This is a genomic window from Pseudomonas sp. GW821-FHT05D12 (genome assembly GCF_059419825.1).
The window spans coordinates 510,709-566,499 of sequence record NZ_JBWKSN010000001.1 but is presented as its reverse complement, the minus strand read 5'-3'; the positions used below and the strand labels follow the sequence as shown (position 1 = coordinate 566,499).

Sequence of the window (55,791 nt, the reverse complement as noted above, 5' to 3'; positions counted from 1 at the left end):
CGCACTCTGCTGCTGGAAGAATTCAACCATGTTCCGGTGCTGTCGTTTGCCGAATTGAGCAGCACCTCCAAAGTCAAAGTGCTGGGACGTATCGACCTGGGCCAGGACGAACTCATGCGTGGTGCAGTGGCATGAGTCTTTGGCGTTGGCCAGCGTGGAGGGGGCGGTGATGTTTGAATTACGCGTGCTTGATGGACAGCGCCAGGGTGCTGCGTTGCCGCTGTTTGGGGAGCAGTGGAGCATCGGTGCCCATCTGGACGCTGACCTGGTACTCAATGATCCCGAGGTGGTCGAGCAGCATGCGCGACTGCGGCTTATCGATGCCCAGTGGTCGGTGCAGGCCGAGGCCGGGCTGTTGCAGAGCGCCGAAGGACAGGTACTGGCACAGATTGCGAACCTGGTGCCGGGGGTTCCGTTTTCGGTCGGAGGCGTGCGCTTGTGTGTCACCTTGGCCGATCAGCCCTGGCCGCAGGCTGCAGCCCCCGTGCAAGCGCCACCGCCGCCCGCCAGTGAACCCATGCCGGCGCTGAAGTTGTCGTCCATATCCCATTCGCAGCAAAAGCGCTTGATCAGCCTGGTGCTGGTCGTGGCGGTGATCATCGCGGTGATGAGCATGCTCCCCACCGGGGAGCACGATGCACAGGCGTCCTTGATGCCGCCGGTGGTTCAGAAACACGAGTTGGCATCGCCGTTTGAAGTGCGCCAGCAGCTGCTGAAGATGCTCAGCGAGCGTGAGTTGGGCCAGCGAGTCAGCTTGCAAGTGATCAATGGCCAGGTCGCGCTCAATGGGGATGTCTCCCAGGACGATGTGGAGCTGGTGGCGCGCATGCTCGCCCGTTTTGGTGAGCAGTTCGACAGCGCGGTGCCGGTGATCAGCCGTGTGCGGGCACGTGACTCGGCGCTGCCGTTCAGGATTGTGCAGATCGTCGGAGGGCCCAATGGCCATGTGGTCCTGGACGAGGGCAGCCGGCTGTTTGTCGGTGATGAAGTGGAAGGGTTGCGACTGGTGCTGATCGACAACAGCAAGGTGGTCTTCGATGGTGTGCAGCGTTACGAGGTGCGCTGGTGAGTACGGAATTGCAAGCGCGGCTCGACGTTTGGCAGCAGCGCCAGGCGCAATCACTGAGCAACTTTGCACCGGTGACGGTGCGCGGGCGAATCCAGCGCGTCAACGGCATGCTGCTGCAGTGCCGGCTGCCCCAGGCGCGTATCGGTGACTTGTGCCAGGTGGAGAAAAACCCGGGGGAATTCATGCTGGCCGAGATCATCGGCTTCGATAACCAGGACGCGGTACTCAGCGCCTTGGGCAACCTTGAAGGCGTGAAGGTGGGCGCCAGCGTGGAGCGCCTGGGGGTATCGCATCGGGTGCAGGTCAGCGATGCCCTGCTGGGGCAGGTGCTGGATGGGTTCGGTCGACCGATTGCGGGGGAGGGCCCCAGTGCGTTTGTCGAGTCTGACCTGCCGGACACCAGTGCCGTGTTGTGTGAAGCGCCATTGCCCACCGAGCGGCCGAGGATCCACCGCGCACTGGCGACCGGGGTACGTTCGATCGATGGCTTGCTGACGCTTGGCGAAGGTCAGCGTGTAGGCCTGTTCGCCGGTGCGGGGTGCGGCAAGACCACCTTGCTGGCCGAAATCGCCCGTAACGTGGAGTGCGATGTCATCGTATTCGGCCTGATCGGCGAGCGGGGCCGCGAGCTGCGTGAGTTTCTCGACCACGAACTGGATGATCAACTGCGCGCCAAAGCGGTGCTGGTGTGTGCCACGTCCGATCGCTCCAGCATGGAGCGCGCCCGCGCAGCCTTTACGGCCACCGCATTGGCCGAAGGGTTCCGGCGCAAGGGGCAGCGGGTATTGCTGCTGATTGACTCGCTGACCCGTTTTGCCAGGGCCCAACGCGAAATCGGCCTGGCTGCCGGCGAACCCTTGGGGCGCGGCGGTTTGCCACCCTCGGTGTACAGCCTGCTGCCACGGCTGGTGGAGCGCGCGGGTCTGACGCGTGACGGCGTGATCACGGCGATCTATACGGTGCTGATCGAGCAGGACTCCATGAACGATCCGGTGGCCGATGAAGTGCGCTCGCTGCTCGACGGCCATATCGTGCTGTCACGCAAATTGGCCGAGCGCGGGCATTACCCGGCAGTGGATGTGCTGGCGAGCCTTTCGCGGATTTTAAGCAACGTGGCGACACCTGAAGACATCCAGGCCGGTACCGGATTGCGCCGTTTGTTGTCGGCTTATCAACAGATCGAACTGATGCTCAAGCTGGGTGAGTACCAACCCGGCAGTGATGCCCTTACCGACCTGGCGGTGGACAGCCGCCAGGCAGTCGATGGCTTCCTGCGCCAGGATCTGCGCGAGCCCACGCCGATGATGGTGACGCTGGAGCAACTCAAGGAGCTGACTACCCATGTCCCATTCTGATGTGTTGCAAGCTGACGTCGAGACGTTGCGGCGCCTGCGCCGGCATCGCGCCGATCGGGCCGAGCGAGCGCTGCGCGAGGCCAAGCGCGCCCAGCAGGCCCTGCTTGCGCATATCCAACAGGCCCAGGATGCGCTTGAGCACACGCGACTGGAGGAGGCCCGGCAAAGTGCCGAGTTGCTCAGTCGGCATCAAGGCCAAGTGATGACGCTCAAGGCCCTGAAATCCTGGGGCGCGCAGGAGCGCTCGTTATCGGCCAGTACCCGGCGAGAAATGGGCCAGTTGGAGGCGTTGCGGGGCCAGCAGGACGACAAGCAAAGCCGTGTCGGCACGGCACAGAAACAGGTCACCGAATGCCTGCGGCAAGTGGAGAAACTTCAGGAGTTGTCTCTTTTACTGGCTCAGGAGCCGATATGAACCAGGTTTCAAATAAACCCAGCGAGCGGCCACGTCCACGTGACGCGCGTGAGGAACGTGAGCCACGGGCCACCGGTGCAGTGGAGTGGGAGCAGGGTCGACTGTTCGCTCAGTTGTTTACCGATAACGATGAAGGCACCGGGTCGGGAGCGTCCCTGGCGGGAATCAAGACACCGGCCAATGTCGCCATGATCGAGGCCCTCGCCGAACAACTGGCACCGCGCATACAGGCCGGGGCCCAGTGGCCACTGCAGGCCGTGTTGTATCTGCCCCGGCTGGGGCGGATCAAGGCCAGCGTGCACCGTGAGCAGAGTGCCTGGACCATCGAGCTGGAAGCGGAGCATGACGCCACGGCCCGCTGGCTCAGTGGTGTGCGACAACAGTGTGAGGAGCGGTTTTCCGGCGCGCTGGGGCTGCCGGTCAATCTGCTTGTGCCTGACGCCGGGTGCGCATGCTAGTGCCGCTGCTGACTTTACCTTTGATCAAGAGCGATACCGTTGCCGCACGCCATCGACTGGGGCGCGGCTTGTGCCTGGCGTTCCAGGTTGCCGGCCAGGACGGTGAGCTGCGGCTGGAGCCGGGGCGCGCGTCCGCAGGGGCCAAGGCGGTGTGCTTTGAAACCGTGTGTGGCGTGCTGGCGCTTGCGGAAGCGGGGCCGCTGCTCAGCTTGCTGGGGGAGTGCCCAGTGACATTGGCGCCCTCCGGCAACGATCCGGATTCGTGGTTCTGGGCACTGTTCCAGCATCACCTGAGCCCGCAGGTGAGCGCGTTATTGGGCTACATGCGATTGCTGGAGACCGATCGCCCCAAGGGCTTTGGTTGCCGACTCAGCGTAACCCTGGGGGCCGCACGGGTCGCGAGCTATATGTGGCTGGCGCCCGAGAGCTTCCTGGCGTTATGCGAGGCGGGACCGTGGCGCGCCACTGCCGCGCCCATGCCGGCAACGTTCCAACTGGCACTCGCGGTGACCCTTGGGCGTTTGCAATTGCCGATAGCCCAGGCGCGTGGCCTGCGTACCGGTGATGTGCTGCTGCTTGAGCAGAGTTTTTTTCAAGCCCAGGGCAACGGCTACATACAGGTTGGAAAACAGAGGCTGCATGGGGGCATCGATGATGCTTGCGGGCCCTTGTGTCTGACCCTTACTTCTATTGAGGACACGTCCGTGGACGAAGAGTTTGCAGCGCCCCATTACTCGGGGTATGAGGAAGACGAGCCGGTGGTGGATGTCTTCGGCCATGAGCCATTCGATGAGCTGAGCATGGCGCTGAATGTGCGCTGCGGGACGTTGAACCTGACGCTGGGCGAGCTGCGAAACCTGGGGCCCGGCTCGGTACTGGGCATCAGCGGCTACGCGCCTGGCATGGCCGGTCTTTACTACGGTGATCGGCCTATTGGCCAGGGGCAGTTGGTGGAAGTCGACGGGCGCCTGGGGTTGCAGTTATCCCGTGTGTTGTTCGGCCAATGATACTCCAGGGGCTCGATCCCCTCGTTCTTGCGCTGTTTCTTGGGGCATTGACGTTGATGCCGATGTTGCTGGTCATCTGCACATCGTTCTTGAAGATTGTGATCGTGCTGATGATTACCCGAAACGCCATCGGTGTGCAGCAGGTGCCGCCGAGCATGGCCATCAATGGCATCGCCTTGGCAGCGACGCTATTTATCATGGCGCCGGTTGGGTACGAAATCGCCGAAAGCGTCAAGGCGTCGCCGTTGGACATGAGCAATGTGCAAACGGTACTGCAGACCGGTGGAGAGGCTATCAAGCCGTTGCGGGCCTTCATGCTGCGCAACGTGGACCCGGACGTGCTGACGCATCTATTGGAAAACACCGCACGCCTGTGGCCGCCACAAATGGCCCAGGAGGTGGAGCGCGAGGACCTGATCCTGCTGGTCCCGGCGTTCGTATTGTCGCAACTGCAGGCGGGGTTCGAGATCGGTTTCCTGATCTATATCCCCTTCATCGTCATCGACCTGATTGTGTCCAACTTGCTGCTGGCGCTGGGCATGCAAATGGTCTCGCCGATGACCATTTCCCTGCCGCTCAAATTGCTCTTGTTCGTGCTGGTGTCCGGTTGGTCACGGTTGCTCGACAGTCTGTTCCTTTCCTATCTCTGAGTGGCTTATGGAACCTATCGTGCTGTTCAAGCAGGGCATGTTGCTGGTGGTGGTGCTGTCCGCGCCACCGTTGATCGTTGCGGTGGTGGTGGGGGTGCTGACTTCCCTGGTGCAGGCGCTCATGCAGATACAGGACCAGACGCTGCCCTTTGGCGTCAAGCTGGTAGCGGTGGGCATCACGTTGATCATGACGGGGCGCTGGATTGGTGTGGAGTTGATCCAGTTGATCAACCTGACCTTCGACATGATCGGCCGTTCGGCCCTGAACTGAGGGTTTGCCTGTGCTGTTCTATCTTGAGTTCCTGCCCAGCCTGGTGATCGGCATGGCGCGTATCTATCCCTGCGGCATTCTGGTTGCGGCGTTTTGTTTTCAACATATACGCGGCATGCCCCGGCACACCCTGGTGATGGTCATGGCACTGATGCCCGCACCAGGTATCCATGCGGCGTTGGAGGGCCAGGATTACTCGGCGCTGATGCTCGGCGCCCTGGTGCTCAAGGAGCTGGCGCTGGGGGTGTTGTTGGGGGTGCTGCTGGCGATGCCGTTCTGGATGTTCGAGGCGGTGGGGGCGTTGCTGGATAACCAGCGCGGCGCCTTGGCCGGTGGCCAACTCAACCCTTCACTGGGGCCGGATGCAACGCCTATCGGACACTTGTTCAAGCAACTGGCGATTTTCCTGCTGATGGTCAGCCTGGGGTTGGGCGCCTTGACCCAGGTGATCTGGGACAGCTACCTGATCTGGCCGCCCACCGTATGGTTTCCACTCCCCGCGCCGAATGGCATGAGTGTGTTCGTCGGCCTGCTTGGCGATACCTTCACGCACATGATGTTGTACGCCGCGCCCTTCATCGCGGTGCTGCTGTTGCTGGAGTTCGGTATTGCGCTGCTGGGGGTTTACAGCCAGCAATTGCAGGTGAGTACGCTGGCGCCGCCGGTCAAGAGCCTGGCCGGTATTGGCATTGTGCTGTTGTACTTTGCGCTGCTGCAGGACCTGATTGTCGGGCGCATGCTCGAGTTGGGCGACCTTAAACATTCACTCGGGCTGTTGTTCAAGGCCGCGGTGCCATGAGTGATTCAGGCGAAAAGAAGCACCCGGCTTCAGCCAAGAAGCTGCGCGACCAACGCAAAAAAGGCCAGGTCGCGCAAAGTCAGGACGTCCCCAAGTTACTGGCGCTCACGGCCATCAGTGAGATCGCCTTGTTCACCGCCGAGACCAGCCTGCAACGCTTACAGCAAATGATGGTGTTGCCGATGTCGCGCTTCAACCAGCCGTTCGCACGAGCGCTGGAAGAAGTGCTGGTTGATGGGCTGGTCATGTTTTTCTCGTTCTCCCTGTTGATGGTTGGCGTGGTGATTGCCACGAAGCTGATCAGCAGCTGGATGCAGTTCGGGTTGTTGTTCGCCCCGGAAACCCTGAAGCTCGATTTCAATCGGCTCAACCCGGTCAGCCAGGTCAAGCAGATGTTCTCAGCCCAGTCGGTGATGAATCTGCTGATGAGCATCACCAAGGCATTTCTTATCGGCCTGATTGTGTACCTGGTGGTCTGGCCTTCGTTAGGGGTGTTGATCAACCTGGCGAACAGCGATCTGCAAAGTTATCTGCTGGCGCTGATAGCCCTGTTTCGTCACTTGCTGCACGCCTGTCTCGGACTGTTACTGGTGCTGGCGCTGATCGACCTGAGTTTGCAGAAGCACTTCTTCGCCAAGCGCATGCGCATGACCCAGGTCGAAGTCGTCAAGGAGTACAAGGACATGGAAGGCGACCCCCATGTGAAAGGCCAGCGCCGCGCGTTGGCGCACCAACTGGCCCAGGAGGAGCCGAAGGTCAAGCTGCCCAAGCTGGAGGAGGCCGATATGCTGGTGGTCAACCCGACGCACTTTGCTGTCGCCCTGTACTACCGGCCCGGTAAGACGCCGCTGCCGTTGCTGATCAGCAAAGGCACCGACGCCGAGGCCCGCGCGTTGATCGTACGAGCCAAGGCCGCCGACGTGCCGGTGATCCAGTGTGTGTGGCTGGCTCGCATGCTCTATACGAAACAGCTGGGCGCAAGCATTCCTCGTGAAACCCTGCAGGCCGTGGCGCTGATCTATCGCACCTTGCGTGAACTGGACGATGAAGCCAAGCGCGAGACCCTGGAATTGCCGGAGCTTGAGCGCCGCTGATCAGCGATTGGAAGGTGTGTCCAGGGCGCTCAGGTTGGCCAGCGACAACATCCGACTGAGGACCTTGTCGAGCGTACCAGGCACAGCAGGCAGTGCGTGCCAGATCACCAGGGCGTGCTGGGCGTCGAGGTAGATAAAACAGCCATCGTACAACGCCGCATGCTCAAAGCGCCGCTCCAGTACCCATTGCAGTTGCCCCGGTTGCAACACTTCGCGAGCGACATGCAACGCCAGCCCCGGCTGCTGGCCGGCTGGCTGTTTGCACACCTTGATTCCAGGCGCGAGTGACAGGTGAGCGGCAGTGCCGCTCACCAGATTCTGCAGAAACACCTGGCGTTGTGCGTCGGGCATTTCCGGGAGGCTCATCGTTCGAGCGAGATTGTTTGATAGTCCGCCCGTTCCCCGGCAGGACCAGGCTCGACGCGCATTTGCGCTGGCCACCAGATCACCATTTTGTCCTGGCTCGATTGCGGGCGAGAGCACGAGTCGCCCTTGCAGGTGGGGGTGCAGCCGGCGACGAGCAGCGCAGTGCCGATCAGGGTGACGCAGAGTAAGCGGCGTTTCATGGCGTAGCCTTTTGAGCGGGAGTGATCAAGGAGGGGCGGGGCACACTGAGGTGTTCATCCTTTACGACGGGGCGCATCGCGATAAATACCTCGGCTTCTTCGCCAGGCTTGAGCCAGGCGCGGGGCCAGACGCTGACGGCCAGGGTCTGCGAGTTGCTGCATTCCTTTTCGTCGATACGCACATTGCGCTTGAACTGATTGCGCAGCACCACGACGGCCACGTTGTACTCAGGACCCGCATACCACTGGCTGCGCTCGGTGTTCAGCGCGAGCAAATCCCGTGTACTGCATAAGGTGTTCAGCCCCAACGGCATCGGTGCAGCCTTGAAGGCCTTGGGGACTTCGCCACTGACCAGGTGCGCCAGGGTGCTGATGATGTCGCTGCGCTTGATCACCGGCTGGTGAGGGGCATAACGCCTGGCCAGCGGTGTGAGCGCGGCCTGCAAATCAACCTGGTCGGCCTGGGGCAAGTAGCGCGAGGGGTCGGCCTGGTCGCCGATGACCCTCGGGGTCAGGATGAACAGACGTTCACGCCGATTGTTCTGCCGTTCGGTCGAGGAAAACAGCGCCTTGCCCAGCAGCGGGATATCCCCCAGCAGCGGGACTTTGTTGTGCTTATCGGTGCTTTCAGTCACGTGGAACCCGCCGACCACCAGCGAACGCTTTTCCGCCATCACCGCCTGCGTGCTGACTTTGCCGCGACGGACATCCAGGTTGCCGGGGAGGGGGTTGGTCTCGTCGAAATTGCCGTCTTCGATATCCACCACCAAGTGGATCTGATGGCCGCCACGGCTGGTGATGACGCGGGGTACGACCTGGAAGCTGGTGCCCACGGTGACCGGCAAAATGGTGGCGTTCTCTCTACCGGGCGTCAGGTATTGCGTGCGGTTGAAGTCGATGACCGCCGGCTGGTTTTCCAGGGTAAGCACCGAGGGGTTGGAAACCATGGTTGCCAGCCCCTTGGCTTCCAATGCGCGTATGTCGGCATAGAAGCGATCGCGATTTTCAATCGTCAGTTGCGACGAGGTGCCCGGCGACACGTTGGCACCACCGCGGAAGCGGCTGTTCTGGAAACCCCAGTTCACCCCGAACTCACGCAACTGTGTGCGCTCGATATCGAGGATGATTGCGTCGATTTCCACCAGCTTGCGCGCCACATCGAGTTGAGTGATCAGCTCGCGATACATGGCCTGGCGTTCCGGCAGGTCATAGATCAGCACGGCGTTATTGCGTATATCGGCCTCGACGCGAATCCGACTATTGGAGACCGGGGCGCGTGGGGTGACCGCGGGGCCGATGTCCAGTGATGCCGGGTTGGCGTTAGCACCGAGCATCTGGCCCAGCAACGGGTTGCCTAGCCGGGGAATGTTGGGAGTGAGCGGAGCGGGTTGTGAGGTGGGACGCTGACTCAGCCCCGCAAGCGTTGAGGTGGAGCGCGGCTCCAACAAGCCGCGCAAAATACTGGCCACCCCGGGGATGGCGAGCTTCTCGCCGCGATAATCCACTAGGCGGTCCGCTGCATTTGCGAACTTCAGCGGATAACTCAGCACACTCTGTTTCTCATCCGGTGAACGGCGCTGGCTGCTGAACTGCTTGATCTGCTCGATGTAGCGTCGAGGACCGGAGACGAGCACTACGCCATCTTCGGGCAACTCACCCCAGCCGAAACGGCTGTCGAGCAGGCCGATATCGGTCAGCGCTTGCTTAAGGTCGGCAATGGTTTCGGAAGAGACTTCCAGGCGCGCTGATTCCTGCTGGTCCAAAGTACTGACATAGAGGGTGTTGTTGTACAGGTACCACTGGAAACGGTGCTCTACACCGAGACGGTCGAGCATCGATTGCGGGGTATTGGCGCGGATCTTGCCATTGACGTTGCCTTCCAGCAGGCCCTCGACTTGAAGTTGTGTGCCGAAGGTCTGGGCGAAGTCTTCGAGTACATCACGCAACGGTTTGTGCTCGGCTTCATAGGCGTAGGCGGTGTTTTTCCATTCGGGAGGGATAGCGGCGAAGCTATTTTCCACTGGGCTCAGCAGGCAGGAAAGCAAGACGAGGCTGTACCGAGATGTTCGTCGGGACGACACAACTGACGAATCTTGGCCCAAGCTGCGGCGCTTGTGGGTCTTGTTATTCATGGAGAGTTCTCTGGTTAGTACGAGAGTGAACGTAGCGAGGTGGATTTAAGGTTTTGCGCGGGGCGAGCAGCGCGGGCAAACGTGGCACGCCATGTGTCTCGTTGGTTGAGCAGGCTTTCGAGACAATCGAGCACGTGTTGTTTTCCCTGCCCGCTTCGCAAGGTTTGGATCAACCAGAGCGCACCACTGTCTGCTTTTTGACTCAATACGCCCTGAAAAAAAGCCAGGCTGGCTGCGCCTAGGCGCAGCCAATTTTGCAAGGTCGTGTTGTCTGAACGGCTAGCGGTCAGTTGAGCCCCCAATAGAATGAAGTCTCCTTGACGTCTTAAAGTAATTTCGTCCTCGCCCTCAAATAAATCGAGGGAATCTGCATGACTGTCCAACCAAGTAAAGACCAAGTCTTTCATTTTACTGAAAGCTTTCAAAGCAGTGTTTTAAACACTGATGCTCAACGCGAAGGTTATCAATGTAAAGCGAGTTGGAAACTGTCATTAGCTCGGCTAACTTATAGAATCGTTCTGCATCCTCTACACTCTTCGTCCCATCGATAGGGAATGAGTCAAAGTCTTTATAGGAGGACTTTGCGTATTTGAGGGCTTGCTCTGAAATCGATTTTGAGGAGTGCATGGGTTTCCTTTAGTTTCATTGTTAAGGTATTCGTTGGCCGATGAGTTTTGCCGCTACGCGGTTACAATTTTACGTCTGCAGATATTAGACATCGATTCGAAACGCTTCGCCTTGTTTGAAAAAAGTACCAAGCATTGAGCTCCAACTGATGCGAAAGTCTCCCTCATCAGTTTTTAATATCAGTGTTTGAGATGCAATCGTCTCATCAGCATGAAGTTTCCAGGCGGTGGTTGTATAAGAGGCAAGGTATTTTTTTATCTGTTCGAAGTCATGCGAGTTGCAGAGCAGGGTTGCGCTGACCTCCGGGATTTGAATCGCTAGAAGTTGCTTTAAAAGAGCCGTCAGCCTACTGGAGGCTACCGTCTCATCAAGCAGGTGGCGAATAGCCTCATTGGTAACCGAGTTGGCATATTGTTCGAGTTTGTCGCACATGGCTTGACGGTCGCGCTCCCACCGTTTGAGTTGAGCATTAGCGCGTTGCCATATTTCCAGCGAAGTCTCCTCATGCAACGCTTCGCATTTTTTTTTGTCAGGCTCAGCAGTTGTTCGGCTTGCGCACTGGCGTTTTTCAATAGATGGTCAGCCTGCTTCCAGTTTGCAAGTTCTTCCCGTGGAATCAGGCTGCATGACAACCTGGGCGCATCCTTGAACAGCTCAATGGTGCGTCGGCATAACATTACTGATCTCCTGGTGCGTTTGAGTCGGGCGGATCGGCTCACCTGATAATGACGTGGCACGCCAGACCACGGCCTGCCAGAGCGTATCTAGTCGGTTGTTTGCGTTCTCAAGACGCAGATGTCTTTTTTCAATCCCACGCGTCCGTTCACGGGAGAAGCGCAACCTGAGGCGCTGCCAGATCGGGGGGGCAAGCCAGCTATGGAGCAGGTGTAAAGGATCCGCATCGGGCGCCAGCATGGCCGGGGGCAGAGCCTTGGAAAGACGTACGCACCACAGGTGATGGCTGTCGCTCAAAGCGGACGTAGTTTCAGGATTGAAGGTGTCGTGAACCAGTGTCAGCGCTAGGTTGAGTTCTTCATTTGAAGCAAGGGCCAGTCGCAGTGCGGTTGAGTGGGGTGGAGGAGGTAAACAGGCCGCCACACCCAAGAAGTCACCCGGCATCATCAGTCTGCCCTGGCAAAGTTCGTCAATTGCAGTGTGTGGGCCGCTCCGCCAGTCTTCATGGGCGTACTTCCAAGGGAATGCCCACCATTGAGCCCAGGCCAACTGCTCATTCATTGAGTGGTCAACCCTAAGCGTCATGAGCCTGTCCGCTTGATTGGCTGACTACAGGCGACTCTTGTCCAAAACGATGACGTCGACGGTAAATGAATACTGCTGCGACCGCTGTCGCTATGGCCCCGAGCATAAAAACAACGAGGCTGTTTTGCCAAAAAACGAGATCCTCGCCGGGTATCAGGAAAGGGCCGAAATACACCAAGCGTTGCTGCTCCTTATAAGTGGTGGCGGGCACAAATATAACGGTAAGTTTTCGCGGGTTATCCATCGCTATGGTCATGCCTGGAATACTGCTTGCTACCATCCTGCGAACGCGTGCGTTGATGTTATCTGGGTCCATGCGTGAGTCATGTTTTATGAACACTGAAGCGGATGCGGGCTGGACCGGCTCACCTGGCGCGATGCGTTCCGGCAGCACCACGTGTACTCGGGCAACAATGACACCGTCAATGTTAGAAAGCGTAGCTTCAAGCTCTTGTGACAGGGCATAGATGTAGCGTGCCCGCTCTTCCAATGGCGTTGAGATAACTCCCTCTTTGCGAAATGTATCGCCCATCGTCGTTCTGGCCACTCGAGGCAGGCCAACGGCTTCCAATGTTCGTACTGCGCGTCCGATGTCGTTTGTGTTTACCGTCACGACGACACCATCTTTGGCCGGTTTTTTTTGTGCGCGAATGTGTTTATCTGCCAATTCTGCTATGACCTCATTGGCTTCTTGCTCAGAGAGTTGGCGATGAAGTTCGACACGGTCGCTGCAACCGTTCAACACAAGTACAATAGCCAAAAGTAGTGCGACAGACAAAAAGTTATTCATTTAGCATCATTGTAAGTTTGATATTTTGTCGATGCCTTGAGTCGTCTTGGCAAGGCACTTTACTAACAGTTGGGACGTCAGTTGGACATTGGAAAGAAGACTTGGGTATTTTCTGAATTTCTCTATGTCTAATTCGTTGCTGGTTGACTTCAGGAGATTCGCCATGTGTTTTTTTGAGTTTCTTAAGTGCGCTAAGGCATCTGTCAACACAGGGGACATATAGCGGGCAGCGGTCGGTGCGCTTGCCCCGGGCGCGTGTTCGAGAAGGGATGTAAAAAAACAGGAATCTCTGCTGCATATCGGCTCATCTCGTGTTGCATGGGCGGTATTGACAGCGGTATCGTCGGTGGAATCTACGTATGTTTCTAATTTCATAGAATACCTGTTGGATAAGCGTCTGCAGGAGATTTTTATGAGGAGTATTAGTGAAAACTAAAATTTGAATTGAGGGTACCTCTCGGGCTGATATGCCCGAGAGGTAAGTCGCCTTTATTGGAAGCTTTTGGCTGCCTGGTTGATACCAGATTTCAGTTTGGCGTCGAGTTGCTTCTTGGTGGTGTAGTCGTTGATTGCTTCACCCTTCTGAAAGTTGTCCTCAGCAGCACTAAGGATGGAATTTGTATTCTGAGATATTGGGTTGTTAGCTCCGTAATTTTGGGTTGGTCCAAAATAATTTCCGATTGTGCTCATGAAATGCTCCAGATATTAATATTCAAGGGTCATTGATTGGCCGATGGTCGAGATGAGAGGGGAGTTCAGGTTTCCTTTCGAATTAACCTCGGCACTGGATAAGTGGCATGCCGGGAGGAAGTTGTTCCATTTAATTATTGGGCTAAATGTTTCTAGATGTTTTGGCATTCAGGGGGCGGTTATTTTTTCTTGAACCATTGACGTAACGTATGCGTGATGCGCATGTATAACCATTACTGGTTGCAGGAAAATATTGCTTTTTGAAAGCAGACAGCTTTACCCCTGCGATATCTCCAGTTGTTTCATCCGGTAGTACAACGTGCGCCTGGCGACTCCCAGCTCCACCGCAACTGTATTTACACAGTGCTGATGGCGGTGCAGCGATTCTTCTATCAATGCCTTTTCAATTTGTTGCAAGCGCTCCTTAAGGCTTGCCTGGGCTTCTTGTTGGCTGCTCACGGTGAGGGAGAGCGGTGGCAAGCCCAACACGAACCGTTTGGCCGTTGACCGTAGTTCACGCACATTGCCGCGCCAGGTGTGGCGTAGCAGTTGTTGCAGCAGCTCGTCCGAAGGCGGTGGGGCGGTGCATTTGAAGTGGTCTGCTTCTTGCCGGATCATTTCCAGGAACAACGGAATGATGCGCTCGCGTCGCTCCCGCAGTGCCGGGAGCTGAATATTCACGACGTTCAGGCGAAAATACAGGTCACACCTGAAGGTGCCGTGTTCGACCATCTGGTGAAGCGAGTGCTGGGCAGACGCAATGACGCGCATATCCACAGGGATGAAACGGGTCGAACCCAGGCGCTCCACACCGCGTGATTCCAGCACGCGTAGCAGTTTGGTCTGCAGGTTCAATGGCATGCTGTCGATCTCATCAAGGTAGAGCGTACCCAGGTGGGCTGCCTCGACGAAACCTGCCCTGGATTGCATCGCCCCGGTATAGGCGCCGCTGTTGACGCCGAACAATTGGCTTTCCGCGAGGCTTTCCGGGATGGCTGCACAGTTCACCGGAACAAAATTACCTCGCCGTCCCGATAGACGATGAATCCGTTGTGCTAGCGTATCTTTGCCTGTGCCGGTTTCCCCCAGTAACAAAATGTCAATGTTGAGGGTAGCCGTGTTGTTTAGTGTGTTTTCAATATCCGGGCCTTCGATGAGTGAAAATGCCGTTTCATTTTCCATGTTGAAGGTGCCCGACATTGAAAAATGTTCCCTTCTAGCTATTACTCATTGTTAAAAGGACGTTATGCGCGCGGTGACCAGTTGCGTAGATTATAGGGGTTGTTATTCATTCTTAAAGAGGGTTTGCGGGCAATTGGTGTAGGAAAGTATCTTTCTGTTGTAGTGATGAAATCGTAGTGTTCCTGGTAGGCGCGAGGAGTGAGCAAGTCAAATAGGATAAGTCTGAAAGTATTTAATATTCTGATGTGAGCACTATATAAAATTAAATGCTTGTCCACAAAAAAGCCGATGCAATGCATCGGCTTTTTTATTGGCGGCAGGTATTAAAAGTGACGTTTACACGTTAAAACGGAAGTGCATCACATCGCCATCTTTAACAATGTATTCCTTACCTTCCAAACGCCATTTACCCGCTTCCTTGGCACCGGCCTCACCCTTGAACTGGATAAAGTCGTTGTAGGCGATCACTTCCGCGCGGATAAAGCCTTTTTCAAAGTCGGTGTGGATCACACCGGCAGCCTGTGGCGCAGTGGCGCCGACTTTTACGGTCCAGGCGCGGACTTCTTCGACACCGGCGGTAAAGTAGGTTTGCAGGTTGAGCATTTCGTAGCCGGCGCGGATCACACGGTTCAGGCCAGGCTCTTCCAGGCCCAGGGCCTCAAGGAACATGTCTTTCTCTTCGCCGTCATCCAGTTCGGCGATTTCCGCTTCGATCTTGTTGCACACCGGCACCACGATGGCGCCTTCTTCGTCGGCAATAGCCTTGACCACGTCGAGCAGAGGGTTGTTCTCGAAGCCGTCTTCAGCGACGTTGGCGATGTACATCACAGGCTTGGTGGTCAGCAGGTGGAAACCCTTGATCACGGCCTTCTCGTCAGCGCCCATGGTCTTCATCAGGCTGCGTGCCGGCTTGCCCAGGGTGAAGTGTGCGATCAACTGCTCCAGCAGGCCCTTCTGGACCACTGCATCCTTGTCGCCGCCCTTGGCGTTACGTGCGACTTTCTGCAATTGCTTCTCGCAGCTGTCGAGGTCGGCGAAGATCAGTTCCAGGTCGATGATCTCGATGTCACGCTTAGGGTCAACGCTGTTGGAGACATGGATCACGTTCTCGTCTTCAAAGCAGCGGACCACGTGGGCGATGGCATCGGTTTCACGGATGTTGGCCAAAAACTTGTTGCCCAGGCCTTCACCTTTCGACGCACCGGCAACCAGGCCCGCGATGTCGACGAATTCCATGGTAGTCGGCAGGATGCGCTTGGGATTGACGATGGCCGCCAGTGCTTCCAGGCGCGGATCCGGCATCGGCACGATGCCGCTGTTGGGTTCGATGGTGCAGAAGGGGAAGTTCTCCGCCGCAATACCGGACTTGGTCAAGGCGTTGAACAGGGTGGATTTGCCGACGTTGGGCAGGCCGACGATGCCGCAATTGAATCCCATGGTGTTTCCCCTCGGTAAGAGTCAGGCCTTCTGGCTGTGCAGGTTTTTCATCGCACGGTTCCATTCACCGGCGAAGATATCCGGCAGCACGCCGAGGGCAAAGTCGATGCTGGCATCGAGTTTTTCCTGTTCGGCGCGTGGCGCACGACCCAGGACGAAATTTGAAACCATACTGGCGACGCCTGGGTGGCCAATGCCGAGCCGCAGACGGTAGAAATTATTCTGATTGCCCAATTGCGCAATGATGTCGCGCAAGCCGTTGTGCCCGCCATGCCCGCCGCCAAGCTTGAGCTTGGCAACGCCGGGTGGCAGGTCCAGTTCGTCATGGGCCACCAGGATTTCTTCGGGTTTGATCCGGAAGAAACCCGCAAGCGCCGCGACAGCCTGGCCGCTGCGGTTCATGTAGGTGGTGGGAATCAGCAGACGAACATCCTGACCCTGATGCGAGAAGCGCCCGGTCAGGCCAAAATATTTGCGATCGGCCACCAGGTTCACACCTTGGGCATGGGCGATACGCTCAACAAAAAGGGCCCCCGCGTTATGCCGGGTCTGTTCGTATTCGGCGCCTGGATTTCCCAGGCCAACGATCAGTTTAATGGCAGTCACGACAGGGGCCCTTCCTTTGGAGTTGTGGATAACATCGCTACACCTGCGTGCGGCGAAAGTGGACGACAAGAGATCATTTACTCAAGAGTAAACGCCGCGTTATCGCCCGCTTTCTCGCTACGTTTCGGTCCGCGATGTTTCCTCAAGCTCCGGCAATACAGAGTGAATTACTCTGCAGCGCCTTCTTCAGCTTCTGGTGCAACGCGTGGAGCGTGTACGTTTGCAACAGCTTTGTCATCACCGTGAGCCAGTGCAACAAACTCAACGCCTTTAGGGGCCTTGAGGTCGGACAGGTGGATGATGTCGCCGATTTCAGCGTTAGCCAGGTCGACTTCGATGAACTCAGGCAGGTCTTTCGGCAGGCAGGACACTTCGATTTCCGAAGTAACGTGCGAGATTTCGCCGCCTTTCTTGATCGGAGCAGCTTCGCCAACGAAGTGCACTGGAACGATGGCGGTCAGTTTCTGACCGGCAACAACGCGTACAAAGTCAGCGTGCAGCACGTGGCCTTTGGCCGGGTGACGTTGCAGAGCCTTGATGATGACGTTTTGCTTGGTGCCACCAACGTTCAGTTCGATAACGTGGCTGTAGGCAGCATCGTTTTCGAGCAGTTTGGCGATTTCCTTGGCCAGCATGCTGATGGATTCAGGGGCTTTGTCGCCACCGTAAACTACAGCTGGAACCAGGCTTGCGAGACGACGCAGGCGGCGGCTCGCACCTTTCCCCAGGTCGGAACGCACTTCAGCATTCAGAGTAAAATCGTTCATGTTGTATCTCCAAAATAACCACATTCGCCCCAGCGTTTGCGACCAGCGCTAAAGGCGATATGGGCAAAAAAGCCCCGCCCCAACAGTATGCTGGGGCGGGGCGCTTTTCGTCAGTGAGGTGTTCCGACAGGTTTGACCCTTAACGGAACATCGCGCTGATCGATTCTTCGTTGCTGATACGGCGAACCGCCTCGGCAACTACCGGTGCGATATCCAGTTGACGGATACGCGAACAGGCTTGAGCTGCAGCGGACAACGGGATGGTGTTGGTCACCACCAGTTCGTCCAGCATGGAATTCTCGATGTTCTCGATCGCTCGGCCCGACAGCACAGGGTGTGTGCAGTAGGCGAAGACTTTAGCTGCACCGTGCTCTTTCAAGGCTTTGGCCGCGTGGCACAGGGTGCCGGCGGTGTCGACCATGTCATCAACCAGAATACAGGTACGCCCTTCGACATCACCGATGATATGCATCACTTCAGAGTGATTGGCTTTCTCGCGGCGTTTGTCGATGATCCCGAGATCCACGCCCAGGGATTTGGCAACAGCCCGTGCACGCACGACGCCGCCAATGTCCGGGGATACGATCATCAGGTTTTCAAAGCGCTGGTCTTCGATGTCATCCACCAGGACGGGGGAGCCGTAGATGTTATCTACCGGAATATCGAAGAACCCCTGGATTTGGTCAGCGTGCAGGTCAACCGTGAGAACACGGTCGATGCCTACCACGGTCAGCATGTCAGCTACGACTTTCGCGCTGATTGCCACACGTGCGGAACGCGGACGGCGATCCTGACGGGCATAACCAAAGTAAGGGATTACAGCTGTGATTCGAGTCGCTGAGGAGCGGCGGAAGGCATCAGCCATCACGACGAGTTCCATCAGGTTATCGTTGGTCGGAGCGCAAGTCGGCTGAATAATGAAGACGTCTTTACCGCGGACGTTTTCATTGATCTCGGCAGTAATTTCGCCGTCGGAGAATTTACCGACAGAGATGTCACCGAGAGGGATATGCAGCTGACGTACGACACGTCGAGCCAGATCGGGGTTAGCGTTCCCCGTAAAGACCATCATCTTGGACACGCGCAGTACCTAGAGGCTGAGGGTAACCTGGATGAGTATAGGAAAATGGCAGGGGCGGCTGGATTCGAACCAACGCATGGCAGGATCAAAACCTGCTGCCTTACCGCTTGGCGACGCCCCTGTATCTGTTGCAACGAGTACCCAGTACTCGGTTCCTTTTAGAGCAGACTTTGCAGCTTGCGATGCAACATCGAAACGTTGCTTCCCTTTGCTACAAACCCTGTAAGGGTCTCTGTAAGAAGGGCCGAGACTTTATCAGCTTCAGCTTTGCTTGGGAAGCCCCCAAACACACAACTTCCAGTGCCGGTTAATTTTGCTTCGGTAAATTTACCTAACAAATTCAAAGCGTTACGTACCTCTGGATAACGCCTTGCTACAACCGGTAAGCAGTCATTTCGACTGTTTCCCTTGGGAACGGGGCGCACTTTAATGGGAGGAGAGTTACGTGTCAACAGTGGATCTGAAAAAATTTCTGCTGTACTTACAGATACTTGCGGAACAAGCACGACATACCACGGCTCTTCGGGGTATTCGGGGCTGAGTTTCTCGCCCACGCCCTCGGCAAAAGCCGCGTGTCCACGCACGAAAACCGGCACGTCGGCCCCCAGCGTCAGGCCCAGCGCAGCCAGGCGATCGTGGTCCCAGCCGAGCTGCCACAAGTGGTTCAGACCCAGCAGCGTGGTCGCGGCATTCGAGCTGCCGCCACCGATCCCGCCGCCCATGGGCAAAATTTTATCGATCCAGATATCGATGCCCAGCGTGCAGCCGGATTGTTCCTGAAGTTTTTTTGCCGCCTTCACGATCAGGTTGCTGTCGTGGGGCACGCCTTCGAATTCGGTGTGCAGCTGGATCACGCCATCGTCGCGTACGGCGAAGGTCAGTTCATCGCCGTAGTCGAGAAATTGAAACAGTGTCTGCAGTTCGTGGTAGCCGTCTTCGCGACGTCCGAGAATGTGCAGCATCAGATTGAGTTTGGCCGGGGAGGGCAGGGTCAGGCGTTCGGTCACGTCATTGCCCCAACTTGCGCGGCTGCCATTCCTTGATCACCAGCGTGACGTCAAGGTCGGTGCCGTGCAGCTTGATGCGCTCGGGCAGCCAATAGCCGTTCTGCTGCACGTAGCTCAGGTATTCGACCTGCCAGCCATCCTGCTCCAGGGAGGCCAGGCGGCTGTCGCCGTTGAGGCTCAGGCGGCTTTTGCTGTCGGGCGCGGGCAAGCCGCGCACCCACCACACCAGGTGGGATACCGGCAGCTTCCAGCCCATCTGCTGTTCCAGCAATTCTTCCGGTGAGGTCGCTTCATAGCGGCCCTGGTTGGCCACTTCAAGGCTGACCTGCCCAGGTCGGCCGGTCAGGCGGGCAGCGCCTCGACCCAACGGACCGGACAGGCGAATGTCGTAGTAGTCCTGGCGTTGCAGCCAGAACAGGGTGCCGCTGCCGGAGTCTTTCGGCGCGCGAACCCCGACCTTGCCGTCGATTTGCCAGCCGTCGATGCTGCTGAGCTGGTCCTTGTGTTGTTTCCATTGCGCCGGGTTGCCCTGGCCCTCAACGGATTCTCGGCTGCCCATGCCCGCGCAACCGGCGAGCAAGGCGATGAAGCTGAAAACGATAACGTGGCGCAAGAACATAAGCTTAAAGGGTCTCGGATCCGGTCAGGCGCTTGATGGTGCCGCGCAGGATGGGGCTTTCGGGTTGTTCCTTGAGGAATTTCTCCCAGACTTGCCGGGCTTCGCGCTGCTTGCCATTGGCCCACAGCACTTCGCCCAGGTGCGCGGCGACTTCCTGGTCGGGAAAGCGCTCCAGCGCCTGGCGCAGCAAGCGTTCGGCTTCGTCCAGGTTGCCCAGGCGGTAATTCACCCAGCCGAGGCTGTCGAGCACCGCCGGGTCTTCCGGGTTGAGCTTGTGGGCTTGTTCGATCAGGACCTTGGCTTCGTCGTAGCGCGTGGTGCGGTCGGACAAGGTGTAGCCCAGGGCATTCAGGGCCATGGCGTTGTCAGGGTCGCGCTTGATGATCAGGCGCAGGTCTTTTTCCATCTGCACCAGGTCATTGCGTTTTTCCGCCTGCATGGCGCGTGTGTACAGCAGGTTCAAATCGTCAGGAAATTGCAACAAGGCTTGTTGCAGCACCTTCCAGGCGCGCTCGCCCTGATTGTTGGCGGACAAGGTCTCGGCCTGGATCAGGTAGAGCTGGATCGCATAGTCGGGTTCGGCGTCGCGGGCGGCGGCCAGGCGTTTTTCCGCCTCGTCGGTGCGCCCGTTGCTCATCAGGATGTCGGCCTGGCGCAACTGCGCCGGCAAGTAGTCATTACCCGGGCCGACCTGGGCGTATTCGAGCAGCGCAGCCTGTGGATCGTTGCGCTCTTCGGCAATACGGCCGAGGTTCAGGTGCGCCGAGTCCACATGGCTTTCCCGGGCGATCAAGTCTTCCAGGTAGCCCTTGGCCTCGTCCCAGGCCTTGGCTTCAAGGCACACCAGCGCCAGGGAGTAGCGCAGTTCGTCGTCGTCCGGGTACTGCTGGACCAGGTTGGCGAACTGCACTTTGGCGTCCTCCATCCGGTCCTGCTCCACCAGTGTGCGCGCGTAAGTCAGGCGCAGGCGCTTGTCTTCCGGATACTTCTTGATGCTTTTTTCCAGCAGCGGAATCGCTTCCTTGCCGCGATTGAGGTTCTGCAGCAGGCGCGCGCGCAACAGGATCGGCGCGATCTCGCCGTCTTCCGGCGGGTTCTGCTCCAGCAGCTTCAGCGCGGCTTCGGCTTCATCGTCCTGCTGCAGCAGCAAGGCCTTGCCGAAAATCAGCTGGCTGTTCTTCGGGTGTTTTTGCAGCAGGCGGTCGAAACTCTTCATCAGGCCATTGCGCGTGTCCTGGTCGGTGTCGGCAGCCGACAGCGCAAGGAAGTCGAAATGGGTGTCGCCCTTGCCCTGCAGGACTTTCTCCATATAGACCATGGAGTCGTCATAGCGGCCCGCGCGCGCCAGTTGGATGGCGGCGGCACGCTGCGCCTCCAGGTCGTCCGGCGCGTTTTTCGCCCAGATCAGCGACGTGTCCAGCGCAGCCTGATCGGCGCCCAGGTACTCGGCGATGCGAAACGCCCGCTCGGAAATGCCCGGATCCTGCGTGTTGATCGCCTGGGTCACGTAGTTATCCAGCGCAATGTCGAAACGATTGCGTTGCCCGGCCAGCTCCGCGCTCAGCAGGCTGAACACCGTTTCTTCACTGAATGAGGAATAAACCTTGGGCTTTTCAGGGGCGGGGGTGCTGTCTTCTACCGGCGGCGTACCGTCCGGCGACACGGGTGCCATGGCCTGGCAGCCGCTGAGGAAGACAAAAGCAAGGAGCAACGCGGAAGATCTATTCATATAGGAAGAGGACGACTAACCTGCGGTCGGATCATCATGACACAAGCCTTCGGCCAAACATAACCGAGTCTCAATGGATGCCTTTATAGACACAAGGCATTAGGACAATAGACGACGGTGGTTGTTCTGAATCTTTCGAAGTAGGACAATTGTCGGCTTCCCGACATCATCAGCGATATTGAATGGCCTTCCTCGCACTCGGTATTAACCACAAGACTGCCTCCGTAGACGTGCGCGAGCGCGTGGCGTTTACGCCCGAGCAGTTGGTTGAGGCCTTGCAGCAGCTCTGCCGGCTCACCGACAGCCGCGAAGCTGCAATCCTTTCGACCTGCAATCGCAGCGAGCTTTATATAGAGCAGGAACATCTTTCAGCGGATGTGGTACTGCGCTGGCTGGCCGATTACCACCATTTGAGCCTCGACGACCTGCGCGCCAGTGCATATGTGCATGAAGATGATGCGGCAGTTCGTCACATGATGCGCGTGGCGTCCGGCCTTGATTCGCTGGTGCTGGGCGAACCGCAGATTCTCGGCCAGATGAAGTCCGCCTACGCCGTGGCGCGTGAGGCCGGCACTGTCGGCCCGCTGCTGGGCCGCCTGTTCCAGGCCACTTTCAATTCTGCCAAGCAGGTGCGCACCGACACCGCCATCGGCGAAAACCCGGTGTCCGTGGCGTTCGCCGCCGTCAGCCTGGCCAAACAGATTTTCAGTGATTTGCAGCGCAGCCAGGCCTTGCTGATCGGCGCCGGCGAGACCATCACCCTGGTCGCCCGCCACCTGCACGACCTGGGTGTGAAGCGCATCGTCGTCGCCAACCGTACCCTGGAGCGCGCGAGCATCCTTGCCGAACAGTTCGGTGCCCACGCGGTGCTGCTGTCGGATATCCCGGCCGAGCTGGTGCGCAGCGATATCGTCATCAGCTCTACCGCCAGCCAGTTGCCGATCCTGGGCAAGGGTGCGGTGGAAAGTGCGCTGAAGCTGCGCAAGCACAAGCCGATCTTCATGGTCGATATCGCCGTTCCCCGCGATATCGAGCCCGAAGTCGGCGAGTTGGACGACGTTTACCTCTACAGCGTCGACGATCTGCACGAAGTGGTCGCCGAAAACCTCAAGAGCCGACAGGGCGCAGCCCAGGCCGCCGAGGAGATGGTCAGCACCGGCGCCGAAGATTTCATGGTGCGCCTGCGCGAACTCGCGGCAGTGGACGTGCTCAAGGCGTATCGTCAGCAAGGCGAGCGCCTGCGCGATGAGGAGTTGATCAAGGCCCAGCGCCTGCTCGCCAATGGCAGCAGCGCCGAAGAGGTGCTGATGCAACTGGCGCGCGGCCTGACCAACAAGTTGCTCCATGCACCCAGCGTACAGCTTAAAAAATTGACTGCCGAAGGCCGCCTCGATGCGTTGGCCATGGCCCAGGAACTCTTTGCCCTCGGTGAGGGCGCGTCAGACAGCTCTTCGGATAAAAAACCGCAATGAAAGCGTCACTGCTCAATAAACTGGACGTGCTCCAGGACCGTTTCGAAGAACTGACCGCTTTGCTCGGCGACGGCGAGGTCATTTCCGATCAAGCCAAGTTCCGCGCCTATTCCAAGGAATACGCCGAAGTTGAGCCTATCGTGGCCACCTACAAACACTTGACTAAAGTGCAGGCCGACCTCGAGGGCGCCCAGGCGCTGCTCAAGGACAGCGACCCGGACATGCGTGAAATGGCCGTGGAAGAAGTCCGCGAAGCCAAGGAAAAACTTGCCGAGCTGGAAGGTGACCTGCAGCGCATGTTGCTGCCCAAGGACCCCAACGACGGGCGTAACGTGTTCCTCGAGATCCGCGCTGGCACCGGCGGCGATGAGGCGGCGATCTTCTCCGGCGACCTGTTCCGCATGTACTCGCGCTACGCCGAGCGTCGTGGCTGGCGGGTCGAGATCCTGTCCGAGAACGAAGGCGAACACGGCGGCTATAAAGAAGTCATCGCGCGGGTCGAAGGCGACAACGTCTACGGCAAGCTCAAGTTCGAGTCCGGCGCGCACCGCGTGCAGCGGGTTCCGGCGACTGAATCCCAAGGTCGCATCCATACCTCCGCGTGCACCGTGGCCGTGTTGCCCGAGCCGGACGAGCAGGAAGCGATCGAGATCAACCCGGCGGACCTGCGGGTCGACACCTACCGCTCGTCGGGCGCCGGTGGCCAGCACGTCAACAAGACTGACTCGGCGATTCGTATCACTCACTTGCCGTCGGGCATCGTGGTCGAGTGCCAGGAGGAGCGTTCCCAGCACAAGAACCGTGCACGCGCCATGTCCTGGCTGTCGGCCAAGCTCAATGACCAGCAGACCAGCGCCGCCGCCAACGCAATTGCCAGCGAGCGTAAGTTGCTGGTGGGCTCGGGCGACCGTTCCGAACGCATCCGCACCTACAACTTCGCCCAGGGCCGGGTCACCGACCACCGGGTCAACCTCACCCTTTACTCCCTGGACGAGATTCTCGCCGGCGGCGTGGATGCGGTGATCGAGCCGTTGCTCGCCGAATACCAGGCCGATCAATTGGCCGCGATAGGTGAATAAATGACCATCATCGCCAGCCTGCTGCGCGCCGCCGACCTTCCCGACTCGCCTACCGCGCGCCTGGATGCCGAATTGTTGCTGGCCGCTGCCCTGGGCAAGTCGCGCAGTTACCTGCACACCTGGCCGGAAAAAATTGTCAGCAGCGAGGCCGCACTGACGTTCGCCGACTACCTGCAGCGCCGTCGTGGCGGTGAACCGGTGGCCTATATCCTCGGCCAGCAAGGCTTCTGGAAACTTGACCTAGAGGTGGCGCCTCACACGCTGATCCCGCGTCCGGAAACCGAGATGCTGGTGGAGGCGGCGCTGGAATTGTTGCCGGCCACGCCGGCCAAGGTTCTCGACCTGGGCACCGGCAGCGGCGCCATCGCACTGGCCCTGGCCAGCGAGCGCCCCGCCTGGCAGGTCACCGCCGTCGACCGAGTGCTGGAGGCCGTGGCCCTGGCCGAGCGCAATCGCCAGCGCCTGCACCTCAACAATGCCACGGTGCTGAACAGCCATTGGTTCAGTGCCCTGCAAGGTCATGCCTACGACCTGATCATCAGTAACCCGCCGTACATCGCCGACAACGATCCGCACCTGGTGGCGGGCGACGTGCGCTTTGAGCCGGCGAGTGCGCTGGTGGCGGGCCATGACGGCCTGGACGACTTGCGCTTGATCATCCGCGATGCCCCGGCCCACCTGAATGCCGGCGGCTGGTTGTTGCTGGAACACGGTTACGACCAGGCCGCGGCCGTGCGTGACCTGTTGTCCAGCCAGGGCTTCGAGGCGGTGGCCAGCCGCATCGACCTTGGCGGCCACGAACGCATTACCCTGGGACGCCGGCCGTGCTGACCGATCAGGAGCTGTTGCGCTATAGCCGACAGATTCTGTTGCAACATGTCGACATCGAAGGCCAGTTGCGCCTCAAAAACAGCCGCGCCCTGATCGTCGGCCTCGGTGGCCTGGGCGCGCCGGTGGCGCTTTACCTGGCCGCCGCCGGGGTGGGCGAATTGCACCTGGCGGATTTCGACAGCGTCGACCTGACCAATCTGCAACGCCAGATCATCCATGATACCGACAGCGTCGGGCAGACCAAGGTCGACTCGGCCCTGCGTCGCCTGGGCGCGATAAACCCCGAAATCAGCCTGGTTGCCCATCGCAGTGCGCTGGATGCCGATTCCTTGGCTGCAGCCGTGGCGGCGGTGGACGTGGTGCTCGATTGCAGTGACAACTTCTCCACCCGCGAAGCAGTCAACGCCGCCTGCGTGGCGGCGACCAAGCCGCTGGTCAGTGGCGCGGCGATTCGCCTTGAGGGCCAGTTGTCGGTGTTCGACCCGCGCCGCGCCGACAGCCCGTGCTACCACTGTTTATATGGGCACGGCAGCGACAGCGAACTCACCTGCAGCGAAGCCGGCGTGGTCGGTCCGCTGGTCGGCGTGGTCGGCAGCCTGCAGGCGCTGGAAGCCTTGAAGCTGCTGGCCGGTTTTGGCGAGCCGCTGGTGGGCCGCCTGCTACTGATCGACGCGCTGACCACACGTTTTCGCGAGTTGCGCGTCAAGCGCGACCCCGGCTGCAGCGTCTGCGGGCCGCGGCATGGTTAAGGGCGCGCCGATCGGTGTGTTCGATTCCGGTGTCGGCGGCTTGTCGGTACTGGATGAAATCCAGCAGCTGCTGCCGCATGAATCGCTGCTGTACGTGGCGGACTGCGGGCATATCCCGTACGGCGAGAAAACCCCGGGATTCATTCTTCAGCGCTCCCGGGCCGTCGCCGAGTTTTTTCGTAAGCGGGGCGCCAAGGCGTTCGTGATCGCCTGCAACACCGCCACGGTCGCGGCGGTCGCGGATTTACGCGTGGACTATCCCGAGTGGCCGCTGGTGGGGATGGAGCCTGCCGTCAAACCTGCCGCCGCCGCGACCCGCAGTGGTGTGGTCGGTGTGCTCGCTACCACCGGTACCTTGCAAAGCGCCAAGTTCGCCGCGCTACTGGATCGCTTCGCCACCGATGTACGCGTGGTCACCCAGCCTTGCCCCGGCCTGGTGGAGCTGATCGAGACCGGCGACCTGAACAGCCCGGTGTTGCGCCAACTGTTGCAGGGTTATGTCGACCCGCTGCTCAGCGTCGGCTGCGACACCATCATCCTCGGTTGTACCCACTACCCCTTCCTCAAGCCGCTGCTGGCGCAGATGCTGCCGCCCAGCATCATTCTGATCGACACCGGCGCCGCCGTGGCTCGCCAGCTGAAGCGTCTGCTCGGCGAGCGCGACCTGCTCGCCAGCGGCAATCCTCAGCCCGCACAGTTCTGGACCAGTGGCGATGTGTGTCATTTCAGAAATATCCTACCGACACTATGGAAACATCCCGGAGATGTGCGAAGCTTCAGCGCGTGAAAAATTCGTGAAATATCGTGATTCCAGGCTGAACTTCTGACACTGCGTAGGCTTCTATAGCGGGATTGCCTGTACAAAACCATATAACTTCGTTCGGAAAGGATGTTTCTTATGAAGCGCTTGTTCTGTTTGGCTGCGATTGCGGCCGCTGTGGTGGGACACTCTTTTTCGGCGCAGGCCGCTGGACTTGAGTTTGGCCTGGGGGCCACCAGTGATTCGACGCTCACTTACCGATTGGGGCTGACGTCGGATTGGGACAAGAGTTGGATGCAAAGTGATGTCGGTCGCCTGACCGGCTACTGGAGCGGTGCCTACACCTATTGGGAAGGCGACGACCGTGCAGGCGCGAGCAGCCTGTCGTTCTCTCCGGTGTTTGTGTATGAATTCGCCGGACAGTCGGTGAAGCCTTATATCGAGGCGGGGATCGGTGTGGCGGTGTTCTCCCGCACGCGCCTGGAAGACAACAACATCGGCCAGGCCTTCCAGTTCGAAGACCGCCTGGGTTTCGGCCTGCGCTTTACCGGTGGGCATGAAGTGGGCATTCGCGCCACCCACTACTCCAATGCCGGGATCAGCAGCAACAACGACGGCGTAGAGAGCTACTCGCTGCACTACACCATGCCGCTCTAAACACACATTCCTGTAGGAGCCGGCAAGCCGGCTCCTGCAGGCTGTAGTTCAATCAGCGATACGCTGTTGCAATGCCTTCGCGCTCGGTCAGGCATTCCGGCGCGCCCATCTCGAATTCCCTGCAAATCAGCGGCCGCCGCTCGTAGATCGTGCACATCATCGTGTCCCGATCCAGCGCCGCGCACCAGCCATCGTCCAGGCGCAGCATGACTTCGCCGCCCCAATCGTCCGTATCGATATAGCGCTCCGGCACGCCTGTGTCCGTGATCAGCAGCACTTCCAGCTGGCAGCAGCAGGCCGCGCACGTCGAGCAGGTAACGGCGGGTTCGGTGATTTGGGTATGGGGGATGTTGGTCATAGGCGTGCAGTGTAAGGCAAGGCGACGATGCGCGTATGACTGCTCTGACGGACGTCAGTGCGCCAGTTGCCCGGCAATCCAGTGCAAGACCGGAAATATCACGGCCCAGAGCAGGGCGAGGCCGATCAGGGTGGCGGCAGTGCCGTAGCCAAAACTGACCCCGGCCAACTGGCTGCCTGCGTAATACGACAACGGCCCACCCAGCGCGCCCAGCAGGCTGGCACGCCACCAGGGCTGGGCGCTCCAGGCCAGGCAATGGCGCAAGGTCGTGGCCAGCAGCGCCCACAGCACAATCAACCAGAAGGGAATCAACGGCCCGGGCGCGCCGAAGTGAAACACGCCGAAGGAGCCCAGTGACGTATCGATGACTGTCCCCAGCAGGGTCACGGCGAGAATCGCCTGGCCTTCGCGGGACCAGGCACTTATCCACAGCAGATGGAGGGCCAGTACCGCCAGTCCCACCAGCAGCCAGAGGCTGTCCCCACCCAGTACACAGGCAAACCAGCCGCACTGGAAGAGCACGGCATTGGCCACGGTCTTAAGCACTGAAGCGGCCAAGCAGCGGTGGGTTGATGGCCGACGGCTTGGCCAGCAGCAGTTGCGCGGTACCGATGGTGCGCTCCATGAAGCCGCCCTCGCAGTAGCACAGGTAAAACTCCCACAAGCGCAGGAAGTATTCGTCGTAGCCCAGCTCCGTCAGGCGACCCTGGGCGCGGCGAAAGTTCTCATGCCACAGGCGCAGGGTTCGCGCGTAATGCAGGCCGAAATCCTCCATGTGCAGCAGGTTCATATCAGTGTCGCGGCTGACGATCTGCAGCATGTTCTGCACGCAGGGCAGGGCGCCACCGGGGAAGATATAGCGCTGGATAAAGTCGACGCTGTTCTTGGCCTGCTCGAAACGTTGCTCACGGATGGTAATGGCCTGCAGCAACATCAGGCCGTCGCTCTTGAGCAGGTGCGCGCACTGCTTGAAGTAGGTCGGCAGGAAACGATGGCCCACCGCTTCGATCATCTCGATGGACACCAGCTTGTCGTACTGGCCGGTCAGGTCGCGGTAGTCCTGCAGCAGCAGCGTGACCTGGCCTTGCAGGCCGAGGGCCGCGATGCGTTTTTCGGTGTAGGCGAACTGCTCCTTGGACAAGGTCGTGGTGGTGACCTTGCAGCCGTAATGCTGCGCTGCATACAGCGCCATGCTGCCCCAGCCGGTGCCGATTTCCAGCAAGTGGTCGGTGGGTTTGAGGGCGAGCTTCTGGCAGATACGCTCGAGCTTGTTCAGTTGCGCCTGTTCCAGGCTGTCGTCGGCGGTCAGGAACTGCGCGGCCGAGTACATCATGGTCGGGTCGAGGAATTCTTCGAACAGGTCGTTGCCCAGGTCGTAGTGGGCCGCGATGTTTTTCTGCGAGCCCTTGCGCGTGTTGCGGTTGAGCCAGTGCAGGCCTTGGGTGAACGGCCGTGCGAGGCGCGCCAGGCCACCTTCCATCGCGTCGAGCACATCGAGGTTGCTGACCATCACGCGCACCACTGCGGTGAGGTCCGGGCTGCTCCAGTAGCCGTGGATAAACGCCTCGCCGGCGCCGATGGAACCGTTGGCCGCCACCAGGCCCCACACCGCCGGGTCGAGAATCTGGATCTCGCCCAGCAGGTGCGCTTCGCGTGCGCCGAACACTTGGCGCTCGCCATCCTCGATCACCACCAACTGGCCATGGCGCAGTTGGCTGAGTTGGCGCAGCACACCTTTGCGCAGCAGCGCACTGGTCAGGCCGTTGACGTTCAGGCGGTTGGTCTTGACCGATAAGCTAGGGGATTTCATGGCGGCGATCCTTGGTATACCCGACTGCGGTGCGAGAGGCGCCATCGGCGGCCTGATGGGAAAAAATCGGTGTGCGTTTGAGCAACAGGCGCAAGGCCTGCCAGTAGATGGCGAGGCAGGTCTTGGCGGTCATCCACGGAAAGCGCCACAGGTAGCGGTGCAAGCTGGCGCGGGTGAGTGTTTCCTTGTGCAGGCTCAGCGTGGCATCGAAGACTTTCAGCTCGCCTTGCCAATCGGCCATGTGCACGCCGAGCTTGGCGGCGGGCGGGCTGAAGCTCATGCGGTACTCCAGGTCGCGCGGCAAGAACGGCGACACATGAAACGCCTTGGCCACGGCGAAATGCTGGTGCTCATCCGCGCCAAGGGCCTGGGCCGGCAGCACGTAGTGATAGCGCTCGCGCCAAGGGGTGTTGGTCACTTCGCACAGGATCGCGGCCAGACGTCCGTCGGCCTCGAAGCAGTAGAAGAAACTCACCGGATTAAAAGCCAGGCCCCAACTGCGGGCCTGGGTCAGTAGGCAGATTACGCCCTGGGGGGTACGCCCCAGCGCCTTGCCGACTTCCTGGCGCACGGCGGCGGTCAAGCTCATGCCGTGGCGCGTCAATTCACGCAGGTAATCCTGCTGGCGAAAACCGAAGGGCGCCAGGCGACTCGCGCCGGCCAGGGGCGAGAGCCCGAGCACTTGCTCTTCTTCGCTCAAGTCCAGGTACAGCAGCCCGATGCGGTAGCGAAAGGCGTGGGCCTTGGGCGCAAACCGACGATGGGCGATCCAGCCGCTGTACAGGGCGCTGTTCACAGGGCCTCCCCGAAGGCTTGCGCCACGCGCAGGGCGCTGACTACGCCGTCTTCATGGAAACCATTGGCCCAGTAGGCGCCACAGTAAAAGGTGTTGCGCGTACCGCAAAGTTCTTCCCAACGACCTTGGGCCGCCACCGCCGCGAGGCTGTATTGCGGGTGGGCGTAGGTATAGCGGGCGAGGATCTTCAGCGGGTTGATCATTGGCGTCTGGTTGAGGCTGACGCAAAACGTGGTGGCGCTGTCGATGCCTTGCAGGATGTTCATGTCGTAGGTGACGGCCGCCTGGGTCTGCATGTTGCCGGTCAGTCGATAATTCCAGCTGGCCCAGGCCAGCTTGCGGTCGGGCAGCAGGCGGGTGTCGGTGTGCAGCACGACATCGTTGTCGGCATAGGGCAGGGCGCCGAGGATCTCCTGCTCGGCCTGGCTCGGGTCGCCGAGCAACGCCAGTGCCTGGTCGCTGTGGCAGGCGAACACCACCTTGTCAAAGGCTTCGGTGCCGGCCGCGCTGTGGATAACCACACCCTCGGCGTCGCGCTCGACCAGGTGCACGGGGCAATTGAGACGCACCTGTTCGCTAAAGCTGCGGGTCAACGGCTCGATATAGCGGCTGGATCCGCCTTCGATCACACACCATTGCGGGCGGTTGTTCACCGAGAGCAGGCCGTGGTTCTTGAAGAAGCGCACAAAGAACTGCAGCGGGAACCCCAGCATGTCCTGCAGGGACATCGACCAGATCGCCGCGCCCATCGGCACGATGTAGTGCCGGATAAAGCGCGGGCCATACCCGCCGGCCTCAAGGTAGTCACCCAGGGTCATTTCGGCGCTGATGCGCTGCTCCTGCAGGTCCAGCGGCGCCTGGCGATTGAAGCGCAGGATATCGCGCAACATGCCCCAGAAGCCTGGCGACAGGATATTGCGGCGCTGGGCGAACAGGCTGTTGAGGTTGTTGCCGTTGTACTCGAACCCGGCGTTCTCGTCGCACACCGAAAAACTCATCTCGGTGGGCTTGAACGCCACCCCGACCTGCCCCAGCAGGCGGATGAAATTGGGATAGGTCCAGTCGTTGAATACGATGAAACCGGTGTCCACCGCGTAGCTTTTACCCTCGACCGTCACATTGGCCGTGTGGGTATGCCCGCCGATGCGGTCGCCCGCTTCGAACAGCGTGATGTCGTGGCGACGGCTGAGCAGGTAGGCGCTGGTCAGCCCGGCGATGCCGCTGCCGATAATGGCGATCTTCACAGGTCGTCCTTCTGCGGCGGCGGGCTGCGCAGCATGCGCTTGCCGATGATCAACTGGGCACGGTTGGGCAGTTTCGATAGCGGCCACAGGGTGGCGATAAACAGCGCCGGGAAGGCAATCTCGAGTGGGCGTTTTTCCAACTTGGCGAAGATGTGCCGCGCGGCTTTGTCGGCGGACCAGCTCAGGGGCATCGGGAAATCGTTGCGCTCAGTCAGCGGGGTGTCGACGAAGCCTGGGCTGATCACCGTGACGTCGATGTTTTCCGGCGACAGGCTGATGCGCAGCGATTCGAACAGGTAGCGCAGCCCGGCTTTGGACGCACCATACGCCTCGGCACGCGGCATCGGCAGGTAGGTCACGGCACTGGCGACGCCGACCAGATGCGGGGTGCGCCCGGCACGCAGCAACGGCAGCGCGGCTTCGATGCAATAACTGCTGGCGAGCAAATTGGTGCGCACCACATGTTCGACAATCGACGCGTCGAATTGCCGGGCGTCCACGTATTCACAGGTGCCCGCATTCAGGATCACCGTGTCGAGCGAACCCCAGGCCGCGGCGATCTGCTCACCGATCTCGCGCACAGTCTGGCTGTTGGTCAGGTCGCCAGGCACCACCAGCACTTGTCCGGGAAAACGTTGGGCGAGGGCCTGCAGCGGGCCTTTGCTGCGCGAACTCAGCGCCACATGGGCGCCGCTGTTGAGCAGCTCCACGGCCAGCGAGGCACCGATGCCACTGCTGGCGCCGGTCAGCCAATAACGACGGGGCGGCAGTGCGTTCATCCCATTCTCCTCTTCAGCCAGTTGACGACGCTGCCCAGTACGGGAAGGTGTTCGTAGAGCAGGGCGCCGGCATCGAAGTAATCGCGATGGCGGTAGACCTTTTCACGCCACATCAGGTGCGAACAGCCCTCCACGCGGATGACCTTGCCGTTGGCCAGGCGCGGGTGGGTAAAGCTCATTTTCCAGCGCAGGTAGCCTTCGCCTTCGGCCACCTGGTCGAACCCGTGGAAGTCGAAGCGCAGTTGGCTGACGTTGCTGTACAACTCGGCGAAGTAGCGGTGCATCGCGGGCAATCCCTGCACCTCGTGCAGTGGATCGGTAAAGGCGATGTCCTGACTGTACAGGCTGTCGAGCAGGTGCAGGTTGTGTTTGTCGAGGGTGGAAAAAGCCTGGGCGAAGCGGCGCAGGAAATCACTCATGTTCGGCGACCTCCTGGCGTGAAGGCAGGCTGCGGAAGGCTGCCAGGGCGCGTTCGCGGGACTTTTTCAGGTCGACGATGGCGCGCGGGTAATCCGCCACGCCGAACAGGCCGCCGACTGCCTCGGGGTTATGCACTTCCTTTTTATTCAGCGCGGCCAGTTCCGGCAGCCAATGCTTGATAAACACGCCTTCGCTGTCGAATTTTTCCGATTGGCTCAGTGGGCTGAAAATCCGGAAGTACGGCGCCGAATCGGTGCCGGTAGAGGAACTCCACTGCCAGCCGCCGTTGTTGGCCGCCAAGTCGCCGTCGATCAGGTGACGCATGAAGAAGCGCTCGCCTTCACGCCAGTCGATCAGCAGGTTCTTGGTCAGGAACATCGCGACCACCATGCGCAGGCGGTTGTGCATCCAGCCGGTTTCCAGCAGTTGGCGCATGGCCGCGTCGATGATCGGCAGCCCGGTGCGGGCTTGTTGCCAGGCCGCGAGGTCCTTGGGCGCGTCACGCCAGGCGACCGCCTCGGTCTCGGGGCGGAAGGCGCGGTGGCGAGACACCCTTGGATAGCCGACCAGGATGTGCTTGTAGAACTCGCGCCAGAGCAACTCGTTGATCCAGGTGATGGCGCCGATATCGCCGCTTTCGAATTCGCCCTGGTTGGTTTGCAACGCGGCGTGCAGGCACTGGCGCGGCGACACCACGCCCGCCGCGAGGTAGGCGGACAGCTGGCTGGTGCCGGGCTTGGCCGGGAAGTCGCGCTCGTCCTTGTAGTAACTGATCTGCTGGTCGGCGAAGGCGTCGAGGCGGCGGCGGGCTTCCTCTTCGCCGGCGGGCCAGAGGGCGCGCAAGGTCTCGCTGGGTGGTGCGAACCCGTCGACCTGCTCGGGGACCGGATCACTTTTCAGCGGGACAGGCGCCTGGGCCTTCGGCGTCGCGACCAGGCGCGGCAGGGCGCTGTGCAAGCGGGTGTAGCAGACCTTACGGAACTGGCTGAACACCTGGAAGTACGTGCCGGTCTTGGTCAGCACGCTGCCGGGTTGGAAAAACAGCTGGTCCAGGTAGCTGTGAAAGCTGACGCCATCGGCCTCCAGGGCCTTGGCCACTGCCGCATCGCGACGGCTTTCATGGATGCCGTATTCCTCGTTGACGTGCACCGACTGCACCGACAACTCGTGGCACAGCTTGCCCAGCGCGGCGGGCACCTGATCCCAGGTGGCGGCGTGGCGGATCAGCAGGGGGATATTCAGCTTGCCCAGGGCCTGGCTCAAGTGCTGCAGGTTGCGCAGCCAGAAGTCGACTTTGCACGGCGCATCATCGTGGGCCAGCCATTGCTCCGGCGTGATGAGGTACACGGCTGCAACCGGGCCGCGCTGGCAGGCGGCGGCGAGGGCGGTGTTGTCGTGTAGGCGCAGGTCGGTGCGCAGCCAGATCAAATGCATTTAAAGAAGTCCACGCTGGATCAGTATCTGGTGGGCCGACAAGGGGTCTTCGGCCACGAACAATTCAGGGGTGTCACGGGTTAATACGGCTAACTCGGCCTGGTGGATGCATACCGTTGGTCCGACGATCAACTTTGGGCCACTGACGCCGCTCAATAGTTTTGCGAGCGCCGACAAGTGGAGGGCCTTGCTCGAATACAGCAGCACCGCGCGCGGTTGCAGGTGTTCCACGGCCAGGGCCAATTCGCCGGCGGGCAGTGGCCAATCGAAGACTTCCACCGGGCAATCGGCACTGCTGGCCAGCCAGGCGCTGAGCCACAGGTGCGGCTCCAGCGGCAGGTCGGACTGGTTGATCAGCAGCAGCGGCGGGCCCTGCAACTGGCGGTTGTTGTGATAAATGCGTGCGCCAAATTTGCTGCGCAGCCAGGACAGGAAAAACACCCGCTCCATCTGCGCGCCGAACTGGCCTTGCCAGCGCTGCTCCAGGTCCTGCAGCAGCGGCAGCAACAATTGCTCGCACAACGTGCGCGGCGGGTACAGCGCCATGGCCTGGTTGAAGACGTCGTCGACCCGGCGTTCGATCAATTCGCTGATGGCATTCAACAGGTTCTGGCGCAACCCGTGCCACTCATTCTCGACAGTCTCTGGAAGGGCTTGGGCAGAGTCGATCAGGCCTTTGACCTGGCTGACCGGCACGCCGCGATTGAGCCAGGTCAGGATGGTGTGGATGCGTTGCACGTGATCGGCGCTGAACAGCCGATGGCCCTTGGGCGTGCGCTGGGGCACGATCAGGCCATAGCGGCGTTCCCAGGCGCGCAGGGTCACGGCGTTGACGCCGGTCTGGCGCGCCACTTCGCGAATCGGCAGCCAGCCGTCTTCGAGGGCTTGGGCGATGTCGTCGCCGGTTTCGTCTTGCAGGGCGGCTTTCATAGGTTAGATCGCATTACGCAGGCTGAGATTTTCCGGGTGCGGTTGCAGGTACGCCTGCTGCGCGATGTAGCGGTCCGGGTGTTGGCGAAAGTGATGCTTGAGCAAGGTCAGCGGCACCACCAGTGGCACGATCCCCTGGTGGTACTGGCCGATGACGGTCTGCATTTCCTGTTTGTCGTCGGCGCTGATGGCTTGCTTGAGGTAGCCGCTGATGTGTTGCAGCACATTGGTGTGGGTCCCCCGAGTGGCGCACTTGCGCAGGCCGCTCATCAGTTCGCTGAAGTAGCCGGTGGCCAAGGCGTCGAGGTCGGTGCTCCGGGTCATGCTGCCCAGCAGGTGGCCGAGGCTTTTGTAGTGCGCCGGGCTGTGGGCCATCAACAAGTATTTGTAGCGCGAATGGAAGGCCAGCAGGCGATGACGGCTGAGCCCTTCGGCGAGCAGTTGTTGCCAGCTGGCGTAGACAAAGACGCGGGTCATGAAGTTTTCCCGCAGCACCGGGTCGTTCAGCCGACCATCCTCTTCCACCGGCAGGTTGGGGTGGCGCGAGCAAAACGCCTGGGCGTAGATGCCGCGCCCGCCGCCATCCACCGGCGTGCCGTTGTCGCGGTAGACCTTGACTCGCTCCAGGCCGCAGGACGGTGACTTCTGCATGAAGATGTAACCGCACAGGTCGGTATGCGCGGCGGCCATCTGCTGGCCGTAGTCATCCAGCGGTTGGGTCACATTCAGCTCGCGGTGCACGGTGCCCACGGCTTGCGGGTGCGCCGGATCGCCTACCAGGCGAATCGGTTCGCGGGGGATGCCCAGGCCAATCGCGACTTCTGGGCACAGCGGTACGAACTCGAAATAGTCGCTGAGCGTCTGGCTGCAGAGAAGGGATTGTTTATGCCCGCCGTTGAAGCGCACGTTTTCGCCAAGCAGGCAGGCGCTGATCGCGATCTTTGGCTTACCGGAGTGGGACATGGCCAAACCTCTACAAGATTCCTGTACAAGACTAAAAACTTGTACAACTAAATCTCATCATAGGTTTGATGCTGTACAAGTCAAATATTTTGTACAAGTATTTTTCGCGGAGGTTATTTCCAGCCGATCTGCCAGTCCTCGGCGTTCTGCAGGCTTTGCCACGCCAGTCTTTCGGTGCGCCGCGTCATGACGGCTTGCAGGTCGATTTCCAGCACGGTGCCTTCTTCGTCACGGATCAGCTCGGTGACCAAAAAGTGTTTTTCCTTGTTGCGGGGGTGCGCTGCTGTCCACTTCGACAGCAGCAATTTAGCGGGGTTGATGCGGTTCATTGCAGGTGCTCGATCAAGCGTCGCGCGGCTTCCTGGCCGCTGAGCCAGGCACCCTCGACGCGGCCCGACAGGCACCAGTCGCCACACACGTACAGGCCCAGGTCGGCGTCGGCCAGCACGCCGAACTCATGGGCGCTGGACGGTCGCGCGTACAGCCAGCGATGCGCGAGGCTGAACGACGGGGCGGGCATGGCGCTGTGCAGCAATTCGGCGAAGGCGCCATGCAGGTGTTCGATCACGGCTTCCTTGGGCAGGTCCAGGTGGTCCCTGCTCCAGGCGCTGGTGGCGTGCAGCACCCAGGTGTCGAGGATGGTGTCGCGTCCGGGTTTGCTACGGTTTCGCGCCAGCCAGTCGAGGGGACTGTCTTGCACGAAGCAGCCTTGCATGGGTGTATCCAGGGGCTTGTCGAACGCCAGGGCGATGGCCCAGGTCGGGTCCATCTTCACGCCGGCGGCGGCACTTGCCAGTTTGGGCGCGGCGGCCAATAGCGCGGTGGCTTGCGGGGCGGGTGTGGCGATGATCACGTGGCTGAACGGGCCGTGGTTTTCGCCGTCGGCGTCCAGCAGGTTCCAGTGCTGTTTGCCCTGGAACACTTCGGTGATGCGGCAACCGAACTCCACCGGCAGGTCATCGAGCAGGGCGCGGGTGATCGCGCTCATGCGCGGCGTGCCGACCCAGCGGATTTGTTCATCGGGAGACGGGGTGAGTTGGCCGGACTTGAAGTTGTACAGCTGGGGCTTCCATTGCTCGGCCCAGCCGTTGCTTTGCCAGCGCTGCACTTCGTTGACGAAGCGGCGGTCGCGGGCGGTGAAGTACTGCGCACCCATGTCCAGCGCGCCGGCGTCGCTACGCTTGCTGGACATGCGGCCACCACTGCCGCGGCTTTTATCGAAGAGTTGTACAACGTGCCCAGCGTCTCTTAACGCTCGGGCGGCGGAGAGACCGGCGATGCCGGTGCCAATGATCGCGATGGGAACAGTCATGGGAGGCCTCGTTTTACCGTTGGGTACAGACTACGCCGACACCAATAGCTGTACAATATTGTTTTTTGGTATAAGTTTTGGCTTACCTGTTCTTACGGCGTGACCTATGGTTAAAGCTGAGGCTTGAACCTGCGTTACGCCCGATTACAAATGGTCCCTGCTTATAAAATAGACTAGCGATGGGCGGCAAACGTTACATGAGGAAGATCCCATGCACATTTTGCTGACCGGCGGTACTGGTTTGATTGGCCGCCAACTTTGCCGACACTGGCTTGCCCAGGGTCACCGCTTGACCGTGTGGAGTCGTGATCCGGAACAGGTGGCCCGTTTGTGTGGCGACCAGGTCCTGGGTGTGGGGCGCCTGCAAGAGGTGATCGGCCCGGTGGATGCGGTGGTCAACCTGGCGGGCGCGGCTATTGCGGACCGTCCCTGGACCCATAAGCGCAAGGCGCTGTTGTGGAGCAGCCGTATCGGCCTTACCGAAACCCTGCTGGCCTGGCTGGAAGGCCTGGCACAGAAACCCTCGGTGTTGATCTCCGGTTCGGCGGTGGGCTGGTATGGCGACGGCGGCGAGCGAGAACTCACCGAAGCCAGCGGCCCGGTGCAGGACGATTTCCCCAGCCAGTTGTGTATTGCCTGGGAGGAAACCGCCCAGCGCGCCGAAGCGTTGGGCGTGCGTGTGGTGCTGGTGCGTACCGGCCTGGTGCTGGCCGCAGAGGGCGGCTTTTTGTCGCGGCTGTTGCTGCCGTTCAAACTCGCGCTGGGCGGGCCGATCGGCACCGGTCGGCAGTGGATGCCATGGGTCCATATCAAGGATCAAATCGCCCTGATTGATTTTCTTCTGCACAAGCCTGACGCCAGCGGTCCGTATAATGCCTGCGCGCCACACCCGGTACGCAACCGTGAGTTCGCCAAGACGTTGGGCCAGGTGTTGCACCGCCCGGCGTTCATGCCGATGCCGGCCTTTGCGTTGAAGGTCGGGCTGGGCGAGTTGTCCGGCCTGTTGCTGGGCGGGCAAAAGGCCTTGCCAGAGCGGTTGCTGGCGGCCGGGTTCACTTTCCAGTTCACTGAATTGCGCGCGGCTTTGGATGACGTGTCCAGCCGCCTCTAGAGATAGGATGTTGCATGACGGATCACGCGTTGTTACTGGTCAACCTGGGCTCACCGGCGTCCACTTCGGTGGCCGATGTGCGCAGCTACCTCAATCAGTTCCTGATGGACCCTTACGTGATCGACCTGCCGTGGCCGGTGCGGCGTCTGCTGGTCTCGCTGATCCTGATCAAGCGGCCCGAGCAATCGGCTCACGCCTATGCCTCCATCTGGTGGGACGAGGGCTCGCCGCTGGTGGTGCTCAGCCGCCGCCTGCAACAGCAGATGACTGCGCAATGGACCCAGGGCCCGGTTGAGTTGGCGATGCGCTACGGCGAACCGTCGATTGAAAGCGTGCTGACCCGCCTCGCCGCCCAGGGCATTCAGAAAGTCACCCTCGCGCCGTTGTACCCGCAGTTCGCCGACAGCACCGTGACCACCGTCATCGAGGAAGCCAGGCGCGTGGTGCGCGATAAAAAGCTCGATGTGCAGTTCTCGATCCTGCAACCGTTCTACGACCAGCCCGAATATCTCGACGCCCTGGTAGCAAGCGCGCGGCCTTATGTGGAACAGGATTACGACCACCTGCTGCTGAGTTTCCACGGCTTGCCTGAGCGCCACCTGACCAAACTCGATCCCACCGGCCAGCATTGCTTCAAGGATGCCGACTGCTGCAAGAACGCCTCCGCCGAGGTGCTCAAGACTTGCTATCGCGCGCAGTGCTTCAGCGTCGCCCGTGACTTTGCCGCGCGCCTGGGCTTGCCGGAAGATAAATGGTCGGTGGCGTTCCAATCGCGCCTGGGCCGCGCCAAATGGATCGAACCCTACACCGAAGCGCGCCTGGAGGCGTTGGCACAGCAAGGTGTGAAAAAGCTGCTGGTGATGTGCCCGGCGTTTGTCGCCGACTGCATCGAGACCCTGGAAGAAATCGGCGATCGCGGCCTGGAGCAGTTCCGCGAGGCCGGGGGCGAGGAGCTGGTGCTGGTGCCGTGCCTGAATGATGATCCACAGTGGGCGAAGGCGCTCAATACCTTGTGTGAGAGAGCCCCAACGGCGCTGTAACCAGACCCTATACCGATCTAACTGTAGGCGCTGGCTTGCCGGCGCCTACAGTTAGAGGGTGTTACAGGTTGAGGGTCAGGCTGACCGTGAAATTGCGCGGCTCGCCGGGGCTGATCCAGTAGCTGCTGTAGGACCGCTCGTAGTAATTCTCATCAAACAGGTTGTTGAGGTTCAGCCCCACGGTGAGGTTGTCCGTGGCCTTGTAATGGGCCAACAGGTCAACGGTGTGATAAGCCGGCAGTTCGAAACGCGTCCCTGCCTCACCCGAGCGGTCACCTACATAAGTGAACGCCGCCCCCAGGTCTGAGCCGCGCAACGCGCCGTCCTGGAACTCATACACGCCCAGCAGACTGCCGCTGCGCTTGGCCACGCCGAGGATCCGGCTGCCGGCGGGAAGGGTTTTATCGCCTTTGGTCACCTCGGCGTCGATGTAGGCAAACGCGCCGATCACTCGCACGGCATCGCTCACTTGCCCGCTCAGTTGCAGGTCAAGGCCTTGGCTGCGCGCCTTGCCCACGGCGCGGTTGAGGTTGGTGGCGGGGTCCAGGGTGAGTACATTTTCCTTCTCGATATGGAACGCGGCCAGGGTGGCGCTGAGACGGTCGTCGAACAGCTCGCTCTTGACCCCCACTTCATAGCCCATACCTTCTTCCGGCTTGAAGGATTTCCCGTCGGCGCCCAGCCCGCTGTTGGGCTTGAACGACGTGGAGGCATTGGCGAACACCCCGACTTGCGGCGTGAGCTGATAGAGCAGGCCGGCACGCTGGGTCAAGGCATCGTGGGTTTGGTGGCTTCTGGCGTGGTTGCGGGTGAAGTCGTCGATGCTCTGCTCGAAATGCTCGAAGCGCGCACCGACCATGCCGCGCAGGCGGTCGGTGAAGATGACCTGGTCTTGCAGGTTCAGCGCATGGCTTTGGGTCTGTTCGAAGAAGTCAGTGCCGGAGCGCGCGCCGATGGGTTTGGGCTGGCCGTAGACCGGGTTGTAGATATCGAGGGTGTAGCGGCTCCCGCCAATCGCCGTGACGCGTTCTTTCTTGCGATAGTCCTCGTATTCGGTGCCAACCAGCAACTCGTGCTGCCAACTGCCGATGTCGAACAGGCCGCGCAGCTCCAACTGGGTAATGCTGTCGTGCCAGCCCATGGAGCGTTCACGGTAGCGGCGGTCGATGGTGTGGCCGTCGGCGTTCAGTGCGCGGTTTTCCGAGGCGTCGCCCCACAGGCTGCCCTGTTTGTAGTGGCTGGCCAGGCGCAGTTTCCAGGCGTCGTTGAGATGATGCTCAAGGCTGGCCTGGAGACGGTTGTTATGGTTGTCGATATCGCCGTCGTTGGGTTCACCCAGGAAGGTGGCGCGGGACACGCCGCTGGCGTCGACGATGCCGCGGTCGAAGGTGGAGCTGTGGCGCACCAATTCGCTTTCCACCAGCAGATGTGTGTCCGGGTCCAGCTGCCAACTGAATGAGGGGGCAACAAAGACCCGCTTGCTCTGCACATGGTCGCGAAAGCTGTGGTTGTCTTCCACGGCCAGGTTGACTCGCGAGAGCAGGTTGCCCTCGCTGTCCAGCGGGGTGTTGAGGTCGACGGCGGTGCGATAGCGATCCCAACTGCCGGCGCTGGTTTGCACGGTGGTGAAGGCATCGGGCTGGGGCTTCTTGGTGACGATGTTCACGGTGCCGCCGGGATCGCCACGGCCGTAGAGGCTCGCGGCGGGGCCCTTGAGTACTTCGATGCGTTCGATATTGGCGGTGTCCGGCGTGCTCGTGTAGCCACGGTTGGCGCTGAAACCGTCCTGGTAAAACTCCGACGTGGTGAAGCCGCGCACGCTGTATTCGTAGAGGGTGAGGCCGCCGAAGTTGTTTTGCTTGGACACGCCACCGGCAAACTCAAGGGCGCGTTCTACCTGGGTGCTGCCCAGATCCTTGAGCACCGTTGCGGGAATCACGCTGATCGATTGTGGGATGTCGCGCAGGGCTGTGTCGGTTTTTGTCGCACTGGCCGAACGCGTTGCACGGTAGCCCTTGACCGGGCCGGTGGCGGATTCATAGGCGTCGGTGGTGACGCTGATGGTGTCGAGTTCCAGGGTGTTGTCTTCGGCGTAGGCGGGGTCAAGCAACAAGCCCAGGGCCAGGCCAGCCATGGGGGCAATTCTTCGAGACGGCATGATAGAACGTTCCAATAGCGATATTGAAACAATATAACATGACTAATGAGAATGCCTTCGCTTTGAAATATGAGCTTACAGGTACCCGCGAACGGGTACCTGGCGAGGCGTCTTATTCCTCTTCTTTGACCGGTGCAGGCGGTGGGCGCAAGCCGATTTCTGCCAGCAGCTTGATCTCTTTACCGTTGCGCATCACCTGGATTGCCACCTTGTCGGTCGGCTTGATCCGCGCCACCTGGTTCATCGATTTGCGCCCATCGCCGGCCGGTTCGCCGTTGATGCTGAGGATCACATCGCCCAGTTGCAGGCCGGCTTTCTGCGCCGGGCCGTCGCGGAAAATCCCGGCGACCACGATGCCCGGGCGCCCGGTCAAGCCAAAGGACTCGGCCAGCTCCTTGGTCAACGGTTGTACTTCGATCCCCAGCCAGCCGCGAATCACCTGGCCGTGCTCGATGATCGACTTCATCACTTCCATCGCCAGTTTCACCGGGATCGCAAAACCGATGCCCTGGGAGCCGCCGGACTTGGAGAAAATCGCCGTGTTGATACCGGTCAGGTTGCCATTGGCATCCACCAGTGCGCCGCCCGAGTTGCCCGGGTTGATCGCCGCGTCGGTCTGGATGAAGTCTTCGTAGCTGTTGAGGCCCAACTGGTTACGCCCGGTGGCGCTGATGATGCCCATGGTCACCGTCTGGCCCACCCCGAACGGGTTGCCGATGGCCAGTGCGACGTCACCGACGCGCAGGCCGTCGGAGCGACCGAGGGTGATTGAAGGCAGGCTCTTGAGGTCGATCTTCAGCACCGCGAGGTCGGTTTCGGGGTCGCTGCCGACCACGCGGGCCAGGGTCTCGCGGCCATCGCGCAGGGCGACCACGATCTGGTCGGCGCCGGTGGTCACGTGGTTGTTGGTGAGGATGTAGCCCTCGGGGCTCATGATCACGCCGGAGCCGAGGCTGGATTCCATGCGCCGCTGCTTGGGGCCGTTGTCGCCGAAATAGCGGCGAAATTGCGGGTCTTCGAATAATGGATGAGCGGGTTTGTTGATGACTTTCGTGGTGTACAGGTTGACCACCGCTGGCGCCGCGATAACGACAGCGTCCGCATAGGTCACCGGGCCTTGCACCACCGCGCTGGTTTGCGGCGCCTGCTGCAGGTTCACATCAAGGCTGGGTAAGCCCACCAACTGGGGGAAACGCTGAATAATCAGCATCGCGATCAGCACGCCAGCCAGCAATGGCCATCCAAAAAAACGCAGTGCCTTGAGCATCAAGTAAGTCCTGACAGGTTGCAGGGGGCGGGAGAGCGCCCATAATGTCGCGCATTATACGAGGCTGAGAGCGCCTCGGAACGGGATATTTAGGAGTCTTTTATGGCCGTCCCCCTTACCACCCTCGTCGAGGAAGCGGACCGCTACCTCGGCAGTGCAAAAATTGCCGATTATTGCCCCAATGGCCTGCAGGTCGAGGGGCGCCCGCAGGTGATGCGCATCGTCAGCGGCGTGACCGCCAGCCAGGCGCTGCTGGATGCAGCCGTCGAAGCGCAGGCCGATCTGATCCTGGTGCACCACGGTTATTTCTGGAAGGGCGAAAACCCCTGCATCACCGGCATGAAGCAACGCCGCCTGAAAACGCTGCTCAAGCACGACATCAGCCTGCTGGCCTACCACCTGCCGCTGGACCTGCACCCTGACGTCGGCAACAACGTGCAACTCGCCCGCCAACTGGACATCACGGTCGAAGGCCCGCTGGACCCGAGCAACCCGAAGATCGTCGGCCTGGTCGGTTCACTCTCCGAGCCGCTGTCACCGCGCGACTTCGCACGCCGGGTGCAGGACGTCATGGGCCGCGAGCCCTTGCTGATCGAAGGCAGCGAGATGATCCGCCGCGTCGGCTGGTGCACCGGCGGGGGCCAGGGCTATATCGACGACGCGATTGCCGCCGGCGTCGACCTGTTCATGAGTGGCGAGGCGTCGGAGCAGACCTTCCACAGCGCTCGCGAAAACGACATCAGCTTTATCGCGGCCGGCCATCACGCCACCGAACGCTACGGCGTGCAGGCACTGGGCGATTACCTGGCGCGGCGTTTTGCCCTGGAGCATTTGTTCATCGACTGCCCCAACCCGATCTAAGCCATGCAACTGAACCCCTGTGGGAACTGGCTTGCCTGCGACGCAGGCAACTCGGTACATCCGGCACACCGAGTTGAAGCCATCGCCGGCAAGCCAGCTCCCACACCTGAACGCGTTGCACCCCAAACCACGAGGCATATTCATATACCGTTTCGATCTAGCTGGCTCCCTGAATAGAAGAAGGTGCTGTGCTAGCATGCCCCGCTCGAACACGGCCCGCTGGCCGTCCATAAGATCGTTTTTCCGTGAGTAACCATGGTCGACAAACTGACGCATCTGAAACAGCTGGAGGCGGAAAGCATCCACATCATCCGCGAGGTCGCCGCCGAGTTCGACAACCCGGTGATGCTCTACTCGATCGGTAAAGACTCCGCCGTGATGCTGCACCTGGCACGCAAGGCCTTCTTCCCGGGCAAGCTGCCGTTCCCGGTGATGCACGTCGACACCCGCTGGAAATTCCAGGAGATGTACAAGTTCCGCGACAAAATGGTCGAGGAGCTGGGCCTGGACCTGATCACCCACGTCAACCCGGATGGTGTGGCGCAGGGCATCAACCCGTTCACCCACGGCAGCGCCAAGCACACCGATATCATGAAGACCGAAGGCCTCAAGCAGGCCCTGGACAAACATGGTTTCGACGCCGCCTTCGGCGGTGCCCGTCGCGATGAAGAGAAATCCCGCGCCAAAGAGCGCGTGTACTCGTTCCGCGACAGCAAGCACCGCTGGGACCCGAAGAACCAGCGCCCGGAGCTGTGGAACGTCTACAACGGCAACGTCAACAAGGGCGAGTCGATCCGTGTGTTCCCGCTGTCCAACTGGACCGAGCTGGATATCTGGCAGTACATCTACCTGGAAGGCATCCCGATCGTGCCGCTGTACTTCGCCGCCGAGCGCGAAGTGATCGAGAAGAACGGCACGTTGATCATGATCGACGACGACCGCATCCTCGAGCACTTGTCCGACGAAGACAAAGCCCGAATCGTCAAAAAGAAAGTACGTTTCCGTACCCTTGGCTGCTACCCGTTGACGGGCGCGGTGGAGTCCGAAGCCGAGACGCTGACCGACATCATTCAGGAAATGCTCCTGACGCGAACTTCCGAGCGCCAGGGCCGTGTCATCGACCACGATGGCGCAGGCTCGATGGAAGATAAAAAACGTCAAGGGTACTTTTAAGCTTCGAGTTACAAGCGGCAAGCTGCAAGTTAAAGGCGGTATGCGTAATTTTGCAGCTTGGTGCTTGCAGCCGGTTGTTGCGAGCCGCTACTGAGTGACTCGTGATGGACTTCGAGAAACTGGTTGTCTGGCAAAGAAGCAAGTGTCTAGCGGTGCAGATCTATAGCGAGTTTGCGGAGTGCGGGGATTTTGGCTTCAAAGATCAAATCACCCGATCTGCACTTTCGGTGCCTTCCAATATTGCTGAAGGCATGGAACGTCGTAGCGCCAAAGAGAAAGCTTACTTTCTTTGGATTGCAAAGGCTTCTTGTGGGGAGCTACGAACTCAGATCTTCATCGGTTGTGACATTGCCTACATCGCCCGCCCGCTGGCTGAAAACTGGATTACAGAAACTCGCGAGCTTTCAAAAATGCTCTGCGGCCTGATCAACAAAATTTCTGACTAGCTGTACGCCGACAAGCTTGCCGCTTGAAGCTTACAGCTTGGAGCTTGAATGCAATGAGCCATCAATCTGATTTGATCAGCGAGGACATCCTCGCCTACCTGGGCCAGCACGAGCGCAAGGAAATGTTGCGCTTCCTGACCTGTGGCAACGTCGACGACGGCAAGAGCACCCTGATCGGGCGCCTGCTGCACGACTCCAAGATGATCTACGAAGATCACCTGGAAGCCATCACCCGCGATTCGAAGAAGTCCGGCACCACGGGCGATGACATCGACCTGGCGTTGCTGGTCGACGGTCTGCAGGCCGAGCGTGAGCAGGGCATCACCATTGATGTTGCCTACCGCTACTTCTCCACCGCCAAGCGCAAATTCATCATCGCCGACACCCCCGGCCATGAGCAGTACACCCGCAACATGGCCACCGGTGCGTCCACCTGTGACCTGGCGATCATCCTGATCGACGCCCGCTACGGCGTGCAGACCCAGACCCGTCGCCACAGCTTCATCGCCTCGTTGCTGGGGATCAAACACATCGTGGTGGCCGTCAACAAGATGGACATCAATGGCTTCGACCAAAGCGTATTCGAGCAGATCAAGGCCGATTACCTGAAGTTCGCCGACGGTATCGCCTTCAAGCCGAGCACCTTGGCCTTCGTGCCGATGTCGGCGCTCAAGGGCGACAACGTGGTGAACAAGAGCGAGCGTTCGCCGTGGTACACCGGCCAATCGCTGATGGAGATTCTCGAAACCGTCGAGATCGCCAATGACCGCAACTACACCGACCTGCGGTTCCCGGTGCAGTACGTCAACCGTCCGAACCTGAACTTCCGTGGTTTCGCCGGCACCCTCGCCAGCGGCGTCGTGCACAAGGGCGACGAAGTCGTGGTGCTGCCGTCGGGCAAGAGCAGCCGGGTCAAATCCATCGTCACCTTCGAAGGTGAGCTGGAGCATGCGGGGCCTGGCCAGGCCGTGACCCTGACCATGGAAGACGAGATCGACATCTCCCGTGGCGACTTGCTGGTGCATGCCGACAACGTGCCGCAAGTGACTGACGCCTTTGACGCCATGCTGGTGTGGATGGCCGAAGAGCCGATGCTGCCGGGCAAGAAATACGACATCAAGCGCGCCACCAGCTACGTGCCGGGTTCCATCACCAGCATCGTGCACCGCGTGGACGTGAACACCCTGGCCGAAGGCCCGGCAAGTTCGCTGCAGTTGAACGAGATCGGCCGGGTCAAGGTCAGCCTCGACGCCGCCATTGCGTTGGACGGCTACGACAGCAACCGCACCACCGGTGCGTTTATCGTCATCGATCGATTGACCAACGGCACTGTGGCCGCGGGCATGATCATCGCGCCGCCGGTCAACCATGGCGGCGCTGCGCAGCACGGCAGTCTCGCGCATGTGGCCACCGAGGAGCGCGCGCTGCGTTTCGGCCAGCAACCGGCCACCGTGCTGTTCAGCGGCCTGTCGGGCGCCGGCAAAAGCACCCTGGCTTATGCGGTTGAGCGCAAGCTCTTCGACATGGGGCGTGCGGTGTTCGTACTCGATGGCCAGAACCTGCGTCACGACCTGAACAAAGGTCTGCCGCAGGACCGTGCCGGGCGTACCGAAAACTGGCGGCGTGCCGCGCATGTGGCGCGTCAGTTCAACGAGGCTGGCCTGCTGACCCTGGCCGCCTTTGTTGCACCGGATGCCGAGGGTCGCGAACAGGCCAAGGCGCTGATCGGCGCCGACCGCCTGCTCACGGTCTATGTGCAAGCCTCGCCGCTGGTGTGCGCCGAGCGTGATCCGCAAGGCCTGTACGCCGCGGGTGGGGATAACATCCCTGGCGAGTCTTTCCCGTACGACGTGCCGTTGAATGCCGACCTGGTGATCGACACCCAGGCCTTGTCGCTGGAAGACAGCGTCAAGCAAGTGCTGGAGCTGTTGCGTCAGCGCGGCGCGATCTAAACCTCGCCGCCACAAAAAAGCCCGCCACCGATGACTCGGTGACGGGCTTTTTTACATCCTCAAGATCAGGCTCAATCAATGTGGGAGCTGGCTTGCCTGCGATTGCTGACTGTCAGTTGATATATCAGTAATTGACCCACCGCTATCGCAGGCAAGCCAGCTCCCACAGGTTGATCATCTTTTGCCTGGGAATTCTGTGTGCAGTTTCTCCAACAACTGGTCCTTCTCTTCCCACAACCGGTTGATCCACCCCTGGAACGCCAACCGATACTCGCCATCCTGCTCATAATTCTTGCCAATGAACTCGGCCGGAATCTGCACTTCCTCAAATTGCACGACCACCTCTTTCACATTCCCGCAGAGCAAATCCCAATACCCGGGGCGCCCGGCAGGGTAGTGAATGGTCACGTTGACCAGTGATTTCAGCTGCTCACCCATGGCATCCAGTACAAACGCGATGCCACCAGCCTTGGGCTTGAGCAGGTAACGGAACGGCGATTTCTGCTGCGCATGCTTGCCGGGGGTAAAGCGCGTGCCTTCAGCGAAGTTGAAAATGCCCACCGGGTTGTCGCGAAACTTCGCACAGGTCTTGCGGGTGGTTTCCAGGTCCTTGCCTTTCTTCTCCGGGTGCTTTTCCAGGTACGCCTTGGTGTAGCGCTTCATGAACGGGAAGCCCAGCGCCCACCAAGCGAGGCCGATCACCGGCACCCAGATCAGCTCCTGCTTGAGGAAGAACTTCAGCGGGCGAATCCGTCGATTGAGCACGTATTGCAGCACCATGATGTCGACCCAGCTCTGGTGGTTACTCGTCACCAGGTACGAGTGCTGATAGACCAGGCCCTCAAGGCCTTTGATGTGCCAGCGGGTGCGTCGCACCAGGGTCATCCAGGCATTGTTGTTGCTGATCCAGGCCTCGTGGGTCTGGTTCATCAGCCATTCGCTGAAGCGCTTGGCAAACGGCAGCGCCTTGAACAGCGCCACGATAAACAGGAACGAACACAGCAGGATCGTGTTCAGCGCCAACAGCAGGGACGCGATCACCCCGCGTACGGCGGCAGGTAGAAAATCCAGCATTTAGATATCCATAGGTCGGTTGGCGGCTTGGATCGCAGTCAGCGCGATGGTGTACACGATGTCGTCGACCTGGGCGCCGCGAGGCAGGTCGTTGACCGGTTTGCGCAGGCCCTGGAGCATCGGCCCCAGGCTGACGCAATCGGCGCTGCGTTGCACGGCCTTGTGAGTGGTGTTGCCGGTGTTTAGGTCCGGGAACACGAACACGGTGGCCTTGCCGGCGACCAGGCTGTCAGGCGCCAGTTGGCGGGCGACGTTTTCGTTGGCGGCGGCGTCGTACTGCAACGGACCGTCGATCAGCAGTGAGCTTTGCTGTTCATGGGCGAGAAGGGTGGCTTCGCGGACCTTCTCCACTTCCTCACCGCTCGCCGAGTCGCCGCTGGAGTAGCTGATCATCGCCACGCGCGGAGTAATGCCAAAGGCGGCGGCCGAATCGGCGCTTTGCAGGGCGATTTCCGCCAGCTCGGCGGCGCTGGGGTGCGGGTTCATCACGCAGTCGCCGTACACCAGCACCTGCTCGGGGAACAGCATGAAGAATACCGACGACACCAGCGTGCAACCCGGTGCGGTCTTGATCAACTGCAGGGCGGGGCGGATGGTGTTGGCCGTGGAGTGGATAACCCCGGAAACCAGGCCGTCGACCTCATCCAATGCAAGCATCATGGTGGCGATCACCACGGTGTCTTCCAACTGCTGCTCGGCCATCGGCGCGTTGAGGCTCTTGCTCTTGCGCAGGGCAACCATCGGCTCGACGTAGCGTTGACGAATCAGGTCCGGGTCGAGAATTTCCAGGCCTTCGGGCAATTCGATGCCCTGGGCGCGGGCGACGGCTTCCACATCCGCCGGCTTGGCCAGCAGCACGCAGCGTGCGATGCCACGCGCCTGGCAGATGGCCGCAGCCTGAACGGTCAGTGGTTCGCTGCCTTCGGGCAAGACGATGCGCTTGTTCGCGGCCTGGGCACGCTGGATCAACTGGTAGCGGAACACCGCCGGCGACAGGCGCATTTCCCGTGGCGTGCCGCAGCGCTGGTGCAGCCAGTGCGCATCGAGGTGGCTGGCGACGAAATCGGTGATGATCTCCGCGCGCTCGCGGTCATCGATGGGGATTTCCTTGTTCAGGCTGTTGAGCTGGTTGGCCGTGTCGTAGGAACCGGTGCTCACCGACAGCACCGGCAGCCCAGCCTGGAACGCGCCGCGGCACAGCTCCATGATGCGCGGGTCGGGCAGGGTGTCGCTGGTCAGCAGCAGGCCGGCCAGCGGCACGCCGTTGATCGCGGCCAGGCTCACGGCGAGGATGATGTCGTCGCGGTCGCCCGGCGTTACCACCAGCACGCCCGGCTTGAGCAGCTCCACGGTGTTGCGCATGGTGCGCGCGCAGATGATGATCTTGGTCATGCGCCGGGTTTCGTAATCACCGGCATTGAGGATCTGCGCGCCCATCAGGTCGGCGACGTCGCGGGTACGCGGCGCGTTGAGTTCGGGTTGGTAGGGAATGCAGCCGAGCAGGCGGAAATCGCCGCTGCGCAACAACGGCGAATGCTCTTTCAGGCGTGCTGAAAAGGCCTCCATGCTTTCATCGGTGCGCACTTTGTTGAGGATCACACCCAGCACTTTCGGGTCTTTCGGGCCGCCGAAAAGCTGGGCCTGCAGTTCCACGCGGCCGGAGAGTTCGGTGAGTACTTCGTTTTCCGGGGCCGAGACCAGGATCACTTCCGCGTCCAGGCTCTTGGCCAGGTGCAGGTTGACCCGCGCGGCATAGCTGGCGCTGCGGGTCGGCACCATGCCTTCGACGATCAGCACGTCCTTACCGACGGCGGCCTGTTGATACAGGGTGATGATCTCTTCGAGCAGTTCGTCGAGTTGGCCGTCGCCGAGCATGCGCTCGACGTGGGCCAGGCCCAGCGGTTGCGGCGGCTTCAAGCCGTGGGTGCGGGCGATCAGTTCGGTGGAGCGTTCGGGCCCGGTGTCGCCGGGGTGTGGCTGGGCAATCGGCTTGAAGAAACCGACTTTCAGCCCGGCCCGCTCGAGGGTGCGTACCAGCCCAAGGCTGATGGAGGTCAGACCCACACCAAAATCGGTGGGCGCGATAAAAAAAGTCTGCATGCGAATTCTCTGGAGGTGCATGGCTTCGGTGGCGCTCTATGCGTGAGTGCCTACCGGGAATCAGGCGCCAAGGTTATCGTTATTCGCGCACTTGCGCACACCAGCCGCAGGCAAAGGGCTGGCCTATTTTTTCCAGGCGTTGCGCGGGGTCCAGCACCCAGGCGCGGGACTGCCAGGGCGGCTGGTGGCGCAGGTGCTGGGTATGGCCACAAGACAGCTCGGCAACCCAGTGCTGGTCATCATCCTGGTGGAATCCGGTGATCGTCGCGACCGTTGATCGGTCCCGTCCGTCCGGGTTCTGTTCGCTTTCGGGCAAATCCTTGTTTAGACTTGTCCGTTCTTCATTCTTATGCAAAAGGTCTCGCCCCATGACGATCGCCGCTAACAAGGCTGTCTCCATCGACTATACCCTGACCAACGACGCTGGTGAGGTCATCGACAGCTCCGCCGGCGGCGCGCCGCTGGTCTACCTGCAAGGCGCAGGTAACATCATCCCGGGCCTGGAAAAGGCGCTGGAAGGCAAGAGCGTCGGTGATGAACTGACCGTTGCCGTAGAACCTGAAGATGCCTACGGCGAATACTCCGCCGAACTGGTCAGCACCCTGAGCCGCAGCATGTTCGAAGGTGTGGATGAGTTGGAAGTGGGCATGCAGTTCCACGCTTCTGCGCCGGACGGCCAAATGCAGATCGTCACCATCCGTGACCTGGACGGCGACGACGTAACCGTCGACGGCAACCACCCTCTGGCTGGCCAGCGCCTGAACTTCCAAGTGAAGATCGTTGCCATCCGCGACGCTTCCCAGGAAGAAGTGGCTCACGGCCACGTCCACGGTGAAGGCGGTCACCACCATTGATTGATGTTTGATCAATAGGTAGCAAAACGCCCCGACTGGTTCGGGGCGTTTTTTTTGTGCCTGAAAATCCAGCCGAGCACAGCTGTTTGCTCCAGCGGACTCTTATGCACCAGGCTTTTGTGGTGAGCGGGCTTGCCCCGCGTTGGGCTGCGCAGCGGCCCCAAAACCAGAGGACGCGGTCTCACTGGAGGAGTGCGGTGATCTTGATGGGGCCGCTACGCAGCCCAACGCGGGGCAAGCCCGCTCACCACAAAAAAACCGCACAAACAAAAAGCCCGCACAAACAAAAATGCCCCGGACCTTTCGGTTCGGGGCATTTCTTAACTGTTTCGCAACCGGGGTTGCGTTGCAGTTGTTACCACTTAGGCTGCAGCAGCGACGCTCAGAGCCTTGATGTGGCCATTCAGGCGGCTCTTATGGCGAGCGGCCTTGTTCTTGTGGATGATGCCTTTATCGGCCATACGGTCGATAACTGGCACGGCCAGAACGTAAGCAGCTTGGGCTTTTTCAGCGTCTTTGGTGTCGATGGCCTTAACTACATTCTTGATGTAGGTACGAACCATGGAACGCAGGCTGGCGTTGTGGCTGCGACGCTTCTCAGCCTGTTTTGCACGTTTTTTGGCGGAAGGTGTGTTGGCCACCGTCGAGCTCCTCGAAAGACTTTTTAGGAAATAGCAAACAAAATAGGCCGCGAATCATGCCGATGACTTGATGGGTTGTCAAGGGCGGCTGATGCGAACTGCTGAGTGGTCGATCTGAAGAGGCGGGTGATTTATTTCCGGCGCTTGACCTGTAAACTCGCGAGCTTTGGCTCTGTGCTGTTGCAGGCGCGCAGTATCGCATAAGTAGGCGCACAGTTCGCCTGCTCTTTATCTATAGGCGCAAACTCTTTCAATGAATCTGCTCAAATCGTTGGCTGCCGTCAGCTCTATCACGATGATCTCCCGGGTATTGGGGTTTGTGCGTGACACCCTGCTGGCGCGCATTTTTGGCGCCAGCATGGCCACGGATGCCTTCTTTATTGCCTTCAAGTTGCCGAACCTGTTGCGGCGTATCTTCGCCGAGGGTGCGTTTTCCCAGGCGTTCGTGCCGATCCTGGCCGAATACAAGACCCAGCAGGGCGAGGAGGCGACCCGTACCTTTATTGCCTACGTCTCGGGCCTGCTGACCCTGGTGCTGATGCTGGTGACGATCGCCGGCATGCTCGCCGCGCCCTGGGTGATCTGGGCTACCGCGCCGGGCTTCGCCAACACCCCGGAAAAATTCGCGCTGACCACCGATCTGCTGCGCGTGACCTTTCCTTATATATTGCTGATCTCGTTGTCGTCCCTGGCCGGGGCGATCCTCAATACCTGGAACCGCTTCTCGGTGCCGGCCTTTGTACCGACGTTGCTCAACGTCAGCATGATCATTTTCGCGCTGTTCCTCACGCCGTACTTCGATCCACCGGTGATGGCCCTCGGGTGGGCCGTGCTGGCGGGTGGCCTGGCGCAATTGCTCTACCAGCTGCCACACCTGAAAAAAATCGGCATGCTCGTCTTGCCGCGCCTGAACCTCAAGGACACCGGCGTATGGCGGGTGATGCGCAACATGCTGCCGGCGATCCTCGGCGTGTCGGTCAGCCAGATCTCCTTGATCATCAACACCGCATTCGCCTCGCTGCTGGTCTCGGGCTCGGTATCCTGGATGTACTACGCCGACCGCCTGATGGAGCTGCCGTCCGGCGTACTTGGCGTGGCCCTTGGCACGATCCTGCTGCCCACGCTGGCGCGCACCTATGCGAGCAAGGACCGTCAGGAATACTCGCGGATCCTCGATTGGGGCCTGCGCCTGTGCTTTGTGCTGGTGCTGCCGTGCTCCCTGGCGCTGGGGATCCTGGCCGAGCCGCTCACCGTGTCGTTGTTCCAGTACGGTCAGTTCGATGCCCATGACGCCTTGATGACCCAGCGTGCGCTGATTGCCTACTCCGTCGGGCTGCTCGGGATCATTGTGATCAAGGTGCTGGCGCCGGGCTTCTATGCCCAGCAAAACATCCGCACGCCGGTGAAGATCGCGATTTTCACGCTGGTCGTCACGCAACTGCTCAACCTGGTGTTTATCGGCCCACTGGCCCACGCCGGCCTCGCCCTGGCGATCAGCGCCGGCGCCTGCATCAATGCGGGCCTGCTGTTTTACCAGCTGCGCAAACAGCAGATGTTCCAACCACAGCCAGGCTGGGGCATGTTTGCCCTCAAGTTGCTGGTGGCAGTGGCGGCAATGTCGGCGGTGTTGCTCGGGCTGATGCACTTTATGCCGGCCTGGGACGAAGGCCATATGCTGGAGCGCTTCATGCGCCTGGGCGTTCTGGTGGTGGCGGGCGTGGTGGTGTACTTCGGGATGTTGCTGCTGCAGGGCTTCCGCCTGCGGGATTTCAATCGCAAGTCCCTCGGATAGAGCGTTTGCCGCGATAAAACGGTTGTTTTATCGATTCGATCCATTTGGCCTGCGCTGTTGCCTGTCGTCCGGGGCCGGGTGTGGTTATAATCGACCACTTTATGAGCAAGAAGCGCGTTATGCAGCTGGTTCGAGGTCTCCACAACCTGCGCCCCCAGCATCGGGGCTGCGTCGCCACTATTGGCAACTTTGACGGTGTTCACCGTGGCCACCAGGCTATCCTGGCCAGGCTGCGCGAGCGTGCGGTCGAGTTGGGCGTGCCCAGCTGCGTGGTGATTTTTGAGCCACAGCCGCGGGAATACTTTACCCCCGAAACGGCGCCGGCCCGTCTGGCCCGCCTGCGGGACAAACTGCAATTGCTGGCCGAAGAAGGCGTGGACCGCGTCCTGTGCCTGGCCTTCAACCAGCGTTTGCAGAGCCTCAGCGCTGCCGAGTTCGTCGACCGGATCCTTGTCGATGGCCTGGGCGTGCAGCACCTGGAGGTCGGTGACGACTTCCGTTTCGGCTGCGACCGCGTCGGCGATTTCGATTTCCTGCAACACGCCGGTATCACCCAGGGTTTCACCGTCGAAGCCGCGCAAACCGTCGAGTTGGACGGCCTGCGCGTGAGCAGCACCCAGGTGCGTAATGCCCTGGCCGCTGCCGACTTCGCCCTGGCCGAGCGTTTGCTCGGTCGCCCGTTCCGCATTGCCGGACGGGTACTGCACGGCCAGAAGCTGGCGCGCCAATTGGGCACGCCAACCGCCAACGTGCAACTCAAGCGCCGTCGTGTGCCGCTGACCGGGGTTTACCTGGTGAGCGTCGACATCGATGGCCAATCGTGGCCAGGAGTCGCCAACATAGGCGTCAGGCCCACGGTTGCAGGTGATGGCAAGGCCCACCTGGAAGTTCACCTTTTGGATTTTGCCGGTGATTTGTATGACCGGCGTTTGACGGTGGTTTTCCACCAGAAGCTGCGTGAAGAGCAGCGTTTCGCCTCGCTTGAGGCGTTGAAAACGGCGATCAATGCGGATGTCGCCGCCGCCCGTGCACTAGCCGCACCTAGCGCCCATCGCTAACCGAAGAGCCTTAAATGACCGACTATAAAGCCACGCTAAACCTTCCGGACACCGCCTTCCCAATGAAGGCCGGCCTGCCACAGCGCGAACCGCAGATCCTGCAGCGCTGGGACAGTATTGGCCTGTACGGAAAGTTGCGCGAAATTGGCAAGGATCGTCCGAAGTTCGTCCTGCACGACGGCCCTCCTTATGCCAACGGCACGATTCACATCGGTCATGCGCTGAACAAGATTCTCAAGGACATGATCCTGCGCTCGAAAACCCTTTCCGGTTTCGACGCGCCGTATGTCCCTGGCTGGGACTGCCACGGCCTGCCGATCGAACACAAAGTCGAAGTGACCTACGGCAAGAACCTGGGCGCGGATAAAACCCGCGAACTGTGCCGTGCCTACGCCACCGAGCAGATCGAAGGGCAGAAGTCCGAATTCATCCGCCTGGGCGTGCTCGGCGAGTGGGACAACCCGTACAAGACCATGAACTTCAAGAACGAGGCCGGTGAAATCCGTGCCTTGGCCGAAATCGTCAAGGGCGGTTTCGTGTTCAAGGGCCTCAAGCCGGTGAACTGGTGTTTCGACTGCGGCTCGGCCCTGGCTGAAGCGGAAGTCGAGTACGAAGACAAGAAGTCCTCGACCATCGACGTGGCCTTCCCGATTGCCGACGACGCCAAGCTGGCCGAGGCCTTTGGCCTGGCAAGCCTGAGCAAGCCCGCAGCCATCGTGATCTGGACCACCACCCCGTGGACCATCCCGGCCAACCAGGCGCTGAACGTGCACCCGGAATTCACCTACGCCCTGGTGGACGTCGGTGATCGCCTGCTGGTGCTGGCCGAGGAAATGGTCGAGGCCTGCCTGGCGCGTTATGAGCTGCAAGGTGCGGTGATCGCCACCACCACTGGCTCCGCGCTGGAGCTGATCAATTTCCGTCACCCGTTCTATGACCGCCTGTCGCCGGTGTACCTGGCTGACTACGTCGAACTGGGTTCGGGTACTGGCATTGTTCACTGCTCGCCAGCGTATGGCGTGGACGACTTTGTCATCTGCAAGAAATACGGCCTGGTCA

General features: G+C 60.3%; 59 protein-coding genes, 1 tRNA gene and 1 pseudogene (2 of these 61 cut by a window edge). 26 read left to right on the top strand and 35 right to left on the bottom strand.

What is annotated here, in order from left to right:
- The 10 genes in view from sctV to sctU are tightly spaced (at most 34 nt apart) and all read left to right on the top strand, a layout consistent with a single transcriptional unit that may run on beyond the window.
- Nucleotides 1–135, top strand: partial view of a type III secretion system export apparatus subunit SctV gene (gene sctV / locus AC07SI_RS02685; RefSeq protein ID WP_495005022.1) — the 3' end only. Its footprint begins 1,959 nt before the window's first position; the window shows 135 of its 2,094 coding nt (coding positions 1,960–2,094); its start codon lies off the left edge, out of view; its stop codon occupies nt 133–135.
- Between the two features lie 34 nt (nt 136–169).
- Entirely contained in the window at nt 170–1,069 is a 900-nt protein-coding gene (locus tag AC07SI_RS02680; RefSeq protein WP_495005021.1) for an FHA domain-containing protein, read from the top strand.
- Complete coding sequence (locus AC07SI_RS02675) at nt 1,066–2,424, top strand: FliI/YscN family ATPase (RefSeq protein ID WP_065900462.1); 1,359 nt, start codon at nt 1,066–1,068, stop codon at nt 2,422–2,424. The genes AC07SI_RS02680 and AC07SI_RS02675 overlap by 4 nt, the downstream gene beginning before the upstream one ends.
- Complete coding sequence (gene sctO, locus AC07SI_RS02670) at nt 2,411–2,839, top strand: type III secretion system stalk subunit SctO (RefSeq protein ID WP_065900464.1); 429 nt, start codon at nt 2,411–2,413, stop codon at nt 2,837–2,839. Before AC07SI_RS02675 ends, sctO begins: the two co-directional genes overlap by 14 nt.
- A complete protein-coding gene (locus tag AC07SI_RS02665) occupies nt 2,836–3,297 on the top strand; it encodes a type III secretion system HrpP C-terminal domain-containing protein (protein WP_213550654.1) in 462 nt (153 codons plus the stop codon). Before sctO ends, AC07SI_RS02665 begins: the two co-directional genes overlap by 4 nt.
- On the top strand, nt 3,291–4,304 hold the full coding sequence (locus tag AC07SI_RS02660; protein ID WP_495005020.1) for a FliM/FliN family flagellar motor switch protein: 1,014 nt from the start codon (nt 3,291–3,293) through the stop codon (nt 4,302–4,304). Before AC07SI_RS02665 ends, AC07SI_RS02660 begins: the two co-directional genes overlap by 7 nt.
- Entirely contained in the window at nt 4,301–4,954 is a 654-nt protein-coding gene (sctR, locus tag AC07SI_RS02655) for a type III secretion system export apparatus subunit SctR (protein ID WP_201143500.1), read from the top strand. The genes AC07SI_RS02660 and sctR overlap by 4 nt, the downstream gene beginning before the upstream one ends.
- 7 nt (nt 4,955–4,961) lie before the next feature.
- Nucleotides 4,962–5,225, top strand: a complete 264-nt coding sequence (sctS, locus tag AC07SI_RS02650) for a type III secretion system export apparatus subunit SctS (protein WP_065900472.1) — start codon at nt 4,962–4,964, stop codon at nt 5,223–5,225.
- 10 nt (nt 5,226–5,235) lie between these two features.
- Entirely contained in the window at nt 5,236–6,024 is a 789-nt protein-coding gene (sctT, locus tag AC07SI_RS02645) for a type III secretion system export apparatus subunit SctT (protein WP_495005019.1), read from the top strand.
- Nucleotides 6,021–7,118: a type III secretion system export apparatus subunit SctU gene (gene sctU / locus AC07SI_RS02640; RefSeq protein ID WP_495005018.1), complete on the top strand. Its 1,098-nt coding sequence runs from the start codon at nt 6,021–6,023 to the stop codon at nt 7,116–7,118. Before sctT ends, sctU begins: the two co-directional genes overlap by 4 nt.
- On the opposite strand, the gene AC07SI_RS02635 is transcribed toward sctU, so the two are convergent.
- The 17 genes and pseudogenes from AC07SI_RS02635 to AC07SI_RS02555 form a co-directional block, all read right to left on the bottom strand.
- A complete protein-coding gene (locus AC07SI_RS02635; RefSeq protein ID WP_495005017.1) occupies nt 7,119–7,469 on the bottom strand; it encodes a transcriptional regulator in 351 nt (116 codons plus the stop codon).
- 11 nt (nt 7,470–7,480) lie between these two features.
- Nucleotides 7,481–7,684: an HrpT family type III secretion system protein gene (gene hrpT / locus AC07SI_RS02630; RefSeq protein ID WP_495005016.1), complete on the bottom strand. Its 204-nt coding sequence runs from the start codon at nt 7,682–7,684 to the stop codon at nt 7,481–7,483.
- Nucleotides 7,681–9,816 carry a type III secretion system outer membrane ring subunit SctC gene (gene sctC, locus AC07SI_RS02625; RefSeq protein ID WP_495005015.1) on the bottom strand — a complete coding sequence of 712 codons (2,136 nt, stop codon included), beginning with the start codon at nt 9,814–9,816 and terminating at the stop codon, nt 7,681–7,683. The genes hrpT and sctC overlap by 4 nt, the downstream gene beginning before the upstream one ends.
- Before the next feature lie 14 nt (nt 9,817–9,830).
- Entirely contained in the window at nt 9,831–10,223 is a 393-nt protein-coding gene (locus tag AC07SI_RS02620) for a type III secretion protein (protein WP_495005014.1), read from the bottom strand.
- Between the two features lie 304 nt (nt 10,224–10,527).
- Nucleotides 10,528–11,120: pseudogene (gene sctL / locus AC07SI_RS02615) on the bottom strand (type III secretion system stator protein SctL).
- On the bottom strand, nt 11,098–11,679 hold the full coding sequence (locus AC07SI_RS02610) for a type III secretion protein (RefSeq protein WP_495005013.1): 582 nt from the start codon (nt 11,677–11,679) through the stop codon (nt 11,098–11,100). Before AC07SI_RS02610 ends, sctL begins: the two are co-directional and overlap by 23 nt.
- Nucleotides 11,680–11,692: 13 nt before the next feature.
- Entirely contained in the window at nt 11,693–12,493 is an 801-nt protein-coding gene (gene sctJ, locus AC07SI_RS02605; protein WP_495005012.1) for a type III secretion system inner membrane ring lipoprotein SctJ, read from the bottom strand.
- Nucleotides 12,494–12,982: 489 nt separating this feature from the next.
- The gene (locus tag AC07SI_RS02600; RefSeq protein ID WP_495005011.1) at nt 12,983–13,183 is read right to left on the bottom strand and encodes a hypothetical protein; all 201 of its coding nucleotides are present in this window, start codon (nt 13,181–13,183) and stop codon (nt 12,983–12,985) included.
- 276 nt (nt 13,184–13,459) lie between these two features.
- Complete coding sequence (locus AC07SI_RS02595; protein WP_495005010.1) at nt 13,460–14,383, bottom strand: sigma 54-interacting transcriptional regulator; 924 nt, start codon at nt 14,381–14,383, stop codon at nt 13,460–13,462.
- Between the two features lie 318 nt (nt 14,384–14,701).
- Nucleotides 14,702–15,802 carry a redox-regulated ATPase YchF gene (gene ychF, locus AC07SI_RS02590; protein WP_495005009.1) on the bottom strand — a complete coding sequence of 367 codons (1,101 nt, stop codon included), beginning with the start codon at nt 15,800–15,802 and terminating at the stop codon, nt 14,702–14,704.
- Between the two features lie 21 nt (nt 15,803–15,823).
- Nucleotides 15,824–16,408 carry an aminoacyl-tRNA hydrolase gene (gene pth, locus AC07SI_RS02585; RefSeq protein ID WP_010213318.1) on the bottom strand — a complete coding sequence of 195 codons (585 nt, stop codon included), beginning with the start codon at nt 16,406–16,408 and terminating at the stop codon, nt 15,824–15,826.
- Nucleotides 16,409–16,575: 167 nt separating this feature from the next.
- Complete coding sequence (locus AC07SI_RS02580) at nt 16,576–17,175, bottom strand: 50S ribosomal protein L25/general stress protein Ctc (RefSeq protein ID WP_065900493.1); 600 nt, start codon at nt 17,173–17,175, stop codon at nt 16,576–16,578.
- A 139-nt stretch (nt 17,176–17,314) separates the two neighbouring features.
- Entirely contained in the window at nt 17,315–18,256 is a 942-nt protein-coding gene (locus AC07SI_RS02575) for a ribose-phosphate pyrophosphokinase (RefSeq protein ID WP_003208392.1), read from the bottom strand.
- A gap of 46 nt (nt 18,257–18,302) precedes the next feature.
- Nucleotides 18,303–18,377: transfer RNA gene (locus tag AC07SI_RS02570), tRNA-Gln, on the bottom strand.
- 37 nt (nt 18,378–18,414) lie between these two features.
- On the bottom strand, nt 18,415–19,263 hold the full coding sequence (ispE, locus tag AC07SI_RS02565) for a 4-(cytidine 5'-diphospho)-2-C-methyl-D-erythritol kinase (protein WP_106805204.1): 849 nt from the start codon (nt 19,261–19,263) through the stop codon (nt 18,415–18,417).
- A gap of 1 nt (nt 19,264) precedes the next feature.
- Nucleotides 19,265–19,882: a lipoprotein insertase outer membrane protein LolB gene (gene lolB, locus AC07SI_RS02560; protein WP_495005008.1), complete on the bottom strand. Its 618-nt coding sequence runs from the start codon at nt 19,880–19,882 to the stop codon at nt 19,265–19,267.
- A 4-nt stretch (nt 19,883–19,886) separates the two neighbouring features.
- Nucleotides 19,887–21,611 carry a tetratricopeptide repeat protein gene (locus AC07SI_RS02555; RefSeq protein WP_065900496.1) on the bottom strand — a complete coding sequence of 575 codons (1,725 nt, stop codon included), beginning with the start codon at nt 21,609–21,611 and terminating at the stop codon, nt 19,887–19,889.
- 182 nt (nt 21,612–21,793) lie between these two features.
- On the opposite strand from AC07SI_RS02555, the gene hemA reads away from it, so the two are divergent.
- The 6 genes from hemA (at nt 21,794) to AC07SI_RS02525 (ending at nt 27,159) form a co-directional block, all read left to right on the top strand.
- Entirely contained in the window at nt 21,794–23,083 is a 1,290-nt protein-coding gene (gene hemA / locus AC07SI_RS02550) for a glutamyl-tRNA reductase (protein WP_065900498.1), read from the top strand.
- Nucleotides 23,080–24,162 (top strand): peptide chain release factor 1, encoded by a 1,083-nt coding sequence (gene prfA, locus AC07SI_RS02545; protein WP_012722110.1) that lies wholly within the window; start codon nt 23,080–23,082, stop codon nt 24,160–24,162. Before hemA ends, prfA begins: the two co-directional genes overlap by 4 nt.
- Nucleotides 24,163–24,993, top strand: coding sequence for a peptide chain release factor N(5)-glutamine methyltransferase (gene prmC, locus AC07SI_RS02540; protein ID WP_495005007.1), 831 nt, complete (start codon nt 24,163–24,165; stop codon nt 24,991–24,993).
- Nucleotides 24,987–25,742 carry a molybdopterin-synthase adenylyltransferase MoeB gene (gene moeB, locus AC07SI_RS02535; RefSeq protein ID WP_065900502.1) on the top strand — a complete coding sequence of 252 codons (756 nt, stop codon included), beginning with the start codon at nt 24,987–24,989 and terminating at the stop codon, nt 25,740–25,742. The genes prmC and moeB overlap by 7 nt, the downstream gene beginning before the upstream one ends.
- On the top strand, nt 25,735–26,529 hold the full coding sequence (gene murI / locus AC07SI_RS02530) for a glutamate racemase (RefSeq protein WP_495005006.1): 795 nt from the start codon (nt 25,735–25,737) through the stop codon (nt 26,527–26,529). The genes moeB and murI overlap by 8 nt, the downstream gene beginning before the upstream one ends.
- A gap of 111 nt (nt 26,530–26,640) precedes the next feature.
- Entirely contained in the window at nt 26,641–27,159 is a 519-nt protein-coding gene (locus AC07SI_RS02525) for an acyloxyacyl hydrolase (RefSeq protein ID WP_065900506.1), read from the top strand.
- Nucleotides 27,160–27,211: 52 nt separating this feature from the next.
- Here AC07SI_RS02525 and AC07SI_RS02520 read toward each other — a convergent pair whose 3' ends face one another.
- The 12 genes from AC07SI_RS02520 to AC07SI_RS02465 form a co-directional block, all read right to left on the bottom strand.
- Nucleotides 27,212–27,517 (bottom strand): YkgJ family cysteine cluster protein, encoded by a 306-nt coding sequence (locus AC07SI_RS02520; RefSeq protein ID WP_065900507.1) that lies wholly within the window; start codon nt 27,515–27,517, stop codon nt 27,212–27,214.
- A gap of 54 nt (nt 27,518–27,571) precedes the next feature.
- Nucleotides 27,572–28,063, bottom strand: a complete 492-nt coding sequence (locus tag AC07SI_RS02515; protein ID WP_495005005.1) for a DUF2878 domain-containing protein — start codon at nt 28,061–28,063, stop codon at nt 27,572–27,574.
- Nucleotides 28,056–29,327 (bottom strand): class I SAM-dependent methyltransferase, encoded by a 1,272-nt coding sequence (locus AC07SI_RS02510; RefSeq protein WP_495005004.1) that lies wholly within the window; start codon nt 29,325–29,327, stop codon nt 28,056–28,058. Before AC07SI_RS02510 ends, AC07SI_RS02515 begins: the two co-directional genes overlap by 8 nt.
- Nucleotides 29,314–30,123 carry a DUF1365 domain-containing protein gene (locus AC07SI_RS02505; protein WP_065900510.1) on the bottom strand — a complete coding sequence of 270 codons (810 nt, stop codon included), beginning with the start codon at nt 30,121–30,123 and terminating at the stop codon, nt 29,314–29,316. The genes AC07SI_RS02510 and AC07SI_RS02505 overlap by 14 nt, the downstream gene beginning before the upstream one ends.
- Entirely contained in the window at nt 30,120–31,367 is a 1,248-nt protein-coding gene (locus AC07SI_RS02500) for an NAD(P)/FAD-dependent oxidoreductase (protein WP_495005003.1), read from the bottom strand. The genes AC07SI_RS02505 and AC07SI_RS02500 overlap by 4 nt, the downstream gene beginning before the upstream one ends.
- On the bottom strand, nt 31,364–32,146 hold the full coding sequence (locus AC07SI_RS02495; RefSeq protein ID WP_065900514.1) for an SDR family NAD(P)-dependent oxidoreductase: 783 nt from the start codon (nt 32,144–32,146) through the stop codon (nt 31,364–31,366). The genes AC07SI_RS02500 and AC07SI_RS02495 overlap by 4 nt, the downstream gene beginning before the upstream one ends.
- Nucleotides 32,143–32,565 (bottom strand): nuclear transport factor 2 family protein, encoded by a 423-nt coding sequence (locus AC07SI_RS02490; protein ID WP_065900516.1) that lies wholly within the window; start codon nt 32,563–32,565, stop codon nt 32,143–32,145. Before AC07SI_RS02490 ends, AC07SI_RS02495 begins: the two co-directional genes overlap by 4 nt.
- Nucleotides 32,558–34,000, bottom strand: coding sequence for a deoxyribodipyrimidine photo-lyase (phrB, locus tag AC07SI_RS02485; RefSeq protein WP_495005002.1), 1,443 nt, complete (start codon nt 33,998–34,000; stop codon nt 32,558–32,560). Before phrB ends, AC07SI_RS02490 begins: the two co-directional genes overlap by 8 nt.
- The gene (locus AC07SI_RS02480) at nt 34,001–34,930 is read right to left on the bottom strand and encodes a MerR family transcriptional regulator (protein ID WP_065900520.1); all 930 of its coding nucleotides are present in this window, start codon (nt 34,928–34,930) and stop codon (nt 34,001–34,003) included.
- A gap of 3 nt (nt 34,931–34,933) precedes the next feature.
- Nucleotides 34,934–35,893, bottom strand: coding sequence for a YbgA family protein (locus AC07SI_RS02475; RefSeq protein WP_282396225.1), 960 nt, complete (start codon nt 35,891–35,893; stop codon nt 34,934–34,936).
- Between the two features lie 113 nt (nt 35,894–36,006).
- Complete coding sequence (locus tag AC07SI_RS02470) at nt 36,007–36,222, bottom strand: TIGR02450 family Trp-rich protein (protein WP_065900523.1); 216 nt, start codon at nt 36,220–36,222, stop codon at nt 36,007–36,009.
- Nucleotides 36,219–37,205: an NAD(P)/FAD-dependent oxidoreductase gene (locus AC07SI_RS02465; RefSeq protein ID WP_495005001.1), complete on the bottom strand. Its 987-nt coding sequence runs from the start codon at nt 37,203–37,205 to the stop codon at nt 36,219–36,221. Before AC07SI_RS02465 ends, AC07SI_RS02470 begins: the two co-directional genes overlap by 4 nt.
- A gap of 211 nt (nt 37,206–37,416) precedes the next feature.
- On the opposite strand from AC07SI_RS02465, the gene AC07SI_RS02460 reads away from it, so the two are divergent.
- Both AC07SI_RS02460 and hemH read left to right on the top strand, forming a co-directional pair.
- On the top strand, nt 37,417–38,316 hold the full coding sequence (locus AC07SI_RS02460) for a TIGR01777 family oxidoreductase (protein ID WP_495005000.1): 900 nt from the start codon (nt 37,417–37,419) through the stop codon (nt 38,314–38,316).
- A gap of 14 nt (nt 38,317–38,330) precedes the next feature.
- The gene (gene hemH, locus AC07SI_RS02455) at nt 38,331–39,356 is read left to right on the top strand and encodes a ferrochelatase (protein ID WP_065900526.1); all 1,026 of its coding nucleotides are present in this window, start codon (nt 38,331–38,333) and stop codon (nt 39,354–39,356) included.
- A 61-nt stretch (nt 39,357–39,417) separates the two neighbouring features.
- Here hemH and AC07SI_RS02450 read toward each other — a convergent pair whose 3' ends face one another.
- A complete protein-coding gene (locus AC07SI_RS02450; RefSeq protein ID WP_495004999.1) occupies nt 39,418–41,514 on the bottom strand; it encodes a TonB-dependent siderophore receptor in 2,097 nt (698 codons plus the stop codon).
- Nucleotides 41,515–41,626: 112 nt separating this feature from the next.
- Complete coding sequence (algW, locus tag AC07SI_RS02445; protein ID WP_065900528.1) at nt 41,627–42,781, bottom strand: Do family serine endopeptidase AlgW; 1,155 nt, start codon at nt 42,779–42,781, stop codon at nt 41,627–41,629.
- Nucleotides 42,782–42,883: 102 nt separating this feature from the next.
- On the opposite strand from algW, the gene AC07SI_RS02440 reads away from it, so the two are divergent.
- From AC07SI_RS02440 to cysN, 4 genes are all read left to right on the top strand, one after another.
- Complete coding sequence (locus tag AC07SI_RS02440) at nt 42,884–43,642, top strand: Nif3-like dinuclear metal center hexameric protein (protein WP_495004998.1); 759 nt, start codon at nt 42,884–42,886, stop codon at nt 43,640–43,642.
- Nucleotides 43,643–43,897: 255 nt separating this feature from the next.
- Complete coding sequence (cysD, locus tag AC07SI_RS02435) at nt 43,898–44,815, top strand: sulfate adenylyltransferase subunit CysD (protein WP_005784641.1); 918 nt, start codon at nt 43,898–43,900, stop codon at nt 44,813–44,815.
- A gap of 104 nt (nt 44,816–44,919) precedes the next feature.
- Entirely contained in the window at nt 44,920–45,261 is a 342-nt protein-coding gene (locus AC07SI_RS02430) for a four helix bundle protein (RefSeq protein WP_065900530.1), read from the top strand.
- A 53-nt stretch (nt 45,262–45,314) separates the two neighbouring features.
- Nucleotides 45,315–47,213 carry a sulfate adenylyltransferase subunit CysN gene (gene cysN / locus AC07SI_RS02425; RefSeq protein ID WP_065900532.1) on the top strand — a complete coding sequence of 633 codons (1,899 nt, stop codon included), beginning with the start codon at nt 45,315–45,317 and terminating at the stop codon, nt 47,211–47,213.
- Nucleotides 47,214–47,387: 174 nt separating this feature from the next.
- Here the strand turns inward: cysN and yihG are convergent, their stop codons facing one another.
- The 3 genes from yihG to AC07SI_RS02410 form a co-directional block, all read right to left on the bottom strand.
- Nucleotides 47,388–48,287, bottom strand: a complete 900-nt coding sequence (gene yihG, locus AC07SI_RS02420) for a 1-acylglycerol-3-phosphate O-acyltransferase, YihG family (RefSeq protein ID WP_495004997.1) — start codon at nt 48,285–48,287, stop codon at nt 47,388–47,390.
- Nucleotides 48,288–50,387, bottom strand: coding sequence for a phosphate acetyltransferase (gene pta / locus AC07SI_RS02415; RefSeq protein WP_495004996.1), 2,100 nt, complete (start codon nt 50,385–50,387; stop codon nt 48,288–48,290).
- 79 nt (nt 50,388–50,466) lie between these two features.
- On the bottom strand, nt 50,467–50,757 hold the full coding sequence (locus tag AC07SI_RS02410; protein WP_106805194.1) for a DUF3565 domain-containing protein: 291 nt from the start codon (nt 50,755–50,757) through the stop codon (nt 50,467–50,469).
- On the opposite strand from AC07SI_RS02410, the gene AC07SI_RS02405 reads away from it, so the two are divergent.
- On the top strand, nt 50,756–51,241 hold the full coding sequence (locus AC07SI_RS02405) for an FKBP-type peptidyl-prolyl cis-trans isomerase (protein ID WP_027606858.1): 486 nt from the start codon (nt 50,756–50,758) through the stop codon (nt 51,239–51,241). The two genes, AC07SI_RS02410 and AC07SI_RS02405, sit on opposite strands and share 2 nt — an antisense overlap.
- Nucleotides 51,242–51,603: 362 nt before the next feature.
- Here the strand turns inward: AC07SI_RS02405 and rpsT are convergent, their stop codons facing one another.
- Nucleotides 51,604–51,882, bottom strand: coding sequence for a 30S ribosomal protein S20 (gene rpsT / locus AC07SI_RS02400; RefSeq protein ID WP_016976313.1), 279 nt, complete (start codon nt 51,880–51,882; stop codon nt 51,604–51,606).
- 253 nt (nt 51,883–52,135) lie between these two features.
- Between rpsT and murJ the strand changes: the two genes are divergently transcribed.
- From murJ to ileS, 3 genes are all read left to right on the top strand, one after another.
- A complete protein-coding gene (gene murJ, locus AC07SI_RS02395) occupies nt 52,136–53,674 on the top strand; it encodes a murein biosynthesis integral membrane protein MurJ (RefSeq protein WP_065900539.1) in 1,539 nt (512 codons plus the stop codon).
- Nucleotides 53,675–53,793: 119 nt separating this feature from the next.
- On the top strand, nt 53,794–54,732 hold the full coding sequence (gene ribF / locus AC07SI_RS02390) for a bifunctional riboflavin kinase/FAD synthetase (RefSeq protein ID WP_065900541.1): 939 nt from the start codon (nt 53,794–53,796) through the stop codon (nt 54,730–54,732).
- Between the two features lie 14 nt (nt 54,733–54,746).
- A protein-coding gene (gene ileS / locus AC07SI_RS02385; protein ID WP_065900543.1) for an isoleucine--tRNA ligase crosses the window boundary here: on the top strand, nt 54,747–55,791 show its start. 1,787 nt of this gene lie beyond the right edge of the window; 1,045 of the gene's 2,832 nt are visible here — the first part of the coding sequence; it begins with the start codon at nt 54,747–54,749; the stop codon falls past the right edge of the window.

Coding starts and splice junctions, on each gene's coding strand:
- AC07SI_RS02680 (WP_495005021.1), top strand. CDS start 170: ATGTTTGAATTACGCGTGCTTGATGGACAGCGCCAGGGTGCTGCGTTG.
- sctO (WP_065900464.1), top strand. CDS start 2,411: ATGTCCCATTCTGATGTGTTGCAAGCTGACGTCGAGACGTTGCGGCGC.
- AC07SI_RS02665 (WP_213550654.1), top strand. CDS start 2,836: ATGAACCAGGTTTCAAATAAACCCAGCGAGCGGCCACGTCCACGTGAC.
- AC07SI_RS02660 (WP_495005020.1), top strand. CDS start 3,291: ATGCTAGTGCCGCTGCTGACTTTACCTTTGATCAAGAGCGATACCGTT.
- sctR (WP_201143500.1), top strand. CDS start 4,301: ATGATACTCCAGGGGCTCGATCCCCTCGTTCTTGCGCTGTTTCTTGGG.
- sctS (WP_065900472.1), top strand. CDS start 4,962: ATGGAACCTATCGTGCTGTTCAAGCAGGGCATGTTGCTGGTGGTGGTG.
- sctU (WP_495005018.1), top strand. CDS start 6,021: ATGAGTGATTCAGGCGAAAAGAAGCACCCGGCTTCAGCCAAGAAGCTG.
- AC07SI_RS02635 (WP_495005017.1), bottom strand. CDS start 7,469: ATGCCCGACGCACAACGCCAGGTGTTTCTGCAGAATCTGGTGAGCGGC.
- hrpT (WP_495005016.1), bottom strand. CDS start 7,684: ATGAAACGCCGCTTACTCTGCGTCACCCTGATCGGCACTGCGCTGCTC.
- sctC (WP_495005015.1), bottom strand. CDS start 9,816: ATGAATAACAAGACCCACAAGCGCCGCAGCTTGGGCCAAGATTCGTCA.
- AC07SI_RS02620 (WP_495005014.1), bottom strand. CDS start 10,223: ATGAAAGACTTGGTCTTTACTTGGTTGGACAGTCATGCAGATTCCCTC.
- AC07SI_RS02610 (WP_495005013.1), bottom strand. CDS start 11,679: ATGAATGAGCAGTTGGCCTGGGCTCAATGGTGGGCATTCCCTTGGAAG.
- sctJ (WP_495005012.1), bottom strand. CDS start 12,493: ATGAATAACTTTTTGTCTGTCGCACTACTTTTGGCTATTGTACTTGTG.
- AC07SI_RS02600 (WP_495005011.1), bottom strand. CDS start 13,183: ATGAGCACAATCGGAAATTATTTTGGACCAACCCAAAATTACGGAGCT.
- AC07SI_RS02595 (WP_495005010.1), bottom strand. CDS start 14,383: ATGTCGGGCACCTTCAACATGGAAAATGAAACGGCATTTTCACTCATC.
- ychF (WP_495005009.1), bottom strand. CDS start 15,802: ATGGGATTCAATTGCGGCATCGTCGGCCTGCCCAACGTCGGCAAATCC.
- AC07SI_RS02580 (WP_065900493.1), bottom strand. CDS start 17,175: ATGAACGATTTTACTCTGAATGCTGAAGTGCGTTCCGACCTGGGGAAA.
- lolB (WP_495005008.1), bottom strand. CDS start 19,882: ATGTTCTTGCGCCACGTTATCGTTTTCAGCTTCATCGCCTTGCTCGCC.
- AC07SI_RS02555 (WP_065900496.1), bottom strand. CDS start 21,611: ATGAATAGATCTTCCGCGTTGCTCCTTGCTTTTGTCTTCCTCAGCGGC.
- hemA (WP_065900498.1), top strand. CDS start 21,794: ATGGCCTTCCTCGCACTCGGTATTAACCACAAGACTGCCTCCGTAGAC.
- prfA (WP_012722110.1), top strand. CDS start 23,080: ATGAAAGCGTCACTGCTCAATAAACTGGACGTGCTCCAGGACCGTTTC.
- prmC (WP_495005007.1), top strand. CDS start 24,163: ATGACCATCATCGCCAGCCTGCTGCGCGCCGCCGACCTTCCCGACTCG.
- murI (WP_495005006.1), top strand. CDS start 25,735: ATGGTTAAGGGCGCGCCGATCGGTGTGTTCGATTCCGGTGTCGGCGGC.
- AC07SI_RS02525 (WP_065900506.1), top strand. CDS start 26,641: ATGAAGCGCTTGTTCTGTTTGGCTGCGATTGCGGCCGCTGTGGTGGGA.
- AC07SI_RS02520 (WP_065900507.1), bottom strand. CDS start 27,517: ATGACCAACATCCCCCATACCCAAATCACCGAACCCGCCGTTACCTGC.
- AC07SI_RS02510 (WP_495005004.1), bottom strand. CDS start 29,327: ATGAAATCCCCTAGCTTATCGGTCAAGACCAACCGCCTGAACGTCAAC.
- AC07SI_RS02495 (WP_065900514.1), bottom strand. CDS start 32,146: ATGAACGCACTGCCGCCCCGTCGTTATTGGCTGACCGGCGCCAGCAGT.
- AC07SI_RS02490 (WP_065900516.1), bottom strand. CDS start 32,565: ATGAGTGATTTCCTGCGCCGCTTCGCCCAGGCTTTTTCCACCCTCGAC.
- phrB (WP_495005002.1), bottom strand. CDS start 34,000: ATGCATTTGATCTGGCTGCGCACCGACCTGCGCCTACACGACAACACC.
- AC07SI_RS02480 (WP_065900520.1), bottom strand. CDS start 34,930: ATGAAAGCCGCCCTGCAAGACGAAACCGGCGACGACATCGCCCAAGCC.
- AC07SI_RS02475 (WP_282396225.1), bottom strand. CDS start 35,893: ATGTCCCACTCCGGTAAGCCAAAGATCGCGATCAGCGCCTGCCTGCTT.
- AC07SI_RS02470 (WP_065900523.1), bottom strand. CDS start 36,222: ATGAACCGCATCAACCCCGCTAAATTGCTGCTGTCGAAGTGGACAGCA.
- AC07SI_RS02465 (WP_495005001.1), bottom strand. CDS start 37,205: ATGACTGTTCCCATCGCGATCATTGGCACCGGCATCGCCGGTCTCTCC.
- AC07SI_RS02460 (WP_495005000.1), top strand. CDS start 37,417: ATGCACATTTTGCTGACCGGCGGTACTGGTTTGATTGGCCGCCAACTT.
- hemH (WP_065900526.1), top strand. CDS start 38,331: ATGACGGATCACGCGTTGTTACTGGTCAACCTGGGCTCACCGGCGTCC.
- AC07SI_RS02450 (WP_495004999.1), bottom strand. CDS start 41,514: ATGCCGTCTCGAAGAATTGCCCCCATGGCTGGCCTGGCCCTGGGCTTG.
- algW (WP_065900528.1), bottom strand. CDS start 42,781: ATGCTCAAGGCACTGCGTTTTTTTGGATGGCCATTGCTGGCTGGCGTG.
- AC07SI_RS02440 (WP_495004998.1), top strand. CDS start 42,884: ATGGCCGTCCCCCTTACCACCCTCGTCGAGGAAGCGGACCGCTACCTC.
- cysD (WP_005784641.1), top strand. CDS start 43,898: ATGGTCGACAAACTGACGCATCTGAAACAGCTGGAGGCGGAAAGCATC.
- AC07SI_RS02430 (WP_065900530.1), top strand. CDS start 44,920: ATGGACTTCGAGAAACTGGTTGTCTGGCAAAGAAGCAAGTGTCTAGCG.
- cysN (WP_065900532.1), top strand. CDS start 45,315: ATGAGCCATCAATCTGATTTGATCAGCGAGGACATCCTCGCCTACCTG.
- yihG (WP_495004997.1), bottom strand. CDS start 48,287: ATGCTGGATTTTCTACCTGCCGCCGTACGCGGGGTGATCGCGTCCCTG.
- pta (WP_495004996.1), bottom strand. CDS start 50,387: ATGCAGACTTTTTTTATCGCGCCCACCGATTTTGGTGTGGGTCTGACC.
- AC07SI_RS02405 (WP_027606858.1), top strand. CDS start 50,756: ATGACGATCGCCGCTAACAAGGCTGTCTCCATCGACTATACCCTGACC.
- AC07SI_RS02410 (WP_106805194.1), bottom strand. CDS start 50,757: ATGGGGCGAGACCTTTTGCATAAGAATGAAGAACGGACAAGTCTAAAC.
- murJ (WP_065900539.1), top strand. CDS start 52,136: ATGAATCTGCTCAAATCGTTGGCTGCCGTCAGCTCTATCACGATGATC.
- ribF (WP_065900541.1), top strand. CDS start 53,794: ATGCAGCTGGTTCGAGGTCTCCACAACCTGCGCCCCCAGCATCGGGGC.